A 55,999-nucleotide genomic window follows, 5' to 3' on the forward strand; every position below is an offset into this window, starting at 1 on the left:
GGCGGCCAGGTCGCGGGCGAAGGCATCAACCCCGTAGTGCTCGACCAGGTTCCAGTAGGTCATCACCACCGCGTTCCCGCCGGCCTCGGCGACCGCTTCGGCGGCGGCGAAGACATCGCGGGTACGCACCCCGCGGGTCAGCGCCGAGGTGCCGGCGCGCTGGATCACCGGGCCGTCCATCACCGGGTCCGAATACGGCAGCCCGATCTCGACCAGATCGCAGGCCGGTGCCAGTTCCCGCAGCGCGGCCAGCGAGGTGGCCACCTCCGGATAGCCGACGTGCAGGAAGCCGACCAGCGCCTTCCGGCCGTCGGCCTCGGCCTGCCGGAAGACCCTCCCGGTACGCCCCAGTGCGAAGGTCCGCGCGGTGTCGCTGGTGCTCGTCTCGCTCATCACAGTTCCTTGCTTCCGGTCATCGAGACGGGGGCGTCGGCGTCGGCCGCCGCACCGCCGGTGGTCGCATCCACGCTGCCGTCCAGGCCGAACCACTTGATCGCGGTCTCCACGTCCTTGTCGCCCCGCCCGGACAGGTTGACCAGGATCATCGGTTCCTCGTCGGGGCGTTCCTCGGCCCACCGCTTGCCCAGCCGCAGCGCGCCGGCGAGCGCGTGCGCGGACTCGATCGCGGGCATGATCCCCTCGGTCCGGGCGAGCAACCGCAGGGCCGCCATCGCTTCGGCGTCGGTGACCGGTTCGTAACTCGCCCGGCCGGTCTCGGCGAGCCAGGCGTGCTCGGGGCCGACCCCGGGATAGTCGAGGCCGGCGGAGATCGAGTGCGACTCCTTGGTCTGACCGTCCTCGTCCATCAGCACGAAGGTGCGCATGCCGTGCAGGACACCGGTCTTCCCCTCCGAGATGGTGGCGGCGTGCCGGCCGGTCTCCAGCCCGTCGCCGCCGGCCTCGAAGCCGAACAGTTGCACGTCGCCGTCGGGGATGAAGTCGGCGAACAGGCCCATCGCGTTCGACCCACCGCCGACGCAGGCGGCCACCGCATCGGGCAACCGGCCATAGCGTTCGAGGGTCTGCGCGCGGGCCTCGGTGGAGATGATCCGCTGGAAGTCGCGGACGATCATCGGGAAGGGGTGCGGGCCACCGACCGAACCGATCAGATAGTGGGTGTCATCGACCGAGGCGACCCAGTCGCGCAGCGCCTCGTTCATCGCGTCCTTCAGCGTCTGCGAACCGGATTCGACGGCGACCACCTCGGCACCGAGCAGCTGCATCCGGGCGACGTTGAGCGCCTGCCGGTCGGTGTCCACCTTGCCCATGTAGACCCGGCACTCCATCCCGAACAGCGCGGCCGCGGTCGCGGTGGCGACCCCGTGCTGGCCGGCACCGGTCTCGGCGATCAGTCGGGTCTTGCCCATCCGGCGGGTCAGCAGCGCCTGGCCGAGCACATTGTTGATCTTGTGCGACCCGGTGTGGTTGAGATCCTCGCGCTTGAGCAGGATGCGGGCGTTGCCGGCGTGCTCGCTGAACCGGGGCGCCTCGGTGATCGGGCTGGGCCGGCCGACGTAGTCGCGGTGCAGCGCGTCGAGTTCCTCGGCGAAGGCCGGGTCGGCCATCGCATCGGCGTACGCCTGGCTGAGCTGGGCGAGCGCGGCATGCAGCGCCTCGGGCACGAAGCTGCCGCCGAAGCGGTCGTAGTGTCCGCGCTCGTCGGGCAGGGTACGGGTGTCGGTCATGACGCCTCCTTGGTTCTGGGCAGTGGTTGCAGCCGGGCGCGCTCGGCGCTGACCACACCGAGATCGCCGGGGATCTGCGCGTGGTCGGTGAGCACGGTGGTCCCGTCGGCGGTCCGGGATTCGCGGATGCTGAGCAGGGCGGCGGTGCCGGGTGCGCGGCCCAGCAGGGCGGCCGAGTCGGCGTCCAGGTTGACCGCATGGATGCGCTCGCTGGCGGCGACGACCTCCAGACCGGCCTCGGCCAGCACCGCGTACAGGGCGCGGTCGGTGAGCCGTTCGGGGTCGATCTGTGCGGCCGCCTCGAGCGGCAACCGGGACGTCTGCAGCGCGAACGGTTCCCCGTCGAGGTGCCGGAGGCGTCGGATCAGGTACGCCGCCTCACCGGTCTGCACTGCCGAGCCGTGGTCGAGGACCGTGGTGGTCAGCGTCCGCCCGGCCGCGGCGGCCTCGTCGACCAGGCTGGCCAGCGGCCCCAGCGGCAGCGCGAACGCCCGCGGCGCGACGAACGTGCCACGGCCGTGCTCGCTGACGATCAACTGCTGCTCGGTGAGCCGGGCCAGCGCCTGCCGCACGGTCATCACCGTGACCCCGTGCGCCTCGGCCAGTTCTCGCTGGGAGGGCAGCGCGGCCCCGGGCGCGAGCTCGCCGGTGTCGATCGCGGTGCGCAGCAGCTCGGCGATCACCAGATACTTCGCCCGCCCGCTCATCACACCCCCCTCGCACAACTGATCTAGAACAGTTGCGACTCTAGGTGTCTCCGGTCGGGCTCGTCAACCTTTCCGACGGGTTCAGCGCGGGACGCGGCGGCCGGCGCCGGGTGGGATCTGGTTGGCATCGGTCGCGGCGCGTTCGGCTGCGGTGAGTCCGGCGGCGGTGAGGATCTGCTGGACGATCGCGTTCTTGTCCCTGATGTAGGCGTCCAGGTCTTCGGCCGCGGCGGCCACCCGCTGCTTGACCGCGCCGTAGGCGTCCCGCAGTTCCGGGTCGGCGCGCAGGGTGTCGCGGACCGCCAGGTGGTTGCGCAGCGACAGGCTGCCCGCCACGATCACATAGGTGTTGGTACGCGGCCAGTCGGCGGGCTGGGCGAACGCCCAGCGCTCGGGAATGCCGAGCTCCCCCAGCGGCCGGAATCCCAACCCCAACAGGACATCCGAGGCCGCCTCGACCTGCTCGGCGGCGACGATGATGTCCACATCGATGACCGGTTTCGCGGCCAGCCCCGGCACCGCGGTGCTGCCCACGTGCTCGATCCCGACCACCGGTACGCCGGCCACGTCCAGCGCACCCGCATAGCGGTCCCGCAGGCCCCGGAAGGCCTCGACCCACCCCGGATCGTGGTCGACGACGGTGATCACGGGCCGGCGACCTCAGCGACCGGCGTCGATCATCGCCTGGACGGCGGCGGCCGGGTCGTCCCCGGTGACCAGCGCCTCGCCGACGAGCACCACATCGGCACCGGCGGCCCGGGATGCGGCGACATCGGCCGGCCCGGTGATCCCGGACTCGTTCACCCGGCACACCCCCTCGGGCACCAGCGGCGCCAGACGGGCGAAGGTGGCGGGATCGACCGCGAGGGTCTTCAGATTGCGGTTGTTCACCCCGACGAGCCGGGCGCCGACCGCGACGGCGCGCTCGATCTCGGCCTCGTCGTGCACCTCGACCAGCGGGGTCAGCCCCAGCTCGACCGCGGTGGCGTGCAGGTCCCGCAGCTGCGCATCGTCCAGTGCGGCGACGATCAGCAGCGCCAGGTCGGCACCGGCGGCCCGCGCCTCGATCAGCTGGTAGTCGGTGACGATGAAGTCCTTGCGCAGCACCGGCACCTCGACCGCGGCCCGGACGCTGACCAGGTCCTCGAGCGAGCCGCGGAACCGGCGCCGTTCGGTGAGCACCGAGATCGCCGCGGCGCCACCGGCGGCATAGCGGGCGGCCAGCGCGGCCGGGTCGGCGATCTGGGCCAGGTCGCCGCGGCTCGGGCTGGCGCGCTTCACCTCGGCGAGCACGCTCACCCCGGGGGCGGTGAAGGCGGGCATCGGATCGCGTGGCGCAGGGGCGCCGGCGACCTGCTCGGCGAGCCGGGCGGCCGGGACGGCACGCTCCCGCTCGGCCAGATCCTCGCGGACCCCGACGATGATCTCGTCGAGGACGGTCATCAGTCCTGCCCCATCCCGATCCGGCTCATGATCCCGCCGACGATCGGCGCGAGCACCAGCAGCACACCGCCGGCGATCGAGATCGGCACGTTGATCGAGGGAAATCCGCCCGGACCGGCGAGGAAACCGACGGTGAGCACGATGAAGGCGACCAGCGCGATCATGGAACCGGTCCAGGCAGCGGGGGTCCGGCCGTGATGGACGTTCTTGACGGTGGTGCGGCGGCGGCTCATCGGTCCTCTTTCGATCCAGGTGTCTGCGCGGTGGGCATCGCGGTCATTCTCGTGCATTTCCGGGGGTGCTGTCATCCGGACGTGCCGCGGTGGTCGGGTCGTGCCCGGCATCGAGCGCCTTCCACACCTCGTTCGGATCGTCATCGGGTGAGGTCTGCGCGCGGGCCCGGGTCCGGTCGAACCGGTCCGGGCGGCGCGGCCAGCGCTGCGCCCGGGCCACCATCAGCACCGACCCGGCGACCACCAGCAGCCCGCAGAGGGCGTACGCCCAGTGCGCGATCCCGGCCGGGCCGCCGCTGATCACCCCAGCCACCATGCCCATCCCGAGCAGCGCCAGCAGCACCCCGAGCACCCGTCGCCCGATGTGCCGCAGGATCAGCGCCAGCGCCAGCCCGGCCAGTGCGGCCGCGGCCAGCACCACCCCGGCCGGCCCACCGGCCCCGCTCACCGAGGCCAGGATCAGCCCGGCGATCGAGCCGAGCGCGAGCCCACCCAGGGCGTACGTCCGGCTCCTGGATCCGACCCGCTCAGCCATCCAGATCCCCCGGCTCCAGCTCGCGCAGCTCGGCCGCGGCCGCGATCGCCCGCAGCGCCGCGGCCGCCTTGTTCTGCGACTCGGCGTTCTCCAGCGCCGGTACCGAGTCGGCGACGATCCCGCCGCCGGCCTGCACGAACGCCGTACCGTCCTTGACCAGCGCGGTGCGGATCGCGATCGCGGTGTCGGAGTCGCCGTTGAAGTCGAACCAGCCGACCACCCCGCCGTAGGTCCCCCGCCGGGTCAGCTCGAGCCGTTCGATGATCTCCATCGCCCGCACCTTCGGCGCCCCCGACAGCGTGCCCGCCGGGAAACAGGCCAAGGTCGCGGCCAGGGCGGTCCGCCCGGGCGCGAGCCGCCCGGTGACCGCGGCCTCCATGTGCATCACGTGCGAATAGCGGCGCACCTCCATGAACTCGACCACCTCGACGCTGCCCGGTTCACAGACCCGGCCCAGATCGTTGCGGCCCAGGTCGACCAGCATCAGGTGCTCGGCCCGCTCCTTCTCATCGGCCAGCAGTTCCTGCTCCAGCGCGACATCCTCGGCCGGGGTGCTGCCGCGCGGCCGGGTACCGGCGATCGGATAGGTGGTCGCGGTGCCGCCGCGGACGGTGACCAGCGCCTCCGGGGAACTGCCGACGATGTCGTAACCGGCCATCCGCAGCAGGTACAGATACGGGCTCGGGTTGCCCAACCGCAGCCGCCGATAGATCTCGAAGGCGTCCGGCGCGTCCGGGACCTCGAACCGCTGCGAGACGACGATCTGGAAGCATTCGCCGGCCTCGATCTCGGCGATCGCGTCCCGCACCGCCTGCTCGTGGTCGGCGTCGGTGCGCTGCCGCACCACCGCGGCGGGCTGGTGGTCGGCGGCGACCGTCCGCACCAGCGGTTCGCGGGGCCGGGTGAGGTCGGCGACCATCGAGCGGACCCGCTCGCAGGCATCGGCGTACGCCTGGTCGACCCGCTCGTCGCTGTCGTCCCAGTTGATCGCATTCGCCAGCAGCCAGACCTCACCGGTGCGGTGGTCCAGGGCGGCCAGGTCGGCGACCAGCATCATCCCGATCTCGGGAACCCGCAGGTCGTCGACGGTGTCGTTCGGCAGCTTCTCCAGCCGGCGGACCACGTCGTAGCCGAGGTGGCCGACGAAACCGGAGACGAACGGCGGCAGATCCGGTTGGGGATGGTCGTGGATGAGCAGCCGCAGGCACTCGGCGAGCGCGGCCAGCGGGTCATCGGCGTACGCCGCGGAACCGCCCTCGGCACCGGGCAGCCCGACGGGCACGGTCCCCTGCCAGACCAGTCGGCCGTCATCGCTGGACAGGGTCGCCGCGGAGCGGACACCGACGAAGGACCAGCGCGAGCTGACCCCGCGCTCGACCGATTCCAGCAGGAAGGTGCCGGGCCGCGAGGCCGCCAGCCGGTGGTAGACCGAGACCGGGGTGTCGGCGTCCGAGATCACCCGGGCGGCGACGGTGACCACCCGCCGCTCCCGCGCCAGCTCCCGGAAACCGGCCAGGTCGGGGGTGATGCCGATGCTCACTCGCCCTCCCCCAGCAGCAGGTGGCTGTCGAAGCAGCTCTGCAGGCCGGTGTGGCACGCGGGACCGGTCTGGTCGACCTTGATCAGCAGGGTGTCGCCGTCGCAGTCCAGCCGCACCTCGCGGACCCGCTGCACGTGGCCGGAGGTCTCCCCCTTCACCCACTGCTGCTGCCGGCTGCGCGAATAGTAGGTGCCGCGCCCGGTGGTCAGGGTGGCGTGCAGTGCCGCGTCGTCCAGCCAGGCCATCATCAGCACCTGGCCGGTGGTCGCGTCCTGCACCACCGCTGGTACCAGCCCATCGGGCGTACGCCGCAGCAGGGCCGCCACGTCAGGGGCGAGCGGGGATTCGGTGTCGGCGGAACTCACCGCGCCATTCTCCCACGTCCGATCGAAGCCATCCGCACACCGGAACGGGCCGCGTCGTCTACGCTCGGGGCGTGAACTTCGCCAAAACCGAACGCGCCGAGTTGTGCGACCTGCTCGACCGGGTCGGCCCCGACGCGCCGACGCTTTCCGGTGACTGGACCACCCATGATCTGGCCGCCCACCTCTGGATCCGGGAGACCGATCCGCTCGGCGCCCCGGGCATCGTGGCCAAACCGCTGGCCGGTCTCACCGAGCGCCGGATGGCCGAGACGAAGGCCCGCTGGCCCTATGCCGAGCTGGTCGACCGGATCCGCCGCGGCCCGGCCCGGTTGTCGGTCTTCGCCTTCCCCGGCGTCGACGAGGAGGCCAACACCGTCGAATACTTCGTGCACCACGAGGACGTCCGCCGCGCCGGTGACGACCCGGACGGCCCGCGCCGGTTGCCCGATGAGGTCGAGGACTGGATGTGGCGCCGGATGAAGCTGATCGGCCGCGCCCTGTTCCGCCGCGCCTCGGTCGGCGTGGTGCTGGAACGCTCCCGCCCCGTGGACACCGGTGATGAGCCGGAGACCGTCCGGGTGATGCCGGGCAACGAGATCGTCACCATCGTCGGCCGGCCCTCGGAACTGATGCTCTACGCCTACGGCCGCGGCCCGGAGTCCGATGTCGCCGTGGTCGGCGACCAGGCGGCGGTCGCGAAGCTCGGCGAGGCCGACCTCTCGGTCTGAGCACGGCGCAGCCCTCGGCCGCGCAATCCGAACCCCTTTCCCGCAGAGAATCTTCGGCCACCCTGTTGAATCGACTCAACATATGTGCGACAGTCTTCGGAAAGCGCTATCCGGCTGATCGAGGATGATCGAGGAATCCATGACCAACAAAGACGTTGTCCCAGACACCGCACCCACCGCCGACCCGCAGGCGAAGCCGACCAGTGCCCGCCGGGCCGCCCTCAGCGGCTGGATCGGCAGCGCACTGGAGTACTACGACTTCTCGCTCTACGCCCAGGCCGCCGCGCTCGGCGTACCCTCGGTCTTCTTCGGCACCGATGACCCGGCGGTGGCGATCATCGCCTCGCTGAGCACCTACGCCGTCGGCTACATCGCCCGCCCGATCGGCGCGGTCGTCCTCGGCGCCTGGGGCGATCGGCGCGGCCGCAAGGACGTGCTGGTGTTCGCGATGCTGCTGATGGGGTTGTCCACCTTCGCCGTCGGCCTGCTGCCCACCTATGCCCAGATCGGCATCTGGGCACCGATCCTGCTGGTCCTGCTGCGATTGATCCAGGGCTTCGCGGTGGCCGGCGAACTCGGCGGCGCGAACGCGATGATCATCGAACAGGCGGCCACCGAGCGGCGCGGCTGGTTCGCCAGCTTCAGCCTGCAGGGCACCCAGATCGGCTCCATCCTGGCCACCGCGATCATGCTGCCGCTGGCCGCCATCCTCGGCGACGAGGCGTTCCGCGCCTGGGGCTGGCGGATCCCGTTCCTGCTCAGCGCGATCGTGGTGCTCGCCGGTTTCCTGATCCGCCGGCACGTCCACGAATCACCGATGTACGCCGACGCGGAGACCCGCGAGGGCGTCACCGAGCGCCGGCCGTTCCCGCTGGTCGACCTGCTGCGTTCCCATCCGGGTGCGGTGTTCCGCTGCGTGCTGATGACCTTCACCAATGCGCTCGGCATGGTGGCCCTCACCTTCGGCGTCTCCTACGGCACCCAGCCCAGCTACGGCATCGGGTTCAGCACCAGCCAGTTCCTGCTGGTCACCCTGATCTCCAATGTCGTCGCGGCCCTGACCATCCCGCTGTTCGGGTCGCTGTCCGACCGCTACGGCCGGCGGCTGTTCATGATCGCCGGCGGGCTCCTCGGCGGGTTGAGCACCTTCGCCTACCTGTGGGCCATCCAGCAGCGGAACCTGGTGCTGGTCATCGTCTTCGTGCTGATCCTGCACGCGGTCTTCTTCCAGATGTGGAACGCCACCTTCGCGACCTTCTTCCAGGAGCAGTTCCCCACCCGGATGCGGGTCACCGGTTTCGCCGTCTCGCAGAATCTCGGGTTGATGATCGCCGCCTTCTTCCCCAGCATCTTCGTGGCGATCGCCCCGCCGGGGACCGCGAACGTACCGTGGGTGATCGGCGGAACCGCCCTGGCGATCTGCGTGGTGGCCGCGGCCGCCACCGTCTTCACCCGCGAGACCCGCGGACTGTCCCTGGCCGACATCGACCGGAGGTGAGCCGATGACCCCCGCCCGGGAAACCCCTTGCCCGACGGTGATCCAGGTCGGGGTACGCGGCTTCGGCGCCGTCCACCTGGCCAACATCGACCGACTCGCCGCGGCGGGCCGGGTACGCCTGGTGGCCTGCGTCGATCCGCTGGTCGGCTCGCTGGGCGGCGATCCCGGGCTGGGCGTACCGCTGTTCGACAGCCTCACCGACGCCCTCGAGGCGGTCGGCGTACCCGAGGTGGTGATCGCCTCGGTCCCGATCCCTCTGCACGCGGCGGTGGCGGCCGAGGCGCTGCGGGCGGGTGCGGACCTGCTGCTGGAGAAGCCGCCGTTCGCCCGCTTGGCCGATCTGGAGGCACTGCTGGCGCTGCAGCGGCAGACCGGGCGGCTGGTGCAGGTCGGTTTCCAGGCGCTCGGCTCCCACGCGCTGGAGCTGATCGACCGGGACGAGTTCGGCATCGGTGCGGTGCGGCACGTCCGCGCGATGGGGCACTGGGTGCGGCACCGCGCCTACTGGGAGCGCACCCCGTGGGCGGGGCGGCGGCACCTCGACGGGGTCGATGTGATGGACGGGGTCGCCACCAATCCCCTGGCCCACGCGGTCGCCACCGCCCTGCGGATCGCCGGCCTGCGCCGCGCCGAGGATGTCACCGAGGTCGTGGTGGACGCGTACCGGACCACCGCGATCGACACCGACGACACCACCGCGCTGCGGATCGTACCGGCCACCGGAGCCGAGGCGCCGACGGTCAGCGCGGCGCTGACGCTCAGCGGCCCCGGTGAGGGGGAACCGCCGCCGCTGGTCGAGGTGGTCGGCGAGCACGGCACGCTCACCCTCAGCTACATCCTCGACCAGGTGACCGGCCCGGACGGTGCGGTGCGGGGCACCGGGCGCACCGATCTGCTGGAGAACCTGCTCGCTGCCCGCGCCACCGGCGTACCGCTGCTGGCTCCGCTCGCCGACACCGGGGCGTTCATGCGGGTCGTGGAGGCGCTGCGGACCGCACCGGAGCCGACCAGGATCCCGGAGCGGTTCATCGAGGTCGTCGGGGAGGGCGCGGCCGCGCATCCGGTGCTGCAGGACGTGCAGCACTGGATCCGGGCGGCCGCCGACCGGGACGGCACCTTCGCCGAGGCTGGTGCCCCGTGGGCGTTCACCGGCCGGGACACGGTGCTGGCCGAGGCCGGAGCGGGCCGCCGCGGACCCTTGCTGACCGTGCAGAGCGGTGCCGGTTCCGTGCCCGATTCCGCACCGCGCCCCTTCCTGCACCCGGTGCGCACCCGCGCCGGGGTGGAGCTGACCGCGCGGCGCCCCGCCGATCACGACTGGCATCTGGGGCTGGGATTCACCGTGCCGGATGCCGCCGGGACGAACTTCTGGGGCGGTGGCAGCTACCGGCCAGGCGCCGGGTACCAGTGGCTGGACGATCACGGTGTGCAGCGCCTCGATGCCCTGCTGCAGGATCCCGAGGAGCTGACGATGCTGCTCAGCTGGTTGGACCGCGACGGTGAACCGGTGCTGCGCGAGCGGCGCACGATGGCCTGCCTGCCGATCGACGGCGACTGCTGGGAGCTGCGGCTGCACACCGAACTGGAGGCCGACCGGCCGATCCCGCTCGGCAGCCCGGGCAGCAGCGGCCGGGCCGGGGCCGGATACGGCGGCTGGTTCTGGCGGCTCCCCGCCTGCCGGGAGATCACCGTGCGTACGCCCGACGGCGCGGGTGAGCGGGCGGTCAACGGCAGCCGCGCCCCCTGGCTCGCCTGGCATGCCACCTTCCTCGGTACGCCGGGTGCCACCGGACCGGCGACCATCGTGCTCGCCCCCGGTGACGAGCAGACCGCGGCGGACCCCTGGTTCGTGCGCACCGGTGACTATCCCGGGATCGGTTCGGCCGTCGCCTGGGAGCGGCCCGCGCTCGTCGAACCGGGGCGGCGGTTCATCCGCTCGGCGCGTGCGGTGATCGCCGACGGCGAGCTCGATCCCGCGGACGCGATGGGCCGCCTCGCCGAGGCGGTGCCTCAGCCCGGCAGCGCGTTGTAGATCTCGGTGGTCACCGCCGCCATCTGGCCCATGTCGGCCTGCGGGTCGGCGCCGACGACCACCAGCAGCCCGCCCTTGAGCAGCGTCACGCACTCCACCCGGATGTCGACCCGGCCGCAGCTCACCGGACCGAAACGGTTGCGGTTGCCGAGCCCCGAGTGGGCATCCAGGTCGGTGAGCGAGGCGACCGGTGAGTTCATGGTGAGCGCGTAGACCGCGCCCGGACCGGGCTGGCCCTCGACGGGCTGGTAGTGCGCCCGGTCGATGTTGCCGAACGGCAGCCTGGCCTCGTCCCGGCCGGTGTCGCGCCGCAGGCCGTCGACCCGGGCCGGCAGCTTGGCCTCCTCGACGGGTTTGGCGAAGGCGGCGACCGCCCGGCGGGGCGCCACCCGGCCGGCATCCGGCTCGGTACCGCGCGGGTTCAGCAGCCAGGCGGCCAGGATCGCGACCCCGGCCAGGGTCACCAGCGCGATCAGCTGCACCCGGCGGGTGGGTCGGCCGGCCACCTTCGGCGGCGGCGATCCGGGCGGCGGCTCATCGCGGCCGGGTACGCGGTGGTGGCCGTGCCGCTCCTCGGTGCGCCGCTGCTGACTGGGTCGCGGCTGGCCCGGCTGTTGCGGACCGGCCGGCTGCTGACCCGCCGGCTGCTGGCCGGCGGCCGGCGTACGCTCCCACAGGCTCTCGTCGGTGAGCCGGTTGCGGGTGTAGCGCTGACCGGACCACTGCCCCACCTCGTCCCGCCGGGGCGGGCCGGGTCGGATCTGGGTCAGGTCGGCTTCCGGGTCCGGTTCCGGTGCGGGGTCGGGGCGACGGGCGGGGCGCAGCACGGTGTCGTCCGGCCGCTCCTCCTCCGCCCGGTCGTCACCCCATTCGCGTCCGTTGTCCCAGGACATCTCAGGTCAGCTTCTCCAGGATCAGCTCGCGTACCCGGCCGGCGTCGGCCTGGCCGCGCATCGCCTTCATCACCGAACCGATCAGCGCACCGGCGGCCTGCACCTTGCCGGCCCGGATCTTTTCTGCCACATCAGGATTCGCGGCGATCGCCTCATCGACGGCGGCGCTCAGTGCACCGTCGTCGGAGACCACGGCCAGACCCCGGTCGGCGACGACCTGATCCGGTTCACCCTCCCCGGCGAGCACCCCGTCGATGACCTGGCGGGCCAGCTTGTCGTTGATGGTGCCGGCGTCGACGAGCCGCTGCACCGCCGCGACCTGGGCGGGGGTGATCGCCAGTTCGGCGAGACCGACCCCGGCCTCGTTGGCCCGCCGGGAGAGCTCCCCGAGCCACCACTTGCGGGCGGCGGGCGCGGGCGCACCGGCGGCGACGGTCTGCTCCATCACCTCGAGCGCATCGGCATTGGTGATGTCGGTCATCTCGGCGTCGCTGAAGCCCCACTCGGACTGCAGCCGCTTCAGGCGTACGCCCGGCGCCTCGGGCAGGGTCGCGCGCAGCTGCTCCACCCATTCCCGCGACGGCGCGATCGGCACCAGATCGGGTTCGGGGAAGTAGCGGTAGTCCTCCGCGGTCTCCTTGGAGCGGCCGGCGGTGGTGAGCTGGTCGCCCTCGTGCCACATCCGGGTCTCCTGGACCACCCGCTGGCCGGCGTCCAGCCGGGCCGCCTGCCGGGTGATCTCGTAGCGGACGGCATTCTCGACCGAGCGCAGCGAGTTGACGTTCTTGGTCTCGCTGCGGGTGCCGAACTCATCGGCGGGAGTGGGCCGCAGGGACAGGTTCGCGTCGCAGCGCAGGTTGCCCTGCTCCATCCGGGCGTCGGAGACCTTGAGCGCCTTCATCAGCTCGCGCAGCGCGGCGACGTAGGCGCGGGCGACCTCGGGGGCCCGCTCGCCGGCGCCGGTGATCGGCCGGGTGACGATCTCGATCAGCGGTACGCCGCAGCGGTTGTAGTCCAGCAGCGAATGGTCCGCACCGTGGATCCGGCCGGTGGCCCCGCCGACGTGGGTGGACTTGCCGGTGTCCTCCTCCATGTGCGCGCGTTCGATCTCGATCCGGAACGGCGTACCGTCGTCCAACTCGATGTCGAGGTGTCCGTCGAAGGCGATCGGCTCGTCGTACTGGCTGATCTGGTAGTTCTTCGGCATGTCCGGATAGAAGTAGTTCTTCCGGGCGAAGCGGCACCAGTCGGCGATCTCGCAGTTCAGCGCCAGCCCGATCCGGATCGCCGACTCCACCGCCGACCCGTTCACCACCGGCATCGAACCCGGCAGGCCCAGGCAGACCGGGCAGGTCTGGGTGTTCGGTGCGGCACCGAAGGCGGTGGAGCATCCGCAGAACATCTTGGAGGCGGTGTTCAGCTCGACGTGCACCTCCAGCCCCATCACCGGGTCGTAACGGGTCAGCGCCTCGTCGTAGTCGACAACCGGTTCGACGTCGGTGGTCGTCGCGTTGCTCATGCCAGACTTCCTTCCAGGGCAGGAATCCTGTCCAACAGCGGGCCGCCCCACTGCTTGCGCAGGCTGCGTTCCAGCGCGGCCCCGACCCGATAGAGCCGGTCATCGGCGCGCGGCGGCGCCATCACGTGGAAGCCGATCGGCAGGCCCTCGGTGGACAGTCCGACCGGGAAGGACGCGGAGGCGTTGCCGGCCAGGTTGGACGGGATCGTGCAGAGGTCGTTCTTGTACATCGCCAGCGGATCGTCGACCCGTTCACCGAGCCGGAACGCGGTGGTCGGCGTGGTCGGTGAGACCAGCACGTCCGCCTGGCTGAAGGCGTTCTCGAAGTCGCGGCTGATCAGGGTGCGCACCTTCTGCGCCGAGCCGTAGTAGGCGTCGTAGTAACCGGCCGACAGCGCGTAGGTGCCGATGATGATGCGGCGCTTCACCTCGGCACCGAAGCCGGCCTCGCGGGTGGCGGCCATCACCTCCTCGGCGGAGCGGACGCCGTCGTCGCCGACCCGCAGGCCGTAGCGCATCGCATCGAAGCGGGCCAGGTTGGAGGAGGCCTCGGCGGGCAGGATCAGATAGTAGGCCGCCAGCGCGTACTCGAAGTGCGGGCAGGAGACCTCGACCACCTCGGCGCCGAGGGATTCCAACAGGGCAACGGTTTCGTTGAACTTCGCCTCGACCTCCGGCGCGTACCCCTCGCCACCGAGTTCGCGGACCACGCCGACCTTCAGGCCGGAGACGTCGCCGCTGCGGGCGGCGCTCACCACGTCGGGGACGGGGGCGTCGATCGAGGTGGCATCGCGCGGATCGTGGCCGCCGATCACCTGGTGCAGCAGTGCGGCGTCGAGCACCGAGCGGGTGCAGGGGCCGGGCTGGTCCAGGCTGGAGGCGAGCGCGATCAGCCCGTAGCGGGAGGTGCCGCCGTAGGTCGGCTTCACCCCGACGGTTCCGGTGAAGGCGGCGGGCTGACGGATCGAGCCGCCGGTGTCGGTACCGATGGCCAGCGGCGCCTCGAAGGCGGCCAGCGCGGCCGCGGAACCGCCGCCGGAGCCGCCGGGGATCCGGTCCAGCGCCCACGGGTTGTGGGTCGGACCGTAGCCGGAGTTCTCGGTGGAGGAGCCCATCGCGAACTCGTCCATGTTGGTCTTGCCGAGCAGCACCAGGCCGGCGTCGATCAGTCGCTGGGTGACGGTGGCGCTGTAGGGCGGCAGGTAGCCCTCGAGGATCTTCGAGCCGGCCGTGGTCGGTACGCCCTGCTGGGTCAGCACGTCCTTGAGAGCGAGTGGTACGCCGGCCAGCGGGCCGAGCTTCTCCCCCGCGGCGCGGCGCCGGTCGATCTCCCGGGCGGCCGTCAGGGCACGGTCGGTGTCGACGTGCAGGAAGGCGTGCACGGCCCCATCGACGGCGGCGATCTGGTCCAGGCAGGCGGTGGTGAGGGCCTCGGAGGTGGTCTCCCCGGCCTCCATCGCCCGGACGAGCTGGTGCGCGTCGGCGCGCAGCAGGTCCTTGGCGCCGGTGTCGGTGCTGGTCTGCTCGCTCATGCCGACTCCCCCAGGATCCGCGGGACGCGGAAGCGGTCGTCCTCGGCGGCCGGCGCCATCGCGAGCGCCTCCTCGACCGGCAGCGAGGGGGTGTTCTCGTCGGGGCGGAAGACGTTGGTGAGCGGTTCGGGATGCGAGGTCGGCGGCACGTCGTTGGTGTCGAGCTCGTTGACCGTGGCGACCGATTCGAGGATCACCGACAGCTGCGGCGCGAGTTCGTCCAGTTCCTCGGCACTGAGCTCGATCCGCGCCAACCGGCCGAGCCGGGCGACATCGTCCGCGGTCAACGACACGCTCTCCACCTGTGGTCCTCCTGGGCTGTTGTTCATCACCCGCGACCTTATCGCGCGCGCGGTAGTCAGCGCTGCGCTCGCCACGGTCATCGGGTAGCTGCCCCGGCGCAGCGAAGCGGAGCCGGGGCCGCCGACCCCACGGTCATCGAGTAGCTGGCCCGGCGCAGCGAAGCGGAGCCGGGGCAGCGTGTCGAGATGACCAGACCAGCCCACACCCGCGCGTACCCCATCCCACAACGCGACGCGAAACGGCCCCGTCACATCCGGATGCAAGACTGTTGGCGTGTTCCTGATCCGCCTGTCCCTACCCGACCGCCCCGGTGCCCTGGGTGCCGTGGCGAGCGCCCTCGGCACGATCGGCGGCGACATCCAGGCCGTCGAGATCGTGGGCCGTCAGGACGGTCGCGTGGTCGACGACTTCATGGTGGTGCTGCCGGACAACGTGATGCCCGACAACGCGGTCAGCGCCTGCACCCAGGTCGGTGGGGTCGAGGCGCTGTGGTGCTCGCGTTACCCGGGTGGCGCCGGGCTGCAGTCCGATGTCGAGGCGCTGGAGCGGATGCTGGCCGACCCGGACAATGCGGCGGCGATCCTGACCGAGACCGCGCCGGTGGTGTTCCACTCCCATTGGGCGGTGTTGGTGGACCGCGCGGCGCACACGGTGCTGCATTCGACCCCGATGGCGCCGGATCTGGACTGCACGGCGTTGGCCAAGCTTGAACCGCTGGATCAGACCGGCAGCGGCGAGCTGCCCAGCGGCTGGGTGGACGGCTGGGTCGAGACCACCTACGCCGCCGCCCCGCTCCGCGGTTCCCGCTCGGTCGTGCTCGGTCGGCACGGCGGCCCGGCCTTCCTCGCCGCCGAACTGGCCCGGTTGCGGCATCTGGCCGCGATGATCTGACCGGCCGTCACGCCGTCGCATCCCGCCCACCGGGCCCGGGCAAGCCGATGGTGCTCTGATCCCCAGGAAGCATCAAGGATGCGCTTGATACCTCTGAGGCATCAAACAAATCCTTGATGCTTCCTAGGCATCAAACAAATCCTTGATGCTTCCTGGGCATCAAAGCCGTATCGCTCCAACCGGGTATCGCGAATCAACGGGCGGCCACACCTACCGGCCCGTCGTGCCGGGAGCGCTGAGGATCGCTCGGCAGAGCACCGTGTCATCCCGATCCCCGACCGGCTCCACGACTGTCATCCGTTCAGCGGTACATCGTCCAGAAGATGTACCCGGCGATCGTCACGACGATGATCGCGATCACGAAGAGCAGCGGGATGATCCAGCGCCAGCGCTTCTTCTGCTTGGTGGTGGGCAGGTCGGTGGGGCCCCAGGCGCCGATGTTCGGGCGGATCCGTGCCGGGACCGTACCGTTCAGGTTCAGGTCGGAGAAGATCTTGCTGGGCTGCTTCGCCGGCGGCGGCCCCGGGGGCTGCGGGACCAGCGGCCCGGCGGCCCGTTGCGCCGGGAGCGGCGGTTGCCGGGTGTCCTGCGGCGGCCCGGCATGGGCCCGGGCCGGCGCGGGGGCCGGTTCGCGTTCGCGCAGCACGGTGGGCCGATCCTGCTCGGCGATCGGCCGGTCATCGGGCACGGTCTGCGGGTCCTCGGGCACGCACCCAGCGTAGAGGGTGCGGGCCAATGACCCCCGACCTCACTCCCCTTTCAGCGCACCCAGGTACGCACCCAGCGCGTCCCGCCGCGCGACCATGCAGTCGACGCAGTGGCACATCCGCTGCCACTCGGACTCGGCCGCCTCGACCGTGCCCGGATCGACGTGCTCGTGAAAGATCCCGCCGCTGTCGGTGAGCGCGTCGATCAGTTGGGCGACCAGCGCGGTCGGCACCCCGGCATCGATCAACCCCTTGATCTGCCGGGTCCGCGGCAGCTGCTCCGCCGCGTACACCCGGTAGCCGTTGCCGTCCCGTCCGGCCGGTGCCAGCAACCCGGTGTCCTCGTAGTGCCGCAGCATCCGCGCGCTGGTGCCCAGCTCCGCGGCGAACTCACCGATCAACATGGGCCTGTTCTCACCATCCGCAACCATGACAGGGAATTCGCCGCCCGACTCGACCAGGCGTACGACCTCACCACCCCGCCGGAGGAGCGCTTCACCACCTTCGACCATCCGTCGCTGCTGCTCACCGGCCGCCGGGACGACAGCGTCGGCTTCGCCGACCAGTTCGAGCTGCTGGAGTCCTATCCGCGGATGACCTATGTGGTGTTCGACGATGCCGGCCACAACGTGCACCTGGACCGGCCGACCCTCGCCACCGTGCTGTTCGCCGACTGGCTCGACCGCCTCGAGCAGGCCCCTCAGCGCGCCGAGCGGTGATGCCCGCGGACCGCCTCCCGGGTGGCCGCCACGGCCTCCACCGCGCGGTCGTAGCGGTGCTGGGCGGCCGCCAGGAAGAGGCAGTCCACCACCATCAGTGCCGCGATCCGCGACGCCATCGCCCCCGAACGCAACGGCGTCTCATCGGCGGCGGTGGTCAGCACCAACCCCGCGGTACGCCCCAGCGGGGACGCCGGGAAGTTGGTGATCGCCACCGTCGCCGCGCCCCGACCGGCGGCCGCTTCGAGCACCTCGATGGCCTCGGTGGTGGTGCCGGTGTGGCTGACCGCGATCGCCACATCGCCCGCGCCGAGCAGGGTGGCCGAGGCCAGCGCCTGGTGCGGATCGGACCAGGCATAGGCGACGACTCCGATCCGGTGCAGCTTCTGCTGCAGGTCACCGGCGACCATGCCGCTGGCGTGCGCACCGTAGAGGTCGACCCGCCGGGCGCCGGCGACCAGCCGGGCCACCTCGGCGAGCACCTCGCGATCGAGTTGCTGCCCGGTCTCCTCCACCGCCCGCGCCCCGGCACCGGTCACCTTGGCGACGATCTCGTCGATCGAGTCGTCGGCGGTGATGTCCCCCACCGGATGGGTGAGCCGGCCGTTGTCGGCGGACGCCTCGGCGAGCGCCAATCGCAGCTCCGGATAACCCTTCAGCCCCAGCCGGCGGGCGAACCGCAGCACCGAGGTCTCCGAGGTGGAGGCGCGGTCCGCCAGTTCGGTGATCGTCATCGCGGCCACCACCCGCGGGTCGCCCAGCACCACCTCGGCGACCCGCTCCTCGGCCGGTGCCAGGCCGGGCCGCAATGCCCGCAACCGCACCAGGACCGGGGTGGCCTGATTCTGGGCACCTTCTGTCATGCGCTGGATCGTAGTGCCCGCCCGGGCCCGGCCGGTGTCATCGGCACGGACCCGGGCGTGCCCCCGAGTCTGTGGCCCGCTGGTCAGCGGTTCGTCCTGGTCCAGTTGCTGGCGATGAAGCGACCCGGTTCCTTCTCGCCGTCGACCTTGACCCCGCCGCGGACCTGGATGTCGTCGACGTAGACGCCGCGGCCCAGATAGATCGCGTCGGTGGTGTGCCGCCAGCGCAGCGTCTGTGCGCCCGCCGGCAGCGATGCGTCGATCCGCACCCAGCGGCGTACCCCCGAGGTCGCCCAGGACCCGTCGGTGGCCAGCGATTCGCCGTCGGACAACTGCACCGTGAACGGCACCTTGGTCCAGGTCGCACCACCGTCGGTGGATCGCTCCAGCACCAGCGGATCGGTCTCCTCGACATCGACCATCGCGTCGAACCGGACACTGGCGCCACTGCCGCCGACCTGCAGCGGCAGGTCGAGAGTGGCGGTCGTCTTGTTGGTCACCCCGGTGAACCAGGCATCGGGTCCCTTGTCCGGGCGGACCGGCATGGACAGCGCCAGCCCCTGCGCCCAGTCCCGGCGGGCCGGGTTGACCGACCCCCAGTCGCGGGAGGGGTGCACCCGGTTGGTGAGCAGCACCGCGAACGAGCGGGAGGCGAAATCGATGACGATCGAGGTGCCGGTGTAACCGGTGTGCCCGGCCTCCTTCGGCGCGGACAGGCCCTCGGCGTACCACCGCTGGTTGAGTTCGAAGCCCAGCCCGTGGTCGTTGCCGGGGAACTTCGAGTTGAAGTTCCGGGTGAGCAGATCGACCGATTCGGGCTTGAGGATGCGGTTCTTGTTGTAGCTGCCGCCGTTCAGCAGCGTCTGGCTGAGGATGGCCAGATCGCCGGCGGTGGAGAACACCCCGGCATGTCCGGCGACGCCGCCGAGGGACCAGGCGTTCTCATCGTGCACCTCACCCCAGACCATGCCCCGCGGCGGCGCGGTCTGATACTCGGTGGCCGCGGTCCGCCGCTTGTCGGTCGGGTTGTAACCGGTGTCGGTCATGCCCAGCGGCCTGGTGATCCGTTCGGCGACGGCGGTGTCCAGGCCCTGTCCGGTGAGCCGTTCGACCATCACCCCGAGCGCGATCAGGTTCAGATCGGAATAGCGGTAGACGGTGTCCGGCGGATTGGTCGGGGTGGCGTTCATCACCGCGGCGATCCGGGATTCCTTGTCCGGGTACGCCGACCAGAGCGGCAGCCAGGCGGGCAGCGCCGAGGTGTGGGTGAGCAGGTTGCGGACAGTCAGGGTGTCCTTGCCCTGGCCGCCGAACTCAGGCAGGTAGCGGGCCACCGGGGCATCGAGCTCGACGGTGCCCTCCTCGATCAGCTGGACCACCACCAGCGAGGTGAACAGCTTGGACACCGAGGCCAGGTCGAAGATGGTGTCCTGGCGCATCGGTACCCGTTCGTTCTCGGGCAGCTTGGTGGTGGCATCGGCGTAGAGTCGCGCGTAACCGCTGGCCTCGGTGGCGACGATCGCCCCGTCGTGGCCCATCACCCCGACCGCGCCGGGATAGAGCGGTTTCGGGGTGGCCGACTGGTAGGCCCGGATCTTGGCACGGGCGGCCTCGATCGGCGCGGGGTCGAGACCCATCTGCGCGGGCGTGGCGGTCCGCAGTTTCGTGTTGGGGCTGGCATATCCGCTGTAGGGACGGTCGAAATCGCGGGCCTGGGCGGCGGGGGTGTACGCCGCCCCGAGGGCCAGCACGGTGGCGCCCACGGCCACGACGCGCAGCGCGTTCCGGACGCGGGTGGTGCGCTTGAAGATCATCGCCGCACCCGTCACCGGTAGCTCAGGAACGGGGCGCGGTCGGCGTTCCACTGCGCGAGTTCCGCCTGCCAGGCTGCGATGATCGTCGCCGCATCGGCGCCGGCATCGACCTGTTCGCGGAACCGTGCCGAACCCGACAGCAGATCCATCCACCGACCCGCGTAGTTGTCCCCGGTCCGCCAGCCGAAGCCCGGATAGAGCGATTTGAGGGCGACGATCATCTCGGTGGCGGTGCGGATGGCGTCGACCTCGTGGGCGTCGGTGATGTGCACCTGGACGCCGCCGCAGACCTGGTTGGCGTTCTTGGAGAAGGTCGGGTTGAAATACATCTCCCGGAACAGCACCCCGGGCAGGTTGCGCGAGTTCAGCCGTTCGGCCCAGCGGTAGTCGACGTAGGGGGCGCCGATGATCTCGAACGGCCGGGTGGTGCCGCGGCCCTCGGAGAGGTTGGTGGCCTCGAACCAGCAGGTGCCGGGATAGAGCAGTGCGGTGTCGCTGGTCGGCATGTTCGGGCTGGGCAGCACCCAGTGCAGGCCGGTGTCGGCGAAGAGCATGTCGCGGGTCCAGCGCTCCATCTGGATGACCTGCAGCTCCCGCAACCGCTTGCCACCGGTATCGGCGGGCAGGTAGCGCTCGTCGAACATCTTGGCCAGTTCGCCGACGGTCATGCCGTGCTGCTGGATGATCTTCTCCGCACCGACGCCGGAGGTGAAGCCGTCGGTCATCATCGGCCCGTTCGCCTTGCCACCAACGGGATTCGGCCGATCGAGGACCACGAAGCGGGCACCGGTGTCGACCGCGGCGCACATCGCGGTGTACATGCTCCAGATGTAGGTGTAGAAGCGGGCGCCGACGTCCTGGATGTCGAAGACCATCGTCTCCACGCCGGCGGTCTGCATCATGCTGGCGAACTTGGCCCGGTTCGCACCGTAGGCGTCATAGACGGTCAGCCCGGTCCGCGGATCGATCGAGGTGCCCTCGGAGGAACCGGCCTGCGCGGTCCCGCGGAAACCGTGTTCGGGGCCGAAGACGCCGACGATGTTGACGCCCTGGGCGTGCATGTCGTCGACGATCGAGGTGAGGTCGTGGAGCACCCCGGTCGGGTTGGTGAGGACGCCGACCTTCTGGCCCTTCAGCGCGGCCCAGCCGGCATCGGACTGGACCTGGGCGCCGGTGACGACGCCGTTCTTCTTCGGACCCTTGGGCGGTTTGGGTTTCTTGGGGTCGGCGAAGGCGTTGGCGGCCTGGGAGAGCGGGTACGCCGCAGCGGCGGCGCCCGCGCCGGCGAGCAGGAGTCGACGATTCAGGGGCATGGGAGGAATCCTTGTCTCAAACGAAATCGGCTCAGTAGGAGAGGCCGTGGCCATAGGGATAGAGGACGGTCTGCGGGGCACCGGCGACCGGGATGTCGACCGGCAACTTGCCCTGCGGGTTGACCTCACCGGTCAGCACCCGGACCAGCGACGGTGGCGTCACCGGGCTGTAGGAGTAGGTGGCGACATAGGTCGGTGCCTGGTCGAAATAGGCGATGTCGTAGGGATCGCGGACCGCGACGACGATGATCGTCTTGTCGGTGGCGAGCAGTTGCTTGACCAGCTTCTGCTGCCCGGCGGTCTTGTCGGTGACCGCGGTGTCCCAGGCCTTGTTGGTGAGCACGATGACGGTGTCCACGCTCTGTGCGGCGGCGACCACCGAGGCGATGGTGGCATCCGAGGGTGAGGTGCCGGTCTGCATCGCCCGGGCCGTGGCGCCGCGCTTGGTGAGCTCGTCGGCGGTGACCTGGGTGGTGCTGACGCCGTAGCCGGTGACCAGGATGCTGGTGCCGGCCGGTTTGAGCGGCAGTGCCTTGGCATCGTTCTTGACCAGGGTCACGGTGCGGTCGGAGACCTTGGCCGCGGTGGCCTGATGTGCTGCGGTGCCGACGATTCCGTTGATCGCGGCGATGTCGGCGAGCGGCTGGGCGACCATTCCGCGGCGGAACTTCATCCGCAGGATCCGGCGTACCTTGGCGTCCAGATCGGCCTCGGTGAGCCGGCCGGAGCCGAGCGCTTCGTTGATCGCGGCGATCGCGGGCTGGATGGCCGGGCACATCAGCAGCTGGTCGACACCGGCCTCGAGGGCCCGCACGGCGACCTCGGCGTCGCCGTACTTCTCCCGGACGCCCTGCATGGTCAGCGCATCGGTGATCACCACCCCGTCGTAACCGAGTTCGCCGCGCAGCAGACCGGTGATCACCGGCTTGCTCAAGGTGGCCGGGTCGCCGGAGTCGTCGAAGGCCGGCATCACCAGGTGCGCGGTCATCACCATGTCCACGCCGCGGGCGATGGCGGCCCGGAACGGCGGGGCATCGATCTGCTCCCACTGTTCGCGGGTGTGGGTGATGATCGGCAACCCGGTGTGCGAATCGGTGGCGGTGTCACCGTGGCCGGGAAAGTGTTTGGTGGAAGAGGAAACCTTGCCGTCGAGCTGGTAGCCGTCGACCTGCGCGGCGACCATCTCGGCGACCATGCCCGGATTGGAGCCGAAGGACCGGACGCCGATCACCGGGTTCAGCGGATTGACGTTGACATCGGAGCAGGGCGCGAAGTCGACGTTGATCCCGACCGCCCGGAGTTCGGCGCCGGTGATCCCGGCGGCCACCCGGGCGTCGGCGGTGGAGCGGCCGGCGCCGAGCGCCATCGAGCCGGGGAACTGGGTGGCCGGCGGGCCGAAGCGGGTCACCACGCCCTGCTCCTGGTCGGTGGCGACCTGCAGCGGCACCTGGACCTTGCCGCCGGAGCGCAGCGCGGCCTGCTGCAGTCCGTTTGAGAGCCTGGCCACCTGCTCGGGGTTCTTGAACGAGTCGGTCCAGGCGAAGTAGATCACCCCGCCCAGGTGGTACTTCTCCACGATCCGGGCCGGCACCGCCTCGCCAAAGTTCTTAACGTTTCGCTGGTCGGGGGTGTTCGGGTCCGAGCCGTAGACGTCCTGGACGAACAGCTGCCCGATCTTCTGCTCCAGGCTCATGTGGGCGAGGGTCGAGTTCACCCAGCCGTTGATGGCGTTGGGGTTGCCGCCCGGCGGGATGGCGTACGCCCGCCCGGCCAGGCCGGCCGTCAGTCCGCTCGCCCCGAGCCCGGCGAGCAGGGCACGGCGTGACAGTGGGGTTCGGAACAGCTGGGCTTTCGGGTCCATTGGGCACTCCGTCGTGTCGCGTGAACGTCACCCGCGGCGTACCGACCGCTTTGTAAACGATTCACATCCGTTGGGGTGCTGACGAAACTAATACACATATCGGCCGGGCCACAAGGACCCGGCCATGAGTTTCTCCTCCGCTCACCCAGCGCGCGGCAGCCGGAGCGTGATCACCGTGCCGCACGGGTCGTTGTCGGCGACGACGACTTCCCCCCGGTGTCGCTCGACGATGCGCTCCGAGAGCACCAGCCCGATCCCCGAACCGTCCTGCTTGCCGGAAAACGCGTTCACCAGCTGCCGGTTGCCACTGGCGCCGACCCGTGGTCCGTCGGGCAGCCCGGACTGCTGCTCGGCGGTGACCTGATCCAGCCCCCTCCCCCAGTCGAGCACCGAGCAGCCGACCCACTCCCCATCGGCGAAACTGCGCACCAGGATGCGCTTTTCGGCGTTCTCCGGAAGCGCCGCCTCATCGATCGCGTTCACGCAGTAGTTGATGATCACCTGCCCGATCAGGATCTGTTCCCCGGTGATCGGCAACGGCCCCGGGGCAAACTCCGAGTCCACCCGGATGCCCCGGTCATTCGCGCGCAACCCGACGAAGTACAGGCTCTCGGCCATGATCTCGTTCAGGTCATGCGCCGCCGCTGGGCTTTCGATCCGTTGTACATAACGTTTCACGCTGGCCACGATGTCGGCGGTCCGGGTGAGTTGGCGCTGGGCCCGATCCAGGGCGTAGCGGATGTCGGATTCCCTGGCCTGGCCGGCCTCCACCCGCGACATCAGGCCGCGCAGAAAGTTCCCGGCCGCCGCCAGCGGCTGGCCGAGCTCGTGGGCGATCGTCATCGCCATGTCGCCCATCGCGTTGTAGCGGGCCAGGTATTGCAGGTTGGCCTGCTGATAGTCGTTCTCCCGCTGCATCTCAACCCTGGTGGTGATGTCGCGGACCACCACCATCCGGGAGATGATGCCGTCGTGCTCGACGTCCTCGATCTGGGCGGACAGCCAGCGAGGTCCATCGACGGTGTCGATCTCGAGCTCCAGCTCGGTCGGGCGACCGGGTTCACCCGCCCCGCCGGCGGCCCCCTCGGGTGGTCCCACATGCACCGCAAGCTCCTCGAGGGTATGCCCGAGCAGCTGGCCGGGCGTACGCCCGAAGAGTTCGCTGACGAACGGGGAGGAGTCGAGCACCCGTTCGTCGTCGTCGAGCAGCAGGATTGCTGCCGAGGCGTGGGCCATGATCCGGGTCAGATAGTCGGTGGTGCGGCTCAGCTCCGCCTCGCGCTCCACCTCCCGGGAGATGTTGCGGAACTGCACCATCACCACCGGCCCGTCGGCGAAATGGACCAGGGTGGCCACCGCATCGGTCAGGAAGTCCTGCCCGTCCTTGCTGCGATACTTCCAGCGCTTGCGGCTGCTCCCGTGGTTGACGGCATCCTGCAGCCAGGCCACCCCCACCTCGCGGCGGTACTGCTGTTCGGGGGAGGACATGTGGTGGGCCTTGAGCGGGCGCAGCTCCTCCACGGTGAATCCGAACATCTCGCACGCGGTCGGGTTGGCCCACAGGATGTTCTTGGAGGCCGCCTCGTGGATCAGGATGCCGGTCTCGCCGTGCAGGGCCATCTCTCGGAAGTCGGTTCCGGTGGGAAACATCCGCCTGCTCCATCCTGGCCCCGGCGCTGGCGCCGCTCGGTGTCATCGTGCTGCACCCATGATGACCCCAGGAACCGCCAGAACCCCAGAATCGCGCCGTTGTAGGGGATTTCCTTAGTCCACCTCGTACAACTCCCAATGGTCACCGCGAGGGCTCATTCCTAGGCTGGCACCCAACAGCAGCCCCAGGCTGGATGCAAACCGGAGGAACTGCCAATGACGGCCAACACGACCTCGAATGCCCGCGCCCTGACCGACGAGTCGGCGACGGACCGCAACCTCGCCGAGCCCGCCGGCGCGGCCCGCGAGGCCGCGTTCGAAGATGCCCTGCGCGTGCTCGCGGAGCGCCGCGACGAGTTCAATCAGCAGGGGTTCGTGCCCCGCGATTACATCCGGTTGCTGAAGCGGGCCGGAATCTACCGCTCCTCGACCCCTCGCCAGTTCGGCGGTGAACCGCTCAGCCCGGGGGAATTCCTGCGCCTGATCGAGCGGATCTCGCAGATCGACCCGGCCACCGGGTGGGTGGCCAGCTTCGGCTCCCAGCTGACCTACTTCGGCGCACTCCCGCTGGAGACCCAGGCGCAGATCTACAGCGCCGGTCCGGATGTCTGCTTCGCCGGGGGGCTGTTCCCGATGCAGGAGGCCCAGCAGGTCGAGGGTGGTTATCGGGCCTCCGGCGTGTGGCAGTTCGCCTCGGGTTCGGCGGGTGCCGACATTCTCGGTGTGGGACTGAAGGGTGGCGCGGAGTCCAAGGGTCGACCGCTGACCGCCCTGGTGCGTCCCGAGCAGGCCACCATCAAACCCAACTGGGACGTCGCCGGAATGCGCGCCACCGGATCGAACGAGGTGCACCTTGACGACGTGTTCATCCCGTCTGCACACACCTTCATCCGTGGCAGCGCCTCCCAGGTCGATGAGCCGCTCAACCGCTACCCCGCCATCGCCTATGCCGCCCAGGTGCTCGCGGTGACCGCGCTGGGTGCGGCGCGCGGCGCTCTCGACTACAGCCTCCAGGTCGGTTCCGCGCGGACCAGCATCGTCGGCGGCTCCGCCAAGGGTGCGCGACCCAGCTATCAGCTCGGGGTGGCCCAGGCGGAGGCCCGCCTGCGGTCGGCCCGCGCCTTCTTTTACGAGCAGACCGAGCTGGTGTGGCAGTTGGCGGTCGAGGGTGCCGAGATCGACGACCGTACCCGGGCGCTGCTGCGCCTGGCCACCAGCAACGTCGCGCATGTCGGTCGGGAGGTGACGCTGATGGCGTTCGACCTCGCGGGGACCGGCGCGATCTACAACAGCCACCCGCTGCAGCGGTTCGTGCAGGACGGTCTCGTGCCGGCCCAGCATGCGATGCTGCAATCCAACACCATCGAGGCCGCCGGGGCGGTGCTGCTCGGTGCCGATGTCACCGTGCCCAGCTTCCCCTGAGCCGACCGTTTCGACCAGTCGCCTGCCAAATCCGCGTACCGAAAGGAAACCGTGATGTCCGAACCCCTCCGCGTGCTCTTCTGCATCGGGATCAACCAGAACTTCTTCGACCTGCCCAAGTCGGAGATCGGCGTGGTCTGGAAGGCCTTCGCCGGCATGCTCGTCGCGATGGAGGACATGGACGGTGTCGACGTGCTCGGCAACATGGACGACGACTCGCACATGGTCGGCCCCTCCGACGGGTGGCCCTGGACCTGTTATGTGCTGGCCGACGTGCGCGACGCCGAGACCGTGAAGGCCGCCTGCAACCTGTTCCGGACGACCGAGGTGTTCGGCGGGGACGCGTTGTGGAAGTTCGCCAAGATCGAGGCGAGGATGGGTCGCCGGCTGACCATCCGTCCCGACGTCGCGACCGACTGAGCCGAGCATGACCACGGTGGAACGGCGCCTGCGCGTGCTGGAGGCCAAAGAGGCGATCCGAACCTGTCTGGGTCGCTACCTCGACCTCTGTGACGTGCCCGGGCCGTTCCCCGACGTCGCCGAGCTGGCCGAACTGGCCGAACTGTTCACCCCACGCGCCACCTGGCGCGGTGTCGGCGAGGCGTACGCCGGAAAGTTCGGCTCCGTCACAGGGCGGCACAAGGTAGCGGCCCACGTCGCCTCGTACCTGCCGCCGGCGGAGCATTTCCGGCGCAATGCCCATCTGCTCGGCAGCGAGCAGTTGCGCACCGACGGCAGCACCGGTCACGGGCAGTGGTTGATGCAGCAACTCTCCGAGTATGCCGACGGGACCGCCGACCTGCTCTGCGCCCGGCTGAACATCGACTTCGTGGTGCAGTACGACGACGATGGGACCACCGCCCTGATCCACCGATTCCAGACCGAGCGGCTCTTCCGAGCCAGCCTGCACACCCGATCCGATGGCTGAGCGACCGAGGAACGAGCGAGTCGAAGCCAACAGAGCAAGGAGAAATCAATGACCGTCGAACAGCGTACCCGCGCCGCAGACCTGGTGTCGTCGGACCGAGTGGCGGGCCGGCTCTACACCGATCCGGAGATCTTCGCCGAGGAGATGCAGAAGATCTTCCACAAGACCTGGGTCTGGGTCGCCCATGAGAGTGAGATCCCCCAGCCCGGCAACTTCAAGACCACCTCGGTCGGCGGTGAGCCGGTGATCGTGGTGCGCGACCGCAAGGGCAACATCAACACCCTGCTGAACCGCTGTCGGCACCGCGGCGCCACCGTCTGCGACCAGTCAAAGGGCAAGGCCAACGGCTTCACCTGCCCCTATCACAACTGGTCCTATGGCCTGGACGGCAAGCTGCGTGGTATCCCCTATCCCGACGGTTACGAGGGCGTAGTGGAGAAGGCCGACTTCCCGCTGGGCCGACTGCGCACCGAGTCCTATCTGGGCATGGTGTGGGCGACCTTCAACGAGGACGCCGAACCATTGGAGGACTTCCTGGGTGACGCCAAGCTGTGGATGGAGCGATTCTTCAAGCAGAGCAACGGTTATCCGACCAAGGTGATCGGGGTGCACAAGTTCCGCTTCCGTGGCAACTGGAAGATCCAATTGGAGAACACCACCGACGGCTACCACTTCCCGATGGTGCACAAGTCGTGGATGGTCTCGGTCGACGCCGAGACCGCGGACATGATGTCGTTCATGAACGACCCGCAGGCGGTCACCCACGCCCTCGGAAACGGGCACAGCGTGGCCGTGATGGCGACCGCCCACCTGGACCTGGACGAGGACGACGGCACCGAGGAGATCCAGCCGCGGTTCGCCCACCTGGTCGAGGCCCTGCGGGCCGACGGCTACGACGAGGCGAAGATCCGGCGGATCATGCGGTCGATGCACGGCTGCGGGTTCAACCTGAACACTTTCCCCAACGTGGCCATGAGTTCGGCCTTCTTCCGGGTGCTGATCCCGATCTCGGTCGACGAGACCGAGATCTGGCACATGGCCCTGGGCATGGACGGCGGCCCTGAGATCGTCAACCAGGAACGGCTCCGGATCCATGAGCACTTTCAGGGACCGTTCGGTTTCGGCTCCCCCGATGACGCCGAGGGCTGGGACCGGGTGCAGCTCGGGGCCCAGGCCGATCCGAGCATGCCGATCCTGGTCAACCGCGGGCTGAACCGGGAGACCACCACCGACCAGGGGTGGCCGACGTCGCACGTGACCGACGAGTCGGGCATGCGGGAGGCGTACGCGATGTGGCAGCAGCTGATGAGTGCGGAGGATCAGAAGTGAACAACCAGCAAGGGATCGACCTGGCCGACGCCCGGGTGCAGCGAGCGATCGCGCTCGTCTGGCACGAGGCGGAACTGTTGGACGCGAAGGACTACCAGGCCTGGCAGGAGCTGTACACCGCCGAGGCGCACTACGTGATCCCGATCGACCCGGACACCGAGGACTTCGCCACCGCCCTGAACATGGTCTATGACGATCACCGGATGCGGCGGATGCGGGTGGAGCGGATGGTGCAGGGGTACGCCCCCTCCGCGATCGCCGCGGCCCGGACTGTGCGGACCCTGAACCGCTTCAGCACCACCGAGGTGACTGACGAGCAGGTGGTGCTCCGCTCTGCACAGATCGTCTGCTCCTACAAGCGGAACCGGCACGACCTGCTCGCCGGCGAGGTCACCCACACCATCGCCCTGCGCGCCGACGGTGACCGGATCGCCGGCAAGGTGATCCGGTTGCTGAACAGCGAGGATGCGGTGAACGCGGCGGGATTCCTGCTGTGAGCGCAGGGATCGCGGTCGTCACCGGTGGTGCCGGCGGGATGGGTGAGCACATCGCCCGCCGGTTGGCCGGGGCCGGAAACCGGGTGCTGGTCACCGACCTGGATGAGGCGGCCGCCCGGCGGGTGGCCGAGGAGTTGGACCCGAGCGGTGAACGGGTGGCCGGGGCCCGGTTGGACGTGTCCAGCCGGGACGACTTCGAGGCCGTGGCAGCGCAGGTGCGCGACCGCTGGGGCGTACCGACGGTGTTGGTGAACAATGCCGCTCTCACCCAGGCGGCGGACCTGATGACGTTGTCCGCCGAGGACTTCAGCCGCGTGCTGGACGTGAACACCAGCAGCGTCTTTATGGGCTGCCAGGTGTTCGGGGCCCAGATGGGCGAGGCCGGCTATGGGCGGATCGTCAACATGGCCTCCCTGGCCGGGCAGAACGGTGGGACGGCCACCGGCGGCCACTACGCCGCCTCGAAGGGCGCGATCCTCACCCTGACGAAGGTGTTCGCCCGTGAGCTGGCCGGCAAGGGGGTCACTGTGAATGCGATCTCCCCCGGACCGCACGACCTTCCGGTGGTGCACCGCACGGTGCCGGCGGACAAGCTCGCCGCCGTCGTGGCCGGGATCCCGGTCGGGCGGTTGGGCAACCCGGCGTTCATCGCCGACGTCGTCGCACTCCTCGCCTCCGAGGGTGCGGCCTTCGTCACCGGCGCCTGCTGGGACGTCAACGGCGGGCTCTACGTCCGCTGAGCAGGCGGTTGCAGTTCCACCGACCCGGGGTTGCACCTCCACCGACACAGGAAAGGGATCCGCGATGAAGCTGATCGATGTCAAGGTTGCCGAGATCATCGACGAGACGCCGACGGTCAAGTCGATCCGGTTCGTCCGGGCCGACGGCCTGCCCCTCGGGGTCTATCAGGCCGGTGCGCACGTGGACGTGGTCGGCCCAACCGCGATCACGCGGCAGTACTCCCTGTGCAGCACCCCGGATGACCCGGAGTCCTACACGGTCGCGGTGAAGCGTGAGGACAAGTCGCGTGGCGGGTCGGTGGCCCTGCACGAGCTCAAGGTCGGCGACAGCCTGCAGATCAGCGAACCGCGCAACCTGCTCGCGGTGGACCTGTCGGCGAGCCACCACGTGCTGTTGGCCGCCGGGATCGGAATCACCCCGATGCTGTCGATGGCCCGCTGGCTGGACGTGCACGGTCACTCCTTCGACCTGCACTACTTCGCGCGCAGTCACGAGGACGCGGCCTTCCTGCCGCTGTTGCAGGAGCGCTGCCCGGAAAAGCTGCACACCCACCTCGGGCTAGCACCGGAGGAGCACGAGCCGGCGCTGGCCGCTTCGCTGAGCGGCCTGCCCGACGGCAGCCACGTCTACCTGTGTGGCCCCGGGGTGTTCATGGACCTGGTTCGCCGGGTGGCCGAGCGGTTCGTCCCCGAGGAGCACATCCACCAGGAGAGCTTCGTGGCCGACGAGCAGCCGGATGCCAGCGAGAATACCGCCTTCGAGGTGGAGTTCGAGGGCGATACCTATCCGATCCCGGCCGATCGCAGCATTGTCGAGGTGCTGCAGGAGAACGGCGTCGACGTCGATACCTCCTGCCAGGAAGGAATTTGCGGGACCTGCATCATGTCGGTTCTCGAGGGCACCCCGGAACACCGCGACAACGTGCTCACCAAGTCGGAGAAGGCGGCCAACGAGACCATGGCGGTGTGTGTCTCCCGCGCGAAGACCCCGAAACTGGTCCTCGACTATTTCTGAGGGGTCCGGACCCCTGCCGTCACTCCGGGATCGTCGCGCCGTAGCGGAGCACGTCGCGGACCAGGGTGTTGATCGACTCGGCGTCGGTCTTCTGCTTGATCCGCGCACGGTGCACGTCGACGGTCTTGACGCTCATGCCGAGGCGTCGGGCGATGTTCTGGCTGGGCAGGCCCTCGACGACCAGGCGCAGGATGTCGCGCTCACGCGGGGTCAGCGAGTCGACCTTCTGCTGCACGTCGTGGCGCTGCAGATGGTCCTCGAACCGCTCGCGGGCGGTTTCGATCCCCGACTGCACCACCTCGAGCAGGTGCTGCGGTTCATAGGGCTTCTCCAGGAAGTCGATCGCCCCGCGCTGCATGCTGCGCACCGACATCTTGATATCGCCGTGGGCGGAGACGAAGATGATCGCCACGTGCGGGATCTCCTCGTTGAGCACCTCCTGCAACCTGGTCCCGCTCATCCTGGGCATCCGCACATCCAGCACCAGCAACGCGGGGTGGGACCCGTCATAGGTCCGCAGGAACTCGTCGGCAGAGTCACAGGTCATCGCCTCGATCCCTGTGCTGCCGAGCAACCAGGACGCCGACTCCAGCAGCTCGGGGTCGTCGTCAACGACGTAGACCACCGGTTCAGGCGGCATCGCTGCCACCGTCGCGCCAGCGGGCCTCGGCGGTCCAGTAGTCGACCCCCGCTGCGCTCCTGCCGTGCTTCCACTCGGTGGTTCGTTCCAGTTCCGGTTCCATCTTGGCGATTGAGAGGTCGGCCGCCTCGGGTCCGTCGGCCTCGACACCCCAGTGCACCCAGTTGACCTCACGTCCGGCGTGGTCGTGCACGAACAGGTCCACGTGCCGCCAGCCGTAGTGGAGGTTGTCCACATAGCAGGTGAGGAACATCCGATGGTGTTCGGTCGGCCGGGGTTTCATGGTCTCTCCTCCACTTCGTCGTGCTCGAGCTCGTCGGCTCAGGTGTCGGTCCGCTGACCGGCGAGGCCGGTCTCGAGGAGCTCGCCCATCCGGAACAGCTCCCCCTCCGCCCCGGGTTGCCCGATCAGCTGGATCCCCAGCGGCAGCCCCGCCGCGGTGCGTACCCCCGGCACGGTGACCACGGGCAACCCGAGCGCCTGCCACGGCCGGCTGAGCACCGGCGAACCGGTCGCCGAGATCCCCTCCGGTGCGGCTCCCAACGCCGCCGGTCCGATGATCAGACCGCCCCCTGAAATCATCGCCGCCAGATGGACCCGGGAACGGTCCCGCCGATACAACGCGTGCTGATGCTCGTCAGCACTGATCCCGCTCCCCCGGCGCAGCAACTCGGCCAACGGCTGGCTCACCTCATCGATCCGCTCCAGCACGTCCGCCCGCTCCCGTACGGCCTCGTAGGCCATGATCACGGTGTGGTCGACGGCCAGGCTGCGCACGTGGTCGTCCCAGTCGAGCTCGGCGACCTCGACGCCGGCCTCCCGCAGCACCTGCACCGCGCGATCCACCGCCTGCTGCATCCGCGGCTCGATCTCGTCGAGCTCCGATCCGCGCCAGACCAGCACCCGCCCCCCGGAGGTGACCGGGTCGGTCCCGGTGAACGCCGACCAAGCGTACGCCAGGTCCGCCACCCGGCGGGTCAGCAACCCCAACGAGTCAAGAGATTCGCTGAGGCCGGTGATGCCGGCCAGGTCGGTGCTGCCGTGTGCCAGCACCATGCCGGCCACACCGCAGAAGGAGGCTGGGCGGGTGAGGGACCCCGCGGTCTGACTGCCCAGCGCCAGCGGAACCATCCCCGCGGCGACCGCGGCTGCCGAACCGCTTGAGGAACCACCGGGGGTGTGCCCGGGGGCGTTGGGGTTGTGGGTCGGTCCGGGCGCGAAATAGGCGTACTCGGTGGTCACCGTCTTGCCCTGCACCAGCGCGCCCAGCGATTCCAGGGCGCGTACGCAGGCGGCGGACTCGGCGACCGGGTCGGGTGAGGTGATCGTGCTGCCGCATCGGGTCGGCAGCCCGGCGACATCGATGATGTCCTTGACGGCAAGGGGAATTCCCAATAGCGGGAGCTCTCCCTGCCGCTGCTCCAGCTCGGCCAGGTCCTGCTCGATCCGCTCCGAGGGGCAGACAAACGCGTGCCACCGATGGTCGTACTGGCCGATCCGTCGCTCTGATTCCCGACTCGGTTCGGCCAGCGGCAACTCTCCGCTGTGCAACGCTGCGACCCATTCGGCCAGCGGACGGTCCCAGATCGCGTCGATTCGCACCCGAATCCCTCCCTCGCCTCCATCCTGCCCAAAATCCTCAGGGCAGGAAAGTAAAGGATTCCCGACTATCGATGTAGGGAGACCCCTTCCTAGGCTGCCGAACGACAGCCCGGTCCGACCCCAACCAGGCACCGTCTCATCGCAGAGACCGACCTAAGGAGACCTCGTGTCCGCACCTACGGACCACCGAACCACGACCCTTCCGCGTGCCCGCGGTCGGATGTCGACCCGCGCCTGGATCATCACCGGAATGCTCGTGCTGTTCCAGATCGTCGCCTTCGCCGACAAGGCCGTGCTGGGCCTGGTCGCCCCCAAGGCGATGCCCGATCTCGGGATCACCCCGGTCCAGTTCGGATTCATCGGCAGCGCCTTCTTCTTCCTCTATGCCGTGGTGTCCATCGTCACCGGCTTCCTCGCCAGCCGCTTCTCGGTCAAGTGGATCATCCTGGTCATGGCTGTGGTCTGGGCCGTGATGCAGTTCCCGATGCTGATCGGTGGCGGCGCGGCTGCCCTGCTGGTCACCCGCGTCATCCTCGGCGGAGCCGAAGGGCCAGCCACCGCAATGTCCCTGACCTCCGCGCACGGGTGGTTCGAACCCAAGAAGCGCGCCCTGCCGAGCAACCTGATCGCCGCTGGGTCCACCCTCGGACCCGTCGTGGCCGCGCCGGTCCTGGCCTGGGTTATCGTCGCCTGGGGCTGGCGGTGGGCGTTCGGCTTCCTCGGCATCGTCGGGCTCGCCTGGGTCATCGCCTGGTTGATCCTCGGTGGGGACGGCCCGTACGCCGGAAGCGGACGCCGGGTGACCCGCGACGAGACGGTCGACTCCCTGGCCGGGGTCGACAACGTCGCGGGCGCTGACGCCGACGAGGTCAGCGACCATCAGGCCGGCACCGACGAGGCCACCCGCGTCGACGGCTACCAGCCGGTCAAAGTCTGGGCCGCACTCGCCAACCTCACCTTCCTCGCGGCCGTGATCGGCGGGCTGTCCAACTTCTGGGTGCAGGGCTTCCTCACCACCTGGCTGCCGCAATATCTCAACGCCGTGGTGGGACTCTCGCTGCCCCAGGTGGGTCTGGTGACCACCTTCCCGTGGCTGATCGGCGCCGGGGTGCTGCTGCTGCTCGGCGTGATCGGTCAACGGCTGCTCAAGCGCGGTCGCAGCGTCCAGGCGGCGATCTCGGTGCCGTTCGGGCTGGCCGCGGTGATCGCGGGCGTCTCGTTCCTGACCGTGCCGCACACCAGCGGGGTGCTGGCCGTGGCACTGCTCTCCATCGCGGGCGGCTGCTCGCTGGCCTATCCGATGACCGCTTCGGCGCTGGGCTATGTGGTCGGCCCGAAGCAGCGACCGATCCTGATGGCGACCCTGGGCGGGGTCGCATCGGTGGGTGCCATCATCTCCCCCACCCTGGTCGGCTGGCTGATGACCAACGCCGGCTATGTCGCACCGCCGAAGGGTCAGCCCATCCCGCCGGCCATGGTCGAGGCCATGGCGAACGGGGTGAACCAGGCGTACACGATCACCGGGGTGGTGCTGCTCGTCGGCGGGTTGATGGCAGCCTTCCTGCTCCGGCCGGGACCGACCGGGCGTCGTCTCCAGCAGCGCCACCTCAAGGCGGACGTGCACAGCTGACGATTCCGAAGGCGATCCGTCCGCACCCACCGAAACGTGGGTGCGGGCGGATCGTCTCATTCCAAGCCCTTTCGAAACGCTCGGAATCTATATCAGGTAAAGATTTCTCGCGTGGCAACTGCAGGGCTCACCTGACACTCTTGGTGGTGGGACCTCCCCGGACGGAGCAGCGGCTCCCCGTGATCCTGAACAGGAGTCGACGATGACAGAGACCACCTCAGCCCTCGACCAGGCCATGCTGCGCGATGTGCTCGGCCACTACCCGACGGGCGTCGTCCTGGTGACCGGTGTGGCACCGGACGGGGAGCTTCTGGCGATGATCGTGGGCACGTTCACCTCCGTCTCGTTGGATCCGCCACTGGTCGCCTTCCTGCCGCAGCGCAGCTCGCGCACCTTCAGCCGGCTCCAGGAGTGCGAGTCGCTGTGCATCAACGTGCTGGCCGGTGACCAGGAGGACGCCTGTCGCAGCATCGTGTCGCGACGGGAGAACAAGTTCGTCGGGCTGGACTGGTTCCCATCCCCCTCCGGCGACCCAGTGCTGGCGGGATCTGTTGCCTGGATGGACGTCCGGCTGGAGTCAACCATCGACGCGGGCGACCACTGGATCGCCATGTGCCGGGTGCTGGACATGGCCGTGCACAACCCGGTGGCGCCGCTGATCTTCTTCCAGCGCGGTTATGGCAGCTTCGTCATCCCGTCGTTGGTGGCGCGGATGGACGACGGCATCATCTCCGCGGTGCAGAGCGCCGCGGTGGCCCGCGAGGACCTGCAGCACCTGGCCAACCACATCGGGTGCGAGGTGTCGCTGCTGACCGCGGTGAACCGGGACGAGCTGGCCGCGGTCGCCTCCGCTGTGGGACCCGGCGTCCGAACCGGGGAGGGGCTCGGAGAACGGGTCCCGATGGTTCCCCCCATCGGCGATACCTACATGTGTCATGCCAGTGCGGAAGACCAGGCGTACTGGCTGGCCAAGGCTACTGGCGCCTCCGAGGAGCAGCAGCAGACCTTTGTGGACAGGATGGAGTTCTGCCGCCGGGAGGGATACCTCGTCTCCTACCTTCCCCCCGGTGACCGGGAACAGGCGTACGCCGGCATGCACCATGCGGCCCACCTGTACGCCAGTGGGCGGCTCACCCCCGAGCAGGAACGCGAGGTACGCGCCCGCATCCACAGCTCCCAGGTCGACTACTCCCTGCGGGAGCTACAGGACGATCAGCGCTACGACATCGGATCGGTGGTGCTCCCCCTGGGGCAGCGCGAAGGGTCCGAGAATCTCACCCTGCGACTCGCACAGCTGCCGCCGAAGGCGCCGGGGCACCAGGTCCGAGGCTGGATCGAGCACGCCCGCGCCACCGCGGACCGGATCGCCGAGAGCCTGGCCGCGCAGAGCGACTGAGGCTCGCCTGCCCTACTCGGTCCTTGCCAGTTCGGCCGCGGCCTCGGGTCCCTGCTCGAGCAGCACGCGGAACCCGTCACCGTCGAGGATCGGACGCTTCAGCGACACCGCCTTGTCATATTTGGATCCCGGGGATTCACCGACCACGACGAAGTCGGTCTTCTTCGACACTGACGACGCCGAGCGGCCGCCGCGAGCCACGATCGCCTCGCCAACCCCGTCGCGGGTGAAACCGTCGATGGAACCGGTGACCACGATCGACAGACCGGCCAGGGTCTGCGGGAGTTGATCGGCCGGGTCCTGCTCGGCCACCTCGTCACCGAGCACGCAGCCGGCGGCCTGCCACTTGCGGACGATCGCCACCCGCCAGTCGGTCTCGAACCACTCGCGGATCGAGGCGGCGATGGTCGGGCCGATCCCCTCCACCGCGGAGAGCTCCTCCAGCGTGGCGGCCTCGAGCACCTCGATGTTCGGGAAGGCGGCCGCCACATCGGGCGCCACCCCCTTGCCGATGTGCCGGATCGACAGTGCCACCAGGAACTTCGCGAACGGTCGGGTCCGGGCAGACGCCAGGTTGTCGAGCAGCTTCTGCCCGTTGGCGGTCAGCACCCGTTCGCCGGCGCCCGCCTCACGCTCGGCCTTCCTGGCTGTCCTGGTGAAGAATTCCGCCTTGAGCAGGTCGGCCTCGGTGAGGTTGAACAGGTCTCCCTCGTCGGTGAGCAGCCCTGCGGCGAGCAGCGCGTCGGCGGCCTGCCAGCCAAGCACTTCGATGTCCAGCGCCTGCCGGGAGGCCAGGTGGAACAATCGTTCCCGCAGCTGCGAGGGGCAGGAGCGCTGGTTGGGGCAGCGGATGTCCTTCTCCCCCTCCTTCTCCGGTTTCAGCTCGGTCCCACAGGCCGGGCAGTGGGTCGGCATCTGGAACGCCCGTTCGCTGCCGTCGCGCAGGTCCACCACCGGCCCGAGGATCTCGGGGATCACATCGCCCGCCTTGCGCAGCACGACGGTGTCGCCGATCAGCACCCCCTTGCGCTGCACCTCGAACCCGTTGTGCAGCGTCGCCATCGCCACGGTCGACCCGGCCACCAGCACCGGCTCCATCTCCGCATAGGGGGTCACCCGTCCGGTCCGGCCGACGTTGACGCGGATGTCCAGCAGCTTGGTGGTCACCTCCTCGGGCGGATACTTGTACGCGATCGCCCAGCGCGGGGCACGACTGGTGGATCCCAACCGCTGTTGCAGATCCCGCGCATCGACCTTGACCACGACGCCGTCGATCTCGTGCACGAAGTCGTGTCGCCGCTCGGCGACTTCCTCGACGAACTCCCACACCCCGGCCAGGTCCTTGACCACCCGGGCGTGCTCGGTCGTCGGCAGCCCGAACCCCTTCAGCAGCTCGTAGGCGTGGCTGAGCCGGTCCAGCTCGATCCCCTCGGCGGCGCCGATACCGTGGGCGATGAACGCCAACGCGCGACTCGCGGTCACCCGGGGATCCTTCTGCCGCAGCGAGCCGGCGGCCGAGTTGCGCGGGTTGGCAAACGGCGCCTTTCCCTGTCCCACCAGGGATTCGTTGAGCTTACGGAACGCGTCCAGGCCGAGGAACACCTCACCGCGCACCTCCAGCACCTCCGGCGGGTTGTCCCCGTGCAGCTCGTTGGGGATCGCGCGGATGGTGCGGATATTGGCGGTGACGTCCTCACCGACCCTCCCGTCTCCGCGGGTCGCGGCCCGGACCAGGCGCCCGCGCTCATACACCAGGTCGATCGCCAGCCCGTCGATCTTCAGCTCACACAGGAAACCCGACCGCTCGAGCGCGGAGCCGGCGTCGCGCTGTACCCGATCGCCCCAGCGCAGCAGCTCATCGTGGCTGAACGCGTTGTCCAGGCTCTGCATCGGTTGCAGGTGGGTGACCGCGGCAAAGGTGGCCGACGGCGGGCCGCCCACCTGCTGCGACGGCGAATCCGGCGTACGCAGGCTGGGAAACTCCTCCTCCAGCGCGTTCAGCTCGCGCATCATCGCGTCGAACTCGCCGTCGGAGATGGTCGGGGCGTCCAGCACGTGATAGCGCCAACGGGCGTTGTTGAGCTGTTCGCTCAGGTCGGCGTGCCGCTCCCGCGCCTCGGGGGTGGGTGCGGCCTGCTCCTCGTTCGTCTCGCTCACCCGGCACAATCTAGTCGGCCGCACCGACCACGCCGAGCGACCCGGGTCAGTCCGCCAGCCGCTCCGCCAACAGCCCCGCGGCCTCGCGCAGCGACCGCAGCAGACCGAGCGCGGCCCGGGGCGACCACCCGGCCAAGCCGCACGCGGGGGTGAGCACCAGCCGGTCGGTCAGCACCGACCCGAGCTCGAACGGCTGGACCGCTGCCAGCGCCGCATCGCACAACCGGTCCGGGCGCGGCACCTGGTCGACCTGATCGGTCCGCGCGATCCCGAGCCACAGCCCGTTGCCCTGCTCCAGCCGGGGACCGAGTCGGTCACGCGCGGCCCCGCTGAGGTGGCGTACGTCGATCGACAGGTCGTCGAACCCGGCACCCAGCACCAGGTCGACGTCCACGCCTTCGGCACAGCAGTGCAGCACGCTGCGGTACGCCGCACCCTCCGGCTGGGCGTCGACGAGCCGGGCCCGGACAGTCGACTCGACCAGGCGCAGCGCCTCGCTCGCCTCGGGGGCGTGCACGGTGCGGTGCCGCCCGAACCCGCTGGCGGTGGACACCTTCCCGGCCAGGACCTGCGGCAGCAGCGGTTCGTCCAGCTGCAACCGGACCGACGCTTCGGGGATCCGACGCTCCACCTCGGCCAGCGCGTCGGCCGCCCCCTCGGCGAGGGCACCGGCCAGGTCGCGGCGGGCGCCGTGGTCGGCGAGCACCTTGTCCCCGCGGGGCTTCTCGACGCTGGCGGCCAGCGTCCACGGTCCGGCCAGGGACACCACCAGCGGACCGGTGAACCCCTGCGCCTGTTCCTCCAGCTGGTCCAGGTCGCGTCGCCAGTCGGCGCGGGCGCGGCGTACGTCGACTCCGGGGTGGTCCACCAACCGCCAGCCGGCGGGTTGCAGGTCCAGCGACAGGCCGGCGAGCAGGGCACCGGTGCGCCCGATCATCCCGGATCCGGCCCCGCGGGCGGGCAGTTCGACCAGGTGGGACAGCTCGGGCAGCTCACCCAGCACCATCCGTTGCGTGGCGGCGAAATCGGTGCCGGGCCAGGACCCGAGCATGGTGACCGGGATCGTCATCAGAGCGCGGCCGCGATCGTCGCGCTGCCGATCACCCGATCACCGGCATAACCGACGACGGCCTGGCCGGGGGCGATACCGCGGACGGGGCGGTCCAGGCGGACCCGCAGCCCGTCGGCGTCGGCGAGGAACTTCGCCGGCATCGGTTCGCCGTGCGCGCGCACCTGCGCGAACCCGGTCCACTCCCCCACCGGCCGCTCGGTCCAGGTGGTGCGGATGCCGCGGATCTCCTGCCTCGACAGCGATTCCTCGGGACCGACGGTGACGGTGTTGTCGACCACCGACAGATTGAGCACATAGCGCGGACGCCCGTCGGCGGCCGGCGTCCCCAGGCGCAGCCCGCGGCGCTGCCCGACGGTGAAGTGGTGCGCCCCGTCGTGTTCGCCGACCTTGGCACCGGTCTCGTCGACCACGTCACCGGCGCGGTTGCCGAGCCGGCGGTCCAGGAAGCCGGCGGTGTCACCGTCGGGGATGAAGCAGATGTCGTGCGAGTCGGGCTTGCTGGCCACCCGCAGCCCGCGGGCGGCCGCCTCCTCGCGCACCTCGGACTTGAGCGATTCCCCCAACGGGAACAGCGAATGCCGCAGCTGGTGCTGGTCGAGCACGCCGAGCACATAGGACTGGTCCTTGCCCGGGTCGACCGCGCGGTGCAACTGCACCTGGCCGTCCGCCCCGGTGCTCAATCGGGCGTAGTGGCCGGTGGCCACCGCGTCGAACCCGAGCGCGAGTCCGCGCTCCAGCACGGCGGCGAACTTGATCTTCTCGTTGCAGCGCAGGCACGGGTTCGGCGTACGCCCGGCGGCGTATTCGGCGACGAAGTCGTCCACCACGTCAGCGGAGAACCGGTCGCTCAGGTCCCAGACATAGAACGGGATGCCGAGCCGATCGGCCGCCCGCCGCGCGTCGTGGGCGTCCTCCTTGGAGCAGCAGCCGCGGGCCCCGGAGCGGAACGACTGCGGGTTCTTCGACAGGGCAAGGTGCATCCCGGTGACCTCGTGACCGGCGTCGACCAGGCGCGCGGCGGCCACCGCGGAGTCCACTCCCCCGGACATCGCTGCAAGCACCTTCACCTCGGTCACCTCCCTGGATCTCCCGCTCGTTCGGACCGCCCAAGCCTACCCAGTCCCGATTTGTCAGTGGTTATCCCCGGTCCCCGGCCCTCAGTGGGCGGCCCGGGCCCGCGAGACCACGGCCGGTAACACGGCGAGCAGGGCGTCCACGTCGGCCTCGGTGCTCGCCCAGCCCAGCGAGAACCGGAGCGACTCGGTGGCCCGGGCCTCGTCGTGGCCCAGCGCCAGCAGCACGTCACTGGGCCGCGTCACCCCGGCCGAGCAGGCCGAACCGGCCGAACAGTCGATCCCAGCGCCGTCGAGCAGCATCAGCAGGTCGTCGGAGCGGCACCCGGGGAACCACACGTTGATGATCGCCGCCGACCCCGGCCCGCCGTTCACCCGGGCGTCCTCGGGCAGGCCGGCGAGCAGCCGCTCCCGCAGCCCGGCCAACCGGGCCTCCTCGGTCTTCCGCTCGGTGACGGCGGCGTGCACCGCTGCAGCGAATCCGGCGGCCAGTGCCGGGGCGGCGGTGCCCGAGCGCAGGTCGCGTTCCTGGCCGCCGCCGAAGGCGTACGCCCGAAGCGGCAGTTCCCGGCGTACCAGCAGCGCTCCCAGCCCCACCGGACCGCCGACCTTGTGCCCGGTCACGGTGAGCAGGTCCAGCCCCGAACCGGCGAAGTCGACCGGCAGGTGTCCGAGCGCCTGCACGCCGTCGCTGTGCACCCACGACCCGGCGGTCCGCGCCGCGTCGACCACCGCCGCGAGGTCCTGGGCCACCCCGAGCTCGTTGTTCACCCACATCACCGTGGTCAGCAGCGTGGGCACTTCCAGCAGGGCCGCGAGCGCCTCAGGATCCAGCCGGCCATCGGCCCCCACCGGGCAGCGGGCGACGTCGGCCCCCTCGGCGGCCAGCGCGGCCAGCGTGTCGGCCACGGCGGGGTGCTCGATGGTGCTGCTGACCAGACGTTCGCGAAGTCCGATCCGCCCGGTCGGCCGGGCCCGCCAGGCGCCCTGCACGGCCAGGTTATCCGCCTCCGTCCCGCCGGAGGTGAACACCACCTCCACCGGGTCACAGCCCAGGTCGGCGGCCAGCTGGTCGCGGGCGTCCTCCAGCACCGCCCGCAGCCGTCGCCCCGACCCGTGCAGCGAGGACGCGTTGCCGGTCAGCTGCAGGGTCTCGGTGATCGCGGCGTACGCCTCCGGCCGCATCGGTGCGGTGGCCGCGTTGTCCAGGTAGTGCCTCATCAGTAGAGGGTCCTGCGCTGGCGCTGGTCGAGGGCGGCGTCGTATGCCTCCCGCTCCGCCCGGTCGAAACCGCCGGCCTCCTCGGTGAACATCCCGGCGGTCGGCAGTACGCCTCGGGGCACCTGTGACTCGACGTCCCACAGCCGGGACCGCTTCATCGCCCGTGCGCACTGGAAATAGACCCGCTCGACCGTCACGACGATCACGCTGGCCGGCCGCTTCCCCTGCATGATGTGGGATTCGAGCAGTTCGGGGTCGACGGACAGGTGGGCCCGGCCGCGCACCCGGACGCACTCCTCGACGCCCGGCACGACGAAGATCAGCCCGATCCGGTCGTCGGCGAGCAGGTTGCGCAGGGTGTCCAGCCGGTTGTTGCCGCGCCGGTCAGGAATCTCCAGGGTGTGCTCATCGCGGGCCCGCACGAAACCGGGCGCATCCCCACGTGGGGAGTTGTCCAGACCGCCGTCGCCGATGGTGCTGACCACGCAGAACGGCGAGGCGCCGATCCAGCGGGCGTACAACGGCGAGAGCCGGTCGAGCTCCTTCGCGATGGAGGGCCCGACCGGCTCGTTCGGATAGTGCTCGCGCAGTTGGTCGAGGGTGCTGATCCGCTGATCGCTCACACGAGCAGCGTACGCCGCTCAGGCGCGCTTGGCCTTGACACCCTCGACGACGGCGGGCAGCACCTTGTGCAGGTCGCCGACGACGCCGAGGTCGGTCAGTTCGAAGATCGGCGCCTCGGCATCCTTGTTCACCGCGACGATCGCCTTCGAGGTCTGCATGCCGGCCCGGTGCTGGATGGCGCCGGAGATGCCGTTGGCGATGTAGAGCTGCGGGGAGACGGTCTTGCCGGTCTGGCCGACCTGGTAGCTGTGCGGGTACCAGCCGGAATCCACCGCGGCACGGGAGGCGCCGACGGCGGCACCGAGCACATCGGCAAGCGCCTCCACCTCGGAGAAGTCGCCACCGGTGCCGCGGCCGCCGGAGACGACGATCGCGGCCTCGGTCAGGTCCGGGCGGCCGGAGGCCTTCTTCGGCTCGGCGGCGGTGATGCTGGCCTGCCGGAAATCGGGATCGAGCTCGAACTCCAGCGGCTCGACCGTGCCGGCCGCGGCAGCGGGCTCGGGGGCGACCGAGTTCGGCTTGACGGTGATGATCGGCAGCCCGGTGCTGGTGCTCGCGGCAACGGTCCAGTTGCCGGCGAAGACCGACTGGACGGTGTTGCCGTCGGCGTCGATGTCCACCGCGTCGGTGATCAGGCCGGTCTCCAGCTTGACCGCGAGCCGGGCCGCGACCTCCTTGTTGTCCAGGCCCGAGGACAGCAGCACCGCGACCGGCTCGGCCAGCGCGACGGCGGTCAGCAGGGCGTCGGTCTTGGGCGCGACGAGGTATTGCGACAGGCTCTCGTCGGTGGCCTCGTAGACGGTCTCGGCGCCGTATTCGCCGAGCGTGGCCGCGGCATCCCCGGCGGGGCCGAAGACGACCGCGACCGGCGTACCGATCCGGCGGGCCAGGGTGAGCAGTTCCAGGGTGGGCTTGGTGACCTGTCCGTCGGCGACCTCGGCCACCACAACAACGTTCGACATGGGTGTCTCCTCGGGTCTCAGATGTACTTGCCGGCGGCCAGGAAGTCGACCAGCGCCTGCGCACCGGAGCCGTCCTCGTCGGTGACCTGCTTGCCGGCCTCCTTGGGCGGACGCGGGGTGGTGTCGGTGACCTTGGTGTACGCCGCGGCCAGCCCGACGGTGCTCGGGTCGACACCCAGCTCGGCCAGATCCCACTGTTCGACGGGCTTCTTCTTGGCCGCCATGATCCCCTTCATCGAGGGGTAGCGGGCCTCGCCGGACTGGTCGGTGACCGAGACCACGGCGGGCAGTTCGGCCTCGATGGTCTGGGAGGCGACGTCACCGTCGCGGCGGATCGAGACCTTGGTGCCGTCCACCTTCAGGTCGACGCCGAAGGTCACCGCGGGCCAGCCGAGACGCTCGGCCAGCATCGCCGGGATGACGCCCATCGAGCCGTCGGTGGAGGACATCCCGGTGACCACCAGGTCGGGCTGCAGCTTGCCGATGGCGGCGGCGAGCACGGCGCTGGTGGCCAGCGCGTCGGAGCCGTGCAGGGCCTCGTCATTGATGTGTACGCCGGAGGTGGCGCCCATCTGCAGGGCCTTCTTGAGCGCATCGGCGGCGTCGTCCGGGCCCAGGGTCAGCGCGACGATCTCGACCTCACCGCCCGCGCCACCGGACTCGGCGACCTGCAGCGACTGTTCGATCGCGTACTCATCCAGCTCCGACAACAGGCCGTCGGCGGCCGCCCGGTCCACGGTGCCGTCCTCGGCGAAGCTGCGCTCGCCGGTTGCATCGGGCACGTGCTTGACCAGTGTGACGATCTTCATCTCTCCCACTCTCTCCGCCTCGGCGGAACGACTTCAGCGGCGAAATCCCTGCTCAGCCTAGAATATTACCCACGGGTAACTTTACCGGCAACCCGGCGCGCTCAGCGGCCCTCGAACCGGGCCTTCTCCTTGTTCACGAAGGCGTCCATGCCGATCCGGCGGTCCTCGGTGCCGAACAGCGCGCTGAACCAGGTCTTCTCCAGCTGCAGACCGGTGACCAGGTCGACCTCGCCACCGCGGTCGACCAGCGCCTTGGCGGCCCGCAGCGCGACCGCGGGGCCGCCGACGAACTGCCGCGCCCAGTCCAGGGCCGCGGACTGCACCTGGTCGGCGGGCAGCACCCGCTCCACCAGCCCGATCCGCTCGGCCTCGGCGGCCTCGACCATCCGGCCGGTGAAGATCATCTCCTTGGCCCGGCCGGAGCCGACCAGCCGGGTGAGCCGCTGGGTGCCGCCGAGCCCCGGGACGACGCCGAGGGTGATCTCGGGCAGGCCGACCTTGGCGTCCTCGGCGGCGAACCGGACGTCGCAGACCAGCGCCAGTTCCAGGCCGCCGCCCAGGGCGTACCCGTTGATCGCGGCGATCGTCGGTTTCGGTACGCGGGCCAGCTGCTCGAAGGCGTCGTGCATGGCGTCGATCTGGGCGATCATGTCGGTCGCGCCGAGGGCCTGCATCTCCTTGATGTCGGCACCGGCGGCGAACACCTTGTCCCCGCCGGTGACGACGAGCGCGGCGAGGTCGGCGCGGCCGGCGACCTCACGGGCGACCCGGCCGATGGCCAGCTGGATGCTCAGATCGAGCGGATTCATCTTGGGCCGATCCACCCGCAGCACGCCGACGCCGTCGGCGACCTCCAGGCGTACGAACTCGCTGCCCGAATCGAAGTCGGTCGGCTGCGGCGTGGCTGGCTGTTCCGTCATGCCCCGAGCCTAGAGGAGTCCCCCGGCAGCGCGCCCGGACCCCCTGTTGCCTACCGTGGGGCACAATGGACTGTTGCGCCTCCCCCCGGGAGCCGCACTTCCCGATGTGTCACACCCAGGAGGACTCGAGACGATGGCCATGGACCTGCCCGCACCGGTGGACAGCTCGATCCTCGGAGCGCGAGTCCGCGACGGCGGCTGCCATTTCGCGCTCTGGGCCCCGCGGGCGACTCGCGTGGAGCTCGCGCTGGTGGATGAGGACCGCGGCCAGCGCAACCACGACATGACCCGCAACGACGACGGGGTCTGGGTGCTCTTCGTGCCCGAGGTGGAGGAGGAGCAGCGTTACGGCTTCCGGGTGCACGGCGACTGGGATCCGGCGGCCGGTGCCCGGTTCAACCCGGCGCGACTGCTGCTCGATCCCTACGCCCGGGCGATCACCGCCGGCGTGGACTACAACGGCCCGATCCTGGACCACCCGGCCGGTGACGACTACGAGCTCGACCCGACCGACTCCTCCGAAGCCGTGCCGCTGAGCGTGGTCGTCGCCGACAGCCCGCGCCCGACACCGTTGGAGCGACGGGTGCCGCTGTCGGAGTCGGTGATCTACGAGACCCACGTCAAGGGCTACACCCAGAACCATCCGGCGGTTCCCGAACATCTGCGCGGCACGTACGCCGGGTTGGCGTACCCGGCGGTGATCCAGCACCTGAAGGAGATCGGGGTCACCGCGATCGAGTTGCTGCCGATCCAGCACTTCGTCTCCGAGCCGTTCATCGTCGGCCGCGGGTTGTCGAACTACTGGGGTTACAACACCCTCGGCTTCTTCGCCCCGCACGCCGCCTACTGTTCGGTCGGCACGCTGGGCCAGCAGGTGACCGAGTTCAAGGAGATGGTCTCGGCGATGCACGAGGCCGGCATCGAGGTGATCCTCGACGTCGTCTACAACCACACCGGTGAGGGCGGCCACGAGGGGCCGACGCTGTCCTTCCGTGGCATCGACCATGCCGGCTACTACCGGCTCACCGAGGATCTGCGCAACGACTACGACGTCACCGGTTGCGGCAACTCGGTCGACACCTCCCAGCCCGGGGTGCTCGATCTGGTGCTGGATTCGATGCGTTACTGGGTCACCGAGATGGGTGTCGACGGTTTCCGCTTCGACCTGGCCAGCGAGCTGATCCGCGACGAGAACCATTACGTGGATCAGAATCACGCGTTCAAGCAGCGGATCGCCGAGGATCCGGCGTTCGAGGGCATCAAGCTGATCGCCGAGCCCTGGGACATGGGGCCCTACGGCTACCAGGTCGGCAACTGGGGTCCGGGCTGGAGCGAGTGGAACGACCACTTCCGCAACTTCACCCGCGACTGGTGGCGCGGCGCGATCTCCGGGGTCTCCGAGCTGGCCGGCCGGCTCTGCGGTTCGCCGGACACCTACGACCGGGACGGCCGGTCGGTGACCGCCTCGATCAACTTCGTCACCGCCCACGACGGTTTCACCCTGCGCGATCTGGTCACCTATGACCGCAAGCACAACGAGGCCAATGGTGAGGAGAACCGGGACGGCACGGATGACAACCGGTCCTGGAACTGTGGCCACGAAGGCGAAACCGACGATCCGGGCATCAACGCGCTGCGTCACCGGCAGACCAAGAACATGATGGCCACCCTCTGTCTGGCGATGGGTGTGCCGATGATCACCGCCGGTGATGAGATGGGGCGTACGCAGGGCGGCAACAACAATGCCTACTGCCAGGACTCCCCCATCTCCTGGGTGCACTGGGACACCCAGGAGGCCTGGCGGGATCTGACCGGGATGACCCAGAAACTGCTCCAGTTGCGCGCCGAGCATCCGGCCCTGCGGCCGGAGGTGTTCCGGCACAGCGAGGAGGTCACCGACGCCGACGGCAAGGGCGTCGGCCGGCTGGACCTGGCCTGGTTCCATCAGGGCGGCGGCCAGATGGGTGACGGTGAGTGGAACGACGGTGGTCGACGGACCCTGGGCATGTACACCTCGGACGCCGATTCGGCGTTCCTGCTCTGGTTCCACGCCGATCCGCAGGCCACCGAGGTCACCCTGCCGGGTGAGCCGTGGGGCGTGGGCTGGCGGGTCACCGTGCACTCCGGTTTTGATGGCGAATTCCCTGCCGAGGAAGAACTTCTGCTGCCCGGTGCGAAGCTGACGATTCCCGGACGATCGGTCGTCGTGCTACGCGCGGAACTGCCCCAGCGGGCTGCTTGACCCTCACCCTCGGTCAGGGCTCACCGTGGTGTTCACGCCCCACGATGAGAGGAACGGCAGATGCCTGACAACCTGAACAACCAGCACCTGACGATCGGCGAGTTCGCCCTGCAGACCGGTCTGACCCAGCGAGCGCTTCGCCTGTACGCCGAGCGCGGGATTCTGTTGCCGGCCTCGGTGGACCCGATCAACGGTTACCGCCGGTACGCGCCGGAGCAGGTGCGCACCGGGATGCTGGTGCGCGCACTGCGGGAGGCCGCGGTGCCGATGGCGGAGCTGGCCGATCTGGACTCGTTCTCGATCGCCGAGCACCGGGAATCCCTGCGCCGGAGGCGATCGGCGGAGGATGAGGCGCTGTTGGTCGCCGAGGCGATCGACGGTTTCGACGCGACCGACTGGCCGGTGACGGTGACCGCGGCAGGTCCGCAGGCCTGGGCCGGAGTACGGATCACCGAGGACTTCACCGAGGACGAATCGGGCGATGCGGTGCTCGAGGCACTCGGCGACAATGAGATCGCCAATCGCTGTTTCGGCGTCCTGTTCGAGGAACTGGCCGGTCGCGGCAACCACGCGAACGGGGTGTTCTGGACCGCCATGGATGAGGGGGGCGATCCCGGCTCGGTGGCGCTGACTCTGGCCTGGCCGGTGCCGACCGACCCGCGGGAGGGCGACTGGGACGCGCTGGTGGCCGCGGTCGGCGAACGCACCGCAGGACTCCTGCCGACCTCCCTGGAGGTGGTGGCCGGCGTGCTGCCCGCCCGCCGGGAGCTGAGCTGCCGCAGCGAGTGGCCCGGCGAGGGTGCGGATCCGGCGGCGACGGTGTTGTCGGGGATGGGCCCGATGCTGGCCCTGCAGGAACATGAATCGGCCCATGCGGAGCGACCGCTGAGCCGCACGATCCGGCAGCGCGGAGTGCTTGGAGAGGAGGGCATGCCGACCGCCCAGGAGATGGTGCTCGACGTGCACCCCTGACAGCACGGGCCTATACTACATTCCGTAGTAGTTTCTGGAAGTTCTGTCCTGGAAGGAACAGTCCATGTCCGTTGTTGTCATCAATGCCCTTGAAGTCCCGGAGAACGCCGGGCCCGAGTTGGAGCAGCGGTTCGCCGCTCGCAAGCACTCGGTCGACGGGGCGCCGGGATTCGAGGGATTCCAACTGTTGCGCCCCACCGACGGGCGCGGCCAGTACTTCGTGGTGACCCGCTGGGCGAGCCAGCAGGATTTCGAGAACTGGCGCTCCGCCCGCACCCCGCGTACCGAACCCTCGGTGAGCACCTCGATGGACATCCTCCAGTTCGAGGTCGTCGACCTCTGACCCCGGAAGCCCACGCTGCCCGAGTAGCGGCCATGCGCAGCGAACGGAGCAATGGCCGCGTGTCGAAGGGCCACGACCCAACCGACGCGCGTGTCAATCCACGACGGCGGCGACGGCCTCGATCTCGACGAGCTGATCGTCGTAGCCCAGCACCGTGACACCCATCAGGGTGCTGGGCACATCGTGGTCGCCGAACGCGTCCCGTACGACCTCCCAGGCCGCGACCAGGTCGGCCTGCCGGGTGGAGGCGACCAGCACGCGCGTACTCACCACGTCCGCGATCGTCGCTCCGGCGGCGCGCAGGGCCTCGGCCAGGTTCTCGACGCAGCTGGCTGCCTGACCGGCATAGTCACCGACCGCCGCGGTCGAACCGTCCGGTTGCAGCGGGCAGGCGCCGGCGAGGAAGATCAGCCTCGCGCCCGGCTCGACAGCCGCCGCGTAGGCGTACTCGGCGACATCGCTGAGCGCATCGGATCGGACGAGTCGGACGGCATCACCCATGGCATCAATGCTGTCACATCAGGAAGCGGGCGTGGCGGCGCGGACGACGGACCGGGTCGAACAATGCCGGCGGGATGATCACCGGAAGCCCTTCGACCATGCGGATCGCCCAACGGTACGGATTGTCCCGATCCCAGGGTCTGTCGCGGCCGGGTTCGACCGTTCGGTGATGATGCGGGCAGAGCAGGGCCAGGTTGGCCAGGCATGTCGGGCCGTCCGCCCACCACGGTCGCACGTGGTGGGCTTCGCAGTCACCGGGCGGCCGGTCGCAGCCAGGGAAGACGCATCCCCGGTCCCGCGCCCCCAGCGCCGCCCTGATGCCGGGGGTGACCAGCCGGTGCAGCTGGCCCACGTCCAGCGGGATCCCCTTGCCGTCCAGGGTGATCGGGAGGATGTCGGCGTCACAGGCGAGTCGGCGTACCTCGGTCGCCGAAAGCTGTTCTCCGCAAGGAACCTGCGCGGACGCCAGTCCCGCGCGCAGGTCGTCCAGCGTCGTGAGCACGGTGATCCTGGGTCGATCGCCGCCGTGGCTGGGCGCGTCAGCGGTTGCGGTCGCCCGGCGGATGATCAGCAGCAGCGCATCTGCCCGGGCCTGGGCTCTGGTCATCGGCACCTGACGGCCCGGTGGCTGCTCGGCGCAGCGGGCCCATATCGATTGGGCATGAGCGTCGACGAGCACCCGCAGCTGTTCCCCGTCGGCCAGCGGAACCGATCCGGCGATAATCATCGAGCCACCCGTCGGGAACGATCGACAGGCACCGGTGCTGCTCGGCCGACCGCTGCTCGGCTTCCAGACGGGCCGCATCGGCGGAGTCGAAGCCGTCGGGATCGAGACGCTCCCAGATCGCTCGGGACATCCGCCGCAGATCGTCGGGGTCGAACTGGTCGGCGAAATGGACCATCATCGTCTGCGCCGTGTCACTGGCGGCCGACGGAAGGTCTGCAGGAAGCTTCTTCAATCCTGCCAGGATTCCCTGCGCCTGATCGACCGACACCCGTCCCTTGGCGAATGCATCGAAGACCGTCGAGAACCGGTCCAGCTCCATCGCCTCGCGAACCAGCGCGCGGGCCTATCGACCGGTGCGGCCGTGCGTACTCCGGAGGAACGTGGCCGTGGAACACAGGTGGACACGCTCGGCAGCTTCGCGGCGCTCGACCTCCGCGATCACCCTCGCACGGGCGGCATGGGCGAGGGATACGAGCCGATCGAGTTCTTCGACGGTGGCCAGAACCTCCTTGTCGGTGAGCAGCGCCAGTCGGGTCAGCGAGGGCACGACCGCCTCGACCGAGGCCATGCCGACCCCGGTCTGCTGATCGGCTCAGTTGCTGTTCATGGATCCAGTCAAACAGGGAGCACTGACAAAAGCTGGGTGGAGAGATTCGCGGAATCGCCTGTGCACAACGAGATTGCTGGGGTTCATCTCGACACGCTCGCTGCGCGAGCTACTCGATGAACGTGGGGTACACGCTCGCTGCGCGAACTACTCGATGGGTGTGGGTGTCGGTTCAGCCACCGGTACGGACCGAGACCAGCTCCCCGACCGGCAGCTGGGTGACCGGTCCCTGGCGCTCCAGCGGGAGTACACCGGACTGGCCCAGTGCGGACCAACTGATCTCCCAGCGGGTGGTCGCGGCGACCGAGTATTTTCCCTTGGGCAGTGAGGGTTCCTGATAGCGGTGGCCGCAGCTCGGTGACTCGGTACCGGGTTGCACTCCCGGATGGTAGGGCGTCGTCATCCCGCAGAACTTGACGGTGCCGTCACCGAGGTCGAACTTCGTGGTGACCCGGCGGGCGGACAGGTTCAGGGTGATGCCCTGCTCCGTGACGGTGCGGTCGATCCGATCGGGCCCGGTGCTCCAGAGCCAGAGCGGGTAGCCGACGACCGCCATCTTCCATTCGTTGACCTTCGGGTCCGGCCCGATGTTCGCGGTGGGCGCCGGGATCTCCAACTGCAGCACGGCTCGGCGGGCGACCTCGCGCGGATCCGGCGGTGGCGGTGCGGCGGGTGCCGGACCGGGCCCACTCGGCGCCGCGGGCTGACACATCGACGCGGTGTTCCCGGTGACCGCCAGCATCGCGCACTGCGCCTGTACCACCTCGGCCGCAGTCATTGATCCATTGACCAACCCAGGGTCATCCAGTACAGACTGGGGATACGAGGGACCGGAACTTCCTCCGCCACCGCCGCTACGACTCGACCTGCCGCCAGCGGTAGGCGCCTGCTCCGCGGGAGGGTCCGGATCCTGTGGTCGATCCCGCTCGGTCCCAGTCAACTTTGCCCCGTTGTTGGTCTGCTGCGCGATCGCTGAGCCCGCGTTGCCCCCTTTCCCCGGGGGACTGAAGGCGGATGCCTCCGTAGCGACCGATAACACCAGGACAAGTGCCCCAGCCGAGCAAGTCAGCTTCACCAGTCGCATTGCTGGACCTCAGAAGTTTCGATGTCGACCAGCTTGACTCGGCCGTTCACCAGTTTGCCGTAGACGAAACCCTGCCAGAGTCGATTGCGCTCTGTGGCTCCGTTCGGGTAGACGGCCGAGGAACCTCGTCGATCCTCACAGACCTGAAGGGTCAGTCGCCGATCCGAACCGCTCTTCTCCGCGCTTGGCACGGAACGACTCTTCGTCGTGGCCGGGGCCCCCTCGACCCGGTAACCCACTGCCTTCTGATCTCTCAGAAAGGCCATGTCCAGATCCAGATACCCCGGGTCCTCGACCTCGAGCATCTTCGCGGACGGTTGATCTGCTCCCCCTTCGCGGGACAATCGCTCGAACTCATCGAAGGCGATCTGGTAGGCCGCCTGGGCCTGCTTGGTGAGCTCCTCCTGGCTGGGCGTCGGGCTGGCGGAGGGTGTCGCCGACGCACTCGTCGCCGGACCCGGCGTACCGGTGCTCGTCTCCCCCGGTTGTCCGCCCGCAGAACTGGTATTACATCCGACCAGGGCGAATGCCAGCACCGAAAGCAACGCGGCACTGCGTCGAGCAACCATCGGACCCTCCCCGGGGTGGTGGGATGCCGAACAGTCTGCCGCTCCCGCGGTTCGGGGGCCAGCTCTTTATCCACACTCGCCAGTCCGCTCGCTGCACGGCGTGTACGGCTGGTGATCTGGACAGCTCTCCCGACCCGCGGTGAGAGGGTGTGCAATTCACGGGTTGAGTTGGCCGCGTGATCGCGACGACTTCACCGCCACCGACCCCGGTGCGCTGGACCCGCCCCGCCAGCGCGGCCTGCGAGATTTGCGGCTCGATCGCAGAATCGACCGATCTGGGCACCGATTGGGAATCGAGCCGCAGATTTCGGCGGGCTGAGCAGGACGAGAGCGTGCGTCCGCTCCTGAGGCGCGAACCGGTGCTCGGCGGGTTCATCTCGACACGCTCGCTGCGCGAGCTACTCGATGAACGTGAGACGGCGCTCGCTGCGCGAGCTACTCGATGAACGTGAGACGGCGCTCGCTGCGCGAGCTACTCGATGAACGTGAGACGGCGCTTGCTGCGCGAGCTGCTCGATGAACGTGATGGCGCGAGCTAAGCGACGAACGGGATCAGGGGACGGTGGGGACGGGATCCCAACCGTTGCGTACGCGGCCGCCGAGAATCGGTGCGCCGGCGTCGGTTCCATACATCGGGTCGAGGCGCACCAGGTCGAGCGCGGACATGTCGGACTCGCTGTAATCGTCAAGGGCATAGACCGGTACCCGGGAGGGCACGGTCAGGCCGAGTACGCCGGCGAACGGGCCACCACTGCGGGAGTTGTAGCTGATGTTGCCCGGTTGCCGGGAGTCAGACAGCAGATAATCCGCGATCTCGACCCGACCCCGGCTCTCCCGCGGAGTGTCGAAGCACGGCCCGAAGAAGGCGAGATTCCAGGCGATCGCGACCTTCTTCTCCTGCACCAGCTCGAGCAGCGGCCGAGTCACCGGTACCCGGGGTGCGGACACCACGAACGGCTCGACCTCCCCGGTCTTCGGATCCGGCATCGGCGCCCCGTCCGACTCGGCGACCAGCCGGAAGCTGGACACCCGGTTCCCGGGCTCCACCCGGATATCGCTCAGCGCGCTCGTGCCCAGGGTTTTGCGCGTCGCCGACAGTTGCTTCGACGAACCGTCGTTGAACTCCACCCGGACGCGGTGCCCGGCATCGAGGCCCGAGGCGGCGATCACCAGCGGCCATCGCCCCCCTCCGTGGACCGAATCGGACCAGTCGTACCAACCGGTCTCCAGCCGATCCGGGGCGGCCGGATTCGCTGTCCAGACAGGCAATCCCGCATCCGTCCCGTCGAACGGCATCGCCCCGCTGGTGCGCAGCACCCCCGCCGACGGATCGGGCTCGTAGGCCAGCGAACGCGCCAGCTTGCACGGCTCCCCCGCCATCGCCGACAGCACCGCCGACGCCATCGTGTAGCGGTCCGGTCCCCGCAGGATCGCTGCCTGGGCGAAGTTCGCGTACTGCGATCCGACCAGCACCACCACCCCCAGGGTGTACGCCCCAGCGGCGCGGCCCGCGCGCCAACCGGCCCGCAGCCGACCGGCCCGCGGCCGACCGGCCCGCAGCCACCCGGGAAGACCCCGCCAGATGCAGACCCCGAGCAGCACACCGGCGAGCACCACGAACGGCCACACCGGTACCGGCCCGACCCGCAGCGGGTTCTTGTCCGCGAGCAGCCCGAGGGTGGACAGCTTCCACCAGGTGTTGTTGCCGTGCAGGGAAATCCCGAACATCGCCACCGAGCCACCGAGCAGCACCGCGGCGAATCCCCGCCCGCGATCGCGCTCCACCAGCCGCACGCAGGCGGCCATCGCGAGCGGTCCGAGGAGCAGCAGTGATCCGAAGTGGTGCGGCAGCTTCGTCGGGCTCAGCGCCATCGCCACCACCAGCCCGAGCGCGGTGCCGACGACCAGCCAGGCGACCCGCCGGTTCACCCCGGAGAGCATCCCCACCGCTCCCCGGCGTACCCGCCACAATCGCCAACCCAGCAGCACCAGCGCCACCGCGGCCAGATAGACCGTCCACTGCCGCGCGGCATACGACTGGTACAACCGCCAGTAGCGGATCGGGTCCATCCAGACAGGAAAAACCGGCCCATAGGTCGCGCGGGCGGAGTTCGACGACAGCACCGAGGTGAGGCTCTGATCGGCGAACATGATCGGCACCACCGCACCCAGGCAGGCCAACCAGGCAACCGAGACCGCCGCCAACCGCAACCGGTCGTGCCGGAGCCATCGCCACAGCGGCCGGACGGCGACCACGAATGGTGCCAGCGCGAGCAGCCCCGTCGGCCCGACGCCGACGGTGAGTCCGGCCACCAGTGCACCGACCAGCAACGGCCAGACCCACCGCCGGTGCAGCGCCACCAACACGCACCACACAACGATTCCCGAGCCAACCGCGAACCACAGCTCGGGCCGCAGCGCGTTGCAGAACACCAGCCAGAAGCCAGCGAAGCCGGCGAGCAGCGTGAGCCGCACCCAGGTGCCCGGCCGCGATACCAGCCGCGGCAGCAGACCGTGGCGTACCACCACCCAGCCGAGAATTGCCACCAGCAAGGGCAGAAGCCGCAACCAGACCGACTCCCAGGACACCGCGCCCCACCGCGACAACAGCTCGTAGAACCAGCCGAACGGTGCCTCCGGGGCGTTGTTCCAGCGCACATAGTTGCCCAGATAGCCGCTCATCGTCCGGGTCCGCAGGATCTGCGCGATGAACCCGTCGTCGTCGGTCGCGCCGCCGGCGATCACCCCGAACGCGAACACCGGTACCAGCACCAGATCGTCCCAGTGCCGCTTCCAGAATCCACCGCGGGTACGCCGCGGCGGCGCCGATGGTTGCCGCGGCCGACGGTCGGCCAGCACCGCGAACACCAGTGCAGCAAGGAGAAACACGCCGGCAACGACACCGAGTGCGATCTTCAACCCGGTCGGCGAACTGTCCCACTGGGTGTCCGCGACGACCTCGGCCTCGATACCCGGAGCCACCGGTGCCGGGGTCCGCGTGAACGACCCCGGTTCCCCCTGGCTGATCGGATCGTCGACGACATCGGGCGGCCAGTCCCCCGGCCCGGAGAAACCGTCGATGGCCGGCCGCAGATCCCCCCGTCGATCGACGAGCACCACGCCATCGCGCGAAACCCGGGTCCCCGCCGAGTCCATCGAAACGACCACCCGCCCACACGGGTACGCCCCAGCGCGCACCTCGGTCCCCCGGCTGGTCAGCACCAGTTCCCCACCGCGGACCGCGACATCGAGCCGCCCGGACCGCAGATCCGGATCGACCGCACGCACCGTCGTCAGCACCGGCCCGGCATCGGGTCCGATCACCGCACAGTCCAACGACAGCGTCACTCGCTCGGGTCGGTAGGGGTTCAGCGGCAACGCGACGGGGCCGTCGGCGCTGCGCCACTGATAGGTCGCGGTGTGCTGCAACACCGGTGCCAGCGGGAAGGCGAGCATGCACAGTCCGGCCAGCAGTGCCAGCACCAGCACCGCCCACCACCGCCGAGCGATCTGCCGGGCGTCTGGCCGAGCCCCCTGCCGGGGCCCGGCGTCGACCGGCTGCACCGCAGCACTCACATGGTACCCAGCGGCAGGGCGGCCACCCCCAGCTCGGCCGGGGTGGCCAGCAGCTGGTGCCGGGGCACCACGCGGACGGTGAATCCGACCAGGCCGGTCTGCCCGGCCTCCCGGGTGACCTGGTAGCGGCGATACCCCTCCGCATCCACCGCCGCCGCGCCGGCCCCGTTCATCACGACGGTGGTCACGTCGTGCAGTTCGTCGTCGGCGTCCAACGATCCGGAGACCAGCTGCACCTCGACATCCTCGGGTGTCAGCTCGCCGAGCCTGACCTGGGCGGAGAAGGCGATCTGCTGGCCGACCTCGACGGTGCCGGTGTTGCTGGATTCCACGTGCTCGACGCGCACCTGGGGCCAGGCGGCCCGGATCCGGCGTTTCCAGGCGGCGAGTTCACCGGCACAGGCGGCGTCCATCGCCCGCTGCGCGCGCGCCGCGGGGGCGTACAACTCGGTGACGTAGTCGCGCACCATCCGCGAGGCCAGCACCCGCGGCCCGAGCCCGGAAATGGTG

Annotated in this window: 56 protein-coding genes and 1 pseudogene (2 of these 57 only partly in view); 19 read left to right on the top strand and 38 right to left on the bottom strand. The window is 69.7% G+C overall.

All coding sequences use genetic code 11. The features are described 5' to 3' along the window. From trpA to hisI, 9 genes are all read right to left on the bottom strand, one after another. Positions 1-351, bottom strand: partial view of a tryptophan synthase subunit alpha gene (gene trpA / locus C8D81_RS05230; protein WP_407644069.1) — the 5' end (the start) only. It extends 450 nt beyond the left edge of the window; 351 of the gene's 801 nt are visible here — the first part of the coding sequence; its start codon is at positions 349-351; its stop codon lies off the left edge, out of view. Between the two features lie 41 nt (positions 352-392). Further along, a complete protein-coding gene (trpB, locus tag C8D81_RS05235; protein WP_133625662.1) occupies positions 393-1,685 on the bottom strand; it encodes a tryptophan synthase subunit beta in 1,293 nt (430 codons plus the stop codon). After that, a complete protein-coding gene (locus C8D81_RS05240) occupies positions 1,682-2,392 on the bottom strand; it encodes a GntR family transcriptional regulator (RefSeq protein ID WP_133625663.1) in 711 nt (236 codons plus the stop codon). The genes trpB and C8D81_RS05240 overlap by 4 nt, the downstream gene beginning before the upstream one ends. Before the next feature lie 81 nt (positions 2,393-2,473). Further along, a complete protein-coding gene (locus C8D81_RS05245) occupies positions 2,474-3,040 on the bottom strand; it encodes a GrpB family protein (protein WP_094357142.1) in 567 nt (188 codons plus the stop codon). A 12-nt stretch (positions 3,041-3,052) separates the two neighbouring features. Next, complete coding sequence (gene trpC, locus C8D81_RS05250) at positions 3,053-3,835, bottom strand: indole-3-glycerol phosphate synthase TrpC (RefSeq protein ID WP_094428418.1); 783 nt, start codon at positions 3,833-3,835, stop codon at positions 3,053-3,055. Continuing rightward, positions 3,835-4,068: an HGxxPAAW family protein gene (locus tag C8D81_RS05255; protein ID WP_094357146.1), complete on the bottom strand. Its 234-nt coding sequence runs from the start codon at positions 4,066-4,068 to the stop codon at positions 3,835-3,837. The genes trpC and C8D81_RS05255 overlap by 1 nt, the downstream gene beginning before the upstream one ends. A 43-nt stretch (positions 4,069-4,111) precedes the next feature. Continuing rightward, positions 4,112-4,603: a Trp biosynthesis-associated membrane protein gene (locus C8D81_RS05260; protein ID WP_094405158.1), complete on the bottom strand. Its 492-nt coding sequence runs from the start codon at positions 4,601-4,603 to the stop codon at positions 4,112-4,114. Continuing rightward, positions 4,596-6,143, bottom strand: coding sequence for an anthranilate synthase component I (locus tag C8D81_RS05265; RefSeq protein WP_229119598.1), 1,548 nt, complete (start codon positions 6,141-6,143; stop codon positions 4,596-4,598). The genes C8D81_RS05260 and C8D81_RS05265 overlap by 8 nt, the downstream gene beginning before the upstream one ends. Continuing rightward, on the bottom strand, positions 6,140-6,508 hold the full coding sequence (gene hisI, locus C8D81_RS05270; RefSeq protein WP_094431696.1) for a phosphoribosyl-AMP cyclohydrolase: 369 nt from the start codon (positions 6,506-6,508) through the stop codon (positions 6,140-6,142). The genes C8D81_RS05265 and hisI overlap by 4 nt, the downstream gene beginning before the upstream one ends. Positions 6,509-6,579: 71 nt before the next feature. On the opposite strand from hisI, the gene C8D81_RS05275 reads away from it, so the two are divergent. From C8D81_RS05275 to C8D81_RS05285, 3 genes are all read left to right on the top strand, one after another. Continuing rightward, positions 6,580-7,236 carry a TIGR03085 family metal-binding protein gene (locus tag C8D81_RS05275; RefSeq protein WP_094357152.1) on the top strand — a complete coding sequence of 219 codons (657 nt, stop codon included), beginning with the start codon at positions 6,580-6,582 and terminating at the stop codon, positions 7,234-7,236. A 139-nt stretch (positions 7,237-7,375) separates the two neighbouring features. Then, positions 7,376-8,734 carry an MFS transporter gene (locus C8D81_RS05280; RefSeq protein WP_094401561.1) on the top strand — a complete coding sequence of 453 codons (1,359 nt, stop codon included), beginning with the start codon at positions 7,376-7,378 and terminating at the stop codon, positions 8,732-8,734. A 4-nt stretch (positions 8,735-8,738) separates the two neighbouring features. After that, positions 8,739-10,766 carry a DUF6807 family protein gene (locus C8D81_RS05285; RefSeq protein WP_133625664.1) on the top strand — a complete coding sequence of 676 codons (2,028 nt, stop codon included), beginning with the start codon at positions 8,739-8,741 and terminating at the stop codon, positions 10,764-10,766. On the opposite strand, the gene C8D81_RS05290 is transcribed toward C8D81_RS05285, so the two are convergent. Genes C8D81_RS05290 through gatC form a run of 4 tightly spaced genes read right to left on the bottom strand, consistent with a single transcriptional unit; the run spans position 10,745 to position 15,039 of the window. Beyond that, the gene (locus C8D81_RS05290; RefSeq protein WP_133625665.1) at positions 10,745-11,659 is read right to left on the bottom strand and encodes a hypothetical protein; all 915 of its coding nucleotides are present in this window, start codon (positions 11,657-11,659) and stop codon (positions 10,745-10,747) included. The genes C8D81_RS05285 and C8D81_RS05290 overlap by 22 nt on opposite strands. Position 11,660: 1 nt before the next feature. Continuing rightward, the gene (gene gatB, locus C8D81_RS05295) at positions 11,661-13,178 is read right to left on the bottom strand and encodes an Asp-tRNA(Asn)/Glu-tRNA(Gln) amidotransferase subunit GatB (protein ID WP_133625666.1); all 1,518 of its coding nucleotides are present in this window, start codon (positions 13,176-13,178) and stop codon (positions 11,661-11,663) included. Then, positions 13,175-14,710, bottom strand: coding sequence for an Asp-tRNA(Asn)/Glu-tRNA(Gln) amidotransferase subunit GatA (gatA, locus tag C8D81_RS05300; protein WP_133625667.1), 1,536 nt, complete (start codon positions 14,708-14,710; stop codon positions 13,175-13,177). The genes gatB and gatA overlap by 4 nt, the downstream gene beginning before the upstream one ends. Further along, positions 14,707-15,039 (bottom strand): Asp-tRNA(Asn)/Glu-tRNA(Gln) amidotransferase subunit GatC, encoded by a 333-nt coding sequence (gatC, locus tag C8D81_RS05305; protein WP_208109115.1) that lies wholly within the window; start codon positions 15,037-15,039, stop codon positions 14,707-14,709. Before gatC ends, gatA begins: the two co-directional genes overlap by 4 nt. Positions 15,040-15,286: 247 nt before the next feature. On the opposite strand from gatC, the gene C8D81_RS05310 reads away from it, so the two are divergent. After that, a complete protein-coding gene (locus C8D81_RS05310; protein ID WP_229237918.1) occupies positions 15,287-15,904 on the top strand; it encodes an ACT domain-containing protein in 618 nt (205 codons plus the stop codon). A gap of 301 nt (positions 15,905-16,205) precedes the next feature. Here the strand turns inward: C8D81_RS05310 and C8D81_RS21500 are convergent, their stop codons facing one another. Further along, a complete protein-coding gene (locus C8D81_RS21500) occupies positions 16,206-16,613 on the bottom strand; it encodes a hypothetical protein (RefSeq protein ID WP_229237919.1) in 408 nt (135 codons plus the stop codon). Positions 16,614-16,652: 39 nt separating this feature from the next. Next, positions 16,653-16,970, bottom strand: coding sequence for a MerR family transcriptional regulator (locus C8D81_RS05320; RefSeq protein ID WP_229119601.1), 318 nt, complete (start codon positions 16,968-16,970; stop codon positions 16,653-16,655). On the opposite strand from C8D81_RS05320, the gene C8D81_RS20825 reads away from it, so the two are divergent. Beyond that, positions 16,959-17,330 (top strand): alpha/beta fold hydrolase, encoded by a 372-nt coding sequence (locus C8D81_RS20825; RefSeq protein ID WP_166646680.1) that lies wholly within the window; start codon positions 16,959-16,961, stop codon positions 17,328-17,330. The genes C8D81_RS05320 and C8D81_RS20825 overlap by 12 nt on opposite strands. On the opposite strand, the gene C8D81_RS05325 is transcribed toward C8D81_RS20825, so the two are convergent. From C8D81_RS05325 to C8D81_RS05345, 5 genes are all read right to left on the bottom strand, one after another. Next, the gene (locus tag C8D81_RS05325) at positions 17,312-18,193 is read right to left on the bottom strand and encodes a MurR/RpiR family transcriptional regulator (protein ID WP_094431709.1); all 882 of its coding nucleotides are present in this window, start codon (positions 18,191-18,193) and stop codon (positions 17,312-17,314) included. The genes C8D81_RS20825 and C8D81_RS05325 overlap by 19 nt on opposite strands. A gap of 83 nt (positions 18,194-18,276) precedes the next feature. Then, complete coding sequence (locus C8D81_RS05330; protein WP_133625669.1) at positions 18,277-20,007, bottom strand: serine hydrolase domain-containing protein; 1,731 nt, start codon at positions 20,005-20,007, stop codon at positions 18,277-18,279. A gap of 11 nt (positions 20,008-20,018) precedes the next feature. Further along, complete coding sequence (locus C8D81_RS05335) at positions 20,019-21,320, bottom strand: exo-beta-N-acetylmuramidase NamZ family protein (RefSeq protein WP_094357166.1); 1,302 nt, start codon at positions 21,318-21,320, stop codon at positions 20,019-20,021. 31 nt (positions 21,321-21,351) lie between these two features. Continuing rightward, a complete protein-coding gene (locus C8D81_RS05340) occupies positions 21,352-23,181 on the bottom strand; it encodes a glycoside hydrolase family 3 protein (protein WP_133625670.1) in 1,830 nt (609 codons plus the stop codon). Between the two features lie 141 nt (positions 23,182-23,322). Beyond that, the gene (locus C8D81_RS05345; RefSeq protein WP_176451759.1) at positions 23,323-24,831 is read right to left on the bottom strand and encodes a PAS domain S-box protein; all 1,509 of its coding nucleotides are present in this window, start codon (positions 24,829-24,831) and stop codon (positions 23,323-23,325) included. Positions 24,832-25,047: 216 nt separating this feature from the next. Here C8D81_RS05345 and C8D81_RS05350 point away from each other — a divergent pair, with 216 nt between their 5' ends. The 7 genes from C8D81_RS05350 to C8D81_RS05380 all read left to right on the top strand — a co-directional run bounded on the left by C8D81_RS05350 (position 25,048) and on the right by C8D81_RS05380 (position 30,762). Next, on the top strand, positions 25,048-26,253 hold the full coding sequence (locus tag C8D81_RS05350) for an acyl-CoA dehydrogenase family protein (RefSeq protein WP_133625671.1): 1,206 nt from the start codon (positions 25,048-25,050) through the stop codon (positions 26,251-26,253). A gap of 54 nt (positions 26,254-26,307) precedes the next feature. Next, the gene (locus tag C8D81_RS05355; protein ID WP_094364564.1) at positions 26,308-26,673 is read left to right on the top strand and encodes a hypothetical protein; all 366 of its coding nucleotides are present in this window, start codon (positions 26,308-26,310) and stop codon (positions 26,671-26,673) included. A gap of 7 nt (positions 26,674-26,680) precedes the next feature. Continuing rightward, on the top strand, positions 26,681-27,181 hold the full coding sequence (locus tag C8D81_RS05360; protein WP_094364565.1) for a nuclear transport factor 2 family protein: 501 nt from the start codon (positions 26,681-26,683) through the stop codon (positions 27,179-27,181). 48 nt (positions 27,182-27,229) lie between these two features. Further along, entirely contained in the window at positions 27,230-28,510 is a 1,281-nt protein-coding gene (locus C8D81_RS05365) for an aromatic ring-hydroxylating oxygenase subunit alpha (RefSeq protein ID WP_094364566.1), read from the top strand. Then, a complete protein-coding gene (locus tag C8D81_RS05370; RefSeq protein ID WP_212753178.1) occupies positions 28,507-29,007 on the top strand; it encodes an aromatic-ring-hydroxylating dioxygenase subunit beta in 501 nt (166 codons plus the stop codon). The genes C8D81_RS05365 and C8D81_RS05370 overlap by 4 nt, the downstream gene beginning before the upstream one ends. Then, complete coding sequence (locus C8D81_RS05375) at positions 29,004-29,747, top strand: SDR family NAD(P)-dependent oxidoreductase (RefSeq protein ID WP_229237920.1); 744 nt, start codon at positions 29,004-29,006, stop codon at positions 29,745-29,747. The genes C8D81_RS05370 and C8D81_RS05375 overlap by 4 nt, the downstream gene beginning before the upstream one ends. 64 nt (positions 29,748-29,811) lie before the next feature. After that, a complete protein-coding gene (locus C8D81_RS05380) occupies positions 29,812-30,762 on the top strand; it encodes a PDR/VanB family oxidoreductase (protein ID WP_094364568.1) in 951 nt (316 codons plus the stop codon). Between the two features lie 19 nt (positions 30,763-30,781). Here C8D81_RS05380 and C8D81_RS05385 read toward each other — a convergent pair whose 3' ends face one another. The 3 genes from C8D81_RS05385 to C8D81_RS05395 are packed head-to-tail and all read right to left on the bottom strand — an operon-like array spanning position 30,782 to position 33,004. Continuing rightward, complete coding sequence (locus C8D81_RS05385; protein ID WP_094364569.1) at positions 30,782-31,402, bottom strand: response regulator transcription factor; 621 nt, start codon at positions 31,400-31,402, stop codon at positions 30,782-30,784. Further along, entirely contained in the window at positions 31,392-31,685 is a 294-nt protein-coding gene (locus C8D81_RS05390; protein ID WP_094364570.1) for a hypothetical protein, read from the bottom strand. Before C8D81_RS05390 ends, C8D81_RS05385 begins: the two co-directional genes overlap by 11 nt. A 38-nt stretch (positions 31,686-31,723) precedes the next feature. Continuing rightward, positions 31,724-33,004: an amidase gene (locus tag C8D81_RS05395; protein ID WP_208109116.1), complete on the bottom strand. Its 1,281-nt coding sequence runs from the start codon at positions 33,002-33,004 to the stop codon at positions 31,724-31,726. Positions 33,005-33,170: 166 nt separating this feature from the next. On the opposite strand from C8D81_RS05395, the gene C8D81_RS05400 reads away from it, so the two are divergent. Then, entirely contained in the window at positions 33,171-34,634 is a 1,464-nt protein-coding gene (locus tag C8D81_RS05400; protein ID WP_208109117.1) for an MFS transporter, read from the top strand. Between the two features lie 202 nt (positions 34,635-34,836). After that, positions 34,837-36,030: a flavin reductase family protein gene (locus tag C8D81_RS05405; protein WP_133625673.1), complete on the top strand. Its 1,194-nt coding sequence runs from the start codon at positions 34,837-34,839 to the stop codon at positions 36,028-36,030. 12 nt (positions 36,031-36,042) lie between these two features. Here the strand turns inward: C8D81_RS05405 and ligA are convergent, their stop codons facing one another. The 8 genes from ligA to C8D81_RS05445 all read right to left on the bottom strand — a co-directional run bounded on the left by ligA (position 36,043) and on the right by C8D81_RS05445 (position 44,868). Then, complete coding sequence (gene ligA, locus C8D81_RS05410; protein ID WP_229237921.1) at positions 36,043-38,187, bottom strand: NAD-dependent DNA ligase LigA; 2,145 nt, start codon at positions 38,185-38,187, stop codon at positions 36,043-36,045. A 46-nt stretch (positions 38,188-38,233) separates the two neighbouring features. Continuing rightward, entirely contained in the window at positions 38,234-39,256 is a 1,023-nt protein-coding gene (locus C8D81_RS05415) for a uroporphyrinogen decarboxylase/cobalamine-independent methonine synthase family protein (protein ID WP_133625675.1), read from the bottom strand. Next, positions 39,256-40,308 (bottom strand): tRNA 2-thiouridine(34) synthase MnmA, encoded by a 1,053-nt coding sequence (mnmA, locus tag C8D81_RS05420; protein ID WP_133625866.1) that lies wholly within the window; start codon positions 40,306-40,308, stop codon positions 39,256-39,258. The genes C8D81_RS05415 and mnmA overlap by 1 nt, the downstream gene beginning before the upstream one ends. A 108-nt stretch (positions 40,309-40,416) precedes the next feature. Continuing rightward, the gene (locus tag C8D81_RS05425) at positions 40,417-41,553 is read right to left on the bottom strand and encodes a cysteine desulfurase family protein (protein ID WP_133625676.1); all 1,137 of its coding nucleotides are present in this window, start codon (positions 41,551-41,553) and stop codon (positions 40,417-40,419) included. Continuing rightward, positions 41,553-42,176: an MSMEG_1061 family FMN-dependent PPOX-type flavoprotein gene (locus C8D81_RS05430; protein WP_133625677.1), complete on the bottom strand. Its 624-nt coding sequence runs from the start codon at positions 42,174-42,176 to the stop codon at positions 41,553-41,555. The genes C8D81_RS05425 and C8D81_RS05430 overlap by 1 nt, the downstream gene beginning before the upstream one ends. Before the next feature lie 18 nt (positions 42,177-42,194). Next, positions 42,195-43,139: an electron transfer flavoprotein subunit alpha/FixB family protein gene (locus C8D81_RS05435; protein WP_133625678.1), complete on the bottom strand. Its 945-nt coding sequence runs from the start codon at positions 43,137-43,139 to the stop codon at positions 42,195-42,197. 17 nt (positions 43,140-43,156) lie between these two features. Then, complete coding sequence (locus C8D81_RS05440; protein ID WP_094401012.1) at positions 43,157-43,948, bottom strand: electron transfer flavoprotein subunit beta/FixA family protein; 792 nt, start codon at positions 43,946-43,948, stop codon at positions 43,157-43,159. A 101-nt stretch (positions 43,949-44,049) separates the two neighbouring features. After that, a complete protein-coding gene (locus tag C8D81_RS05445) occupies positions 44,050-44,868 on the bottom strand; it encodes an enoyl-CoA hydratase/isomerase family protein (protein ID WP_094431760.1) in 819 nt (272 codons plus the stop codon). 133 nt (positions 44,869-45,001) lie between these two features. Between C8D81_RS05445 and glgX the strand changes: the two genes are divergently transcribed. The 3 genes from glgX (at position 45,002) to C8D81_RS05460 (ending at position 48,425) form a co-directional block, all read left to right on the top strand. Then, the gene (gene glgX, locus C8D81_RS05450) at positions 45,002-47,110 is read left to right on the top strand and encodes a glycogen debranching protein GlgX (protein WP_208109118.1); all 2,109 of its coding nucleotides are present in this window, start codon (positions 45,002-45,004) and stop codon (positions 47,108-47,110) included. 60 nt (positions 47,111-47,170) lie between these two features. Further along, positions 47,171-48,082: a MerR family DNA-binding transcriptional regulator gene (locus C8D81_RS05455; protein WP_094431764.1), complete on the top strand. Its 912-nt coding sequence runs from the start codon at positions 47,171-47,173 to the stop codon at positions 48,080-48,082. A gap of 64 nt (positions 48,083-48,146) precedes the next feature. After that, positions 48,147-48,425 carry an antibiotic biosynthesis monooxygenase family protein gene (locus C8D81_RS05460; RefSeq protein WP_094401004.1) on the top strand — a complete coding sequence of 93 codons (279 nt, stop codon included), beginning with the start codon at positions 48,147-48,149 and terminating at the stop codon, positions 48,423-48,425. Between the two features lie 93 nt (positions 48,426-48,518). Here the strand turns inward: C8D81_RS05460 and C8D81_RS05465 are convergent, their stop codons facing one another. The 3 genes and pseudogenes from C8D81_RS05465 to C8D81_RS21910 all read right to left on the bottom strand — a co-directional run. Further along, positions 48,519-48,926, bottom strand: a complete 408-nt coding sequence (locus C8D81_RS05465; protein ID WP_094357194.1) for a RidA family protein — start codon at positions 48,924-48,926, stop codon at positions 48,519-48,521. A 13-nt stretch (positions 48,927-48,939) separates the two neighbouring features. After that, positions 48,940-49,653 carry an HNH endonuclease signature motif containing protein gene (locus C8D81_RS05470; RefSeq protein ID WP_166646681.1) on the bottom strand — a complete coding sequence of 238 codons (714 nt, stop codon included), beginning with the start codon at positions 49,651-49,653 and terminating at the stop codon, positions 48,940-48,942. Positions 49,654-49,780: 127 nt separating this feature from the next. Then, a pseudogene (locus C8D81_RS21910) lies at positions 49,781-49,972 on the bottom strand (hypothetical protein); the annotation flags it as partial. A gap of 78 nt (positions 49,973-50,050) precedes the next feature. On the opposite strand from C8D81_RS21910, the gene C8D81_RS21915 reads away from it, so the two are divergent. After that, positions 50,051-50,380, top strand: coding sequence for a hypothetical protein (locus tag C8D81_RS21915; protein ID WP_133625679.1), 330 nt, complete (start codon positions 50,051-50,053; stop codon positions 50,378-50,380). Between the two features lie 52 nt (positions 50,381-50,432). On the opposite strand, the gene C8D81_RS05485 is transcribed toward C8D81_RS21915, so the two are convergent. Together C8D81_RS05485 and C8D81_RS05490 are read right to left on the bottom strand one after the other, a co-directional pair. Then, complete coding sequence (locus C8D81_RS05485) at positions 50,433-51,038, bottom strand: hypothetical protein (protein WP_094431771.1); 606 nt, start codon at positions 51,036-51,038, stop codon at positions 50,433-50,435. A gap of 293 nt (positions 51,039-51,331) precedes the next feature. Beyond that, the gene (locus C8D81_RS05490; RefSeq protein WP_133625680.1) at positions 51,332-51,913 is read right to left on the bottom strand and encodes a hypothetical protein; all 582 of its coding nucleotides are present in this window, start codon (positions 51,911-51,913) and stop codon (positions 51,332-51,334) included. Between the two features lie 176 nt (positions 51,914-52,089). Here C8D81_RS05490 and C8D81_RS05495 point away from each other — a divergent pair, with 176 nt between their 5' ends. After that, positions 52,090-52,359, top strand: coding sequence for a hypothetical protein (locus C8D81_RS05495; RefSeq protein ID WP_133625681.1), 270 nt, complete (start codon positions 52,090-52,092; stop codon positions 52,357-52,359). 106 nt (positions 52,360-52,465) lie between these two features. Here the strand turns inward: C8D81_RS05495 and C8D81_RS05500 are convergent, their stop codons facing one another. Both C8D81_RS05500 and glgP read right to left on the bottom strand, forming a co-directional pair. Continuing rightward, positions 52,466-55,477, bottom strand: coding sequence for an arabinosyltransferase domain-containing protein (locus C8D81_RS05500; RefSeq protein WP_133625682.1), 3,012 nt, complete (start codon positions 55,475-55,477; stop codon positions 52,466-52,468). A gap of 8 nt (positions 55,478-55,485) precedes the next feature. Then, positions 55,486-55,999 carry the 3' portion of an alpha-glucan family phosphorylase gene (glgP, locus tag C8D81_RS05505; RefSeq protein WP_094357204.1) on the bottom strand. The gene runs 2,081 nt beyond the window's last position, so 514 of the gene's 2,595 nt are visible here — the last part of the coding sequence; its start codon lies beyond the right edge, outside the window; the stop codon is at positions 55,486-55,488.

The organism is Enemella evansiae, assembly GCF_004362375.1.
GTDB classification, from domain to species: Bacteria; Actinomycetota; Actinomycetes; order Propionibacteriales; family Propionibacteriaceae; genus Enemella; species Enemella evansiae.

Excerpts from the sequence above, each read along its gene's own strand:
- gatA (WP_133625667.1), bottom strand. The coding sequence starts at position 14,710 with ATGAGCGAGCAGACCAGCACCGACACCGGCGCCAAGGACCTGCTGCGC.
- trpB (WP_133625662.1), bottom strand. The coding sequence starts at position 1,685 with ATGACCGACACCCGTACCCTGCCCGACGAGCGCGGACACTACGACCGC.
- C8D81_RS05330 (WP_133625669.1), bottom strand. The coding sequence starts at position 20,007 with ATGATCTTCAAGCGCACCACCCGCGTCCGGAACGCGCTGCGCGTCGTG.
- C8D81_RS05355 (WP_094364564.1), top strand. The coding sequence starts at position 26,308 with ATGTCCGAACCCCTCCGCGTGCTCTTCTGCATCGGGATCAACCAGAAC.
- C8D81_RS05415 (WP_133625675.1), bottom strand. The coding sequence starts at position 39,256 with ATGACGATCCCGGTCACCATGCTCGGGTCCTGGCCCGGCACCGATTTC.
- C8D81_RS05280 (WP_094401561.1), top strand. The coding sequence starts at position 7,376 with ATGACCAACAAAGACGTTGTCCCAGACACCGCACCCACCGCCGACCCG.
- C8D81_RS05285 (WP_133625664.1), top strand. The coding sequence starts at position 8,739 with ATGACCCCCGCCCGGGAAACCCCTTGCCCGACGGTGATCCAGGTCGGG.
- C8D81_RS05255 (WP_094357146.1), bottom strand. The coding sequence starts at position 4,068 with ATGAGCCGCCGCCGCACCACCGTCAAGAACGTCCATCACGGCCGGACC.
- C8D81_RS05470 (WP_166646681.1), bottom strand. The coding sequence starts at position 49,653 with ATGATTATCGCCGGATCGGTTCCGCTGGCCGACGGGGAACAGCTGCGG.
- gatC (WP_208109115.1), bottom strand. The coding sequence starts at position 15,039 with ATGAACAACAGCCCAGGAGGACCACAGGTGGAGAGCGTGTCGTTGACC.
- C8D81_RS05360 (WP_094364565.1), top strand. The coding sequence starts at position 26,681 with ATGACCACGGTGGAACGGCGCCTGCGCGTGCTGGAGGCCAAAGAGGCG.
- mnmA (WP_133625866.1), bottom strand. The coding sequence starts at position 40,308 with ATGTCCGGGGGAGTGGACTCCGCGGTGGCCGCCGCGCGCCTGGTCGAC.
- glgX (WP_208109118.1), top strand. The coding sequence starts at position 45,002 with ATGGCCATGGACCTGCCCGCACCGGTGGACAGCTCGATCCTCGGAGCG.
- C8D81_RS05465 (WP_094357194.1), bottom strand. The coding sequence starts at position 48,926 with ATGGGTGATGCCGTCCGACTCGTCCGATCCGATGCGCTCAGCGATGTC.
- C8D81_RS05390 (WP_094364570.1), bottom strand. The coding sequence starts at position 31,685 with ATGAAACCCCGGCCGACCGAACACCATCGGATGTTCCTCACCTGCTAT.
- trpC (WP_094428418.1), bottom strand. The coding sequence starts at position 3,835 with ATGACCGTCCTCGACGAGATCATCGTCGGGGTCCGCGAGGATCTGGCC.
- C8D81_RS05380 (WP_094364568.1), top strand. The coding sequence starts at position 29,812 with ATGAAGCTGATCGATGTCAAGGTTGCCGAGATCATCGACGAGACGCCG.
- C8D81_RS05365 (WP_094364566.1), top strand. The coding sequence starts at position 27,230 with ATGACCGTCGAACAGCGTACCCGCGCCGCAGACCTGGTGTCGTCGGAC.
- C8D81_RS05350 (WP_133625671.1), top strand. The coding sequence starts at position 25,048 with ATGACGGCCAACACGACCTCGAATGCCCGCGCCCTGACCGACGAGTCG.
- C8D81_RS05455 (WP_094431764.1), top strand. The coding sequence starts at position 47,171 with ATGCCTGACAACCTGAACAACCAGCACCTGACGATCGGCGAGTTCGCC.
- C8D81_RS05385 (WP_094364569.1), bottom strand. The coding sequence starts at position 31,402 with ATGCCGCCTGAACCGGTGGTCTACGTCGTTGACGACGACCCCGAGCTG.
- gatB (WP_133625666.1), bottom strand. The coding sequence starts at position 13,178 with ATGAGCAACGCGACGACCACCGACGTCGAACCGGTTGTCGACTACGAC.
- C8D81_RS05440 (WP_094401012.1), bottom strand. The coding sequence starts at position 43,948 with ATGAAGATCGTCACACTGGTCAAGCACGTGCCCGATGCAACCGGCGAG.
- C8D81_RS05490 (WP_133625680.1), bottom strand. The coding sequence starts at position 51,913 with ATGGTTGCTCGACGCAGTGCCGCGTTGCTTTCGGTGCTGGCATTCGCC.
- C8D81_RS05340 (WP_133625670.1), bottom strand. The coding sequence starts at position 23,181 with ATGGACCCGAAAGCCCAGCTGTTCCGAACCCCACTGTCACGCCGTGCC.
- C8D81_RS05405 (WP_133625673.1), top strand. The coding sequence starts at position 34,837 with ATGACAGAGACCACCTCAGCCCTCGACCAGGCCATGCTGCGCGATGTG.
- C8D81_RS05290 (WP_133625665.1), bottom strand. The coding sequence starts at position 11,659 with ATGTCCTGGGACAACGGACGCGAATGGGGTGACGACCGGGCGGAGGAG.
- C8D81_RS05260 (WP_094405158.1), bottom strand. The coding sequence starts at position 4,603 with ATGGCTGAGCGGGTCGGATCCAGGAGCCGGACGTACGCCCTGGGTGGG.
- C8D81_RS05485 (WP_094431771.1), bottom strand. The coding sequence starts at position 51,038 with ATGACTGCGGCCGAGGTGGTACAGGCGCAGTGCGCGATGCTGGCGGTC.
- C8D81_RS05435 (WP_133625678.1), bottom strand. The coding sequence starts at position 43,139 with ATGTCGAACGTTGTTGTGGTGGCCGAGGTCGCCGACGGACAGGTCACC.
- C8D81_RS05460 (WP_094401004.1), top strand. The coding sequence starts at position 48,147 with ATGTCCGTTGTTGTCATCAATGCCCTTGAAGTCCCGGAGAACGCCGGG.
- C8D81_RS05325 (WP_094431709.1), bottom strand. The coding sequence starts at position 18,193 with ATGACAGAAGGTGCCCAGAATCAGGCCACCCCGGTCCTGGTGCGGTTG.
- C8D81_RS05320 (WP_229119601.1), bottom strand. The coding sequence starts at position 16,970 with ATGCTGCGGCACTACGAGGACACCGGGTTGCTGGCACCGGCCGGACGG.
- C8D81_RS05240 (WP_133625663.1), bottom strand. The coding sequence starts at position 2,392 with ATGAGCGGGCGGGCGAAGTATCTGGTGATCGCCGAGCTGCTGCGCACC.
- C8D81_RS05345 (WP_176451759.1), bottom strand. The coding sequence starts at position 24,831 with ATGTTTCCCACCGGAACCGACTTCCGAGAGATGGCCCTGCACGGCGAG.
- C8D81_RS05425 (WP_133625676.1), bottom strand. The coding sequence starts at position 41,553 with ATGAGGCACTACCTGGACAACGCGGCCACCGCACCGATGCGGCCGGAG.
- C8D81_RS05335 (WP_094357166.1), bottom strand. The coding sequence starts at position 21,320 with ATGCCCCTGAATCGTCGACTCCTGCTCGCCGGCGCGGGCGCCGCCGCT.
- C8D81_RS05445 (WP_094431760.1), bottom strand. The coding sequence starts at position 44,868 with ATGACGGAACAGCCAGCCACGCCGCAGCCGACCGACTTCGATTCGGGC.